The sequence below is a fragment of the Williamsia sp. Y844 genome (assembly GCF_056786475.1).
In genome coordinates, this window is record NZ_JBXCJB010000001.1 from 1 (window position 1) to 57,671 (window position 57,671).

Annotated in this window: 55 protein-coding genes, 1 tRNA gene and 1 other RNA gene; 27 read left to right on the top strand and 30 right to left on the bottom strand. The window is 64.2% G+C overall.

The window, feature by feature from the left end; genetic code table 11:
• A partial coding sequence (locus AC1TQG_RS00005) for an HNH endonuclease signature motif containing protein (RefSeq protein WP_482134914.1) occupies window positions 1-978 on the top strand: 978 nt, incomplete at its 5' end.
• A 19-nt stretch (window positions 979-997) separates the two neighbouring features.
• Here AC1TQG_RS00005 and AC1TQG_RS00010 read toward each other — a convergent pair.
• The gene (locus AC1TQG_RS00010; protein WP_482137206.1) at window positions 998-2,869 is read right to left on the bottom strand and encodes a multicopper oxidase family protein; all 1,872 of its coding nucleotides are present in this window, start codon (window positions 2,867-2,869) and stop codon (window positions 998-1,000) included.
• 156 nt (window positions 2,870-3,025) lie between these two features.
• On the opposite strand from AC1TQG_RS00010, the gene AC1TQG_RS00015 reads away from it, so the two are divergent.
• A complete protein-coding gene (locus AC1TQG_RS00015; RefSeq protein WP_482134915.1) occupies window positions 3,026-3,592 on the top strand; it encodes a TetR/AcrR family transcriptional regulator in 567 nt (188 codons plus the stop codon).
• A gap of 26 nt (window positions 3,593-3,618) precedes the next feature.
• On the opposite strand, the gene AC1TQG_RS00020 is transcribed toward AC1TQG_RS00015, so the two are convergent.
• From AC1TQG_RS00020 to AC1TQG_RS00045, 6 genes are all read right to left on the bottom strand, one after another.
• A complete protein-coding gene (locus AC1TQG_RS00020) occupies window positions 3,619-4,182 on the bottom strand; it encodes a dihydrofolate reductase family protein (RefSeq protein ID WP_482134916.1) in 564 nt (187 codons plus the stop codon).
• 90 nt (window positions 4,183-4,272) lie between these two features.
• Window positions 4,273-4,914, bottom strand: coding sequence for a biliverdin-producing heme oxygenase (locus tag AC1TQG_RS00025; protein WP_482134917.1), 642 nt, complete (start codon window positions 4,912-4,914; stop codon window positions 4,273-4,275).
• A 50-nt stretch (window positions 4,915-4,964) separates the two neighbouring features.
• The gene (locus tag AC1TQG_RS00030; RefSeq protein WP_482134918.1) at window positions 4,965-5,948 is read right to left on the bottom strand and encodes an endonuclease/exonuclease/phosphatase family protein; all 984 of its coding nucleotides are present in this window, start codon (window positions 5,946-5,948) and stop codon (window positions 4,965-4,967) included.
• Entirely contained in the window at window positions 5,945-8,974 is a 3,030-nt protein-coding gene (locus tag AC1TQG_RS00035) for a bifunctional [glutamine synthetase] adenylyltransferase/[glutamine synthetase]-adenylyl-L-tyrosine phosphorylase (RefSeq protein WP_482134919.1), read from the bottom strand. Before AC1TQG_RS00035 ends, AC1TQG_RS00030 begins: the two co-directional genes overlap by 4 nt.
• Before the next feature lie 66 nt (window positions 8,975-9,040).
• Window positions 9,041-10,384 (bottom strand): glutamine synthetase family protein, encoded by a 1,344-nt coding sequence (locus AC1TQG_RS00040; RefSeq protein WP_482134920.1) that lies wholly within the window; start codon window positions 10,382-10,384, stop codon window positions 9,041-9,043.
• A gap of 85 nt (window positions 10,385-10,469) precedes the next feature.
• Window positions 10,470-11,999 carry an alpha/beta hydrolase gene (locus AC1TQG_RS00045; protein ID WP_482137207.1) on the bottom strand — a complete coding sequence of 510 codons (1,530 nt, stop codon included), beginning with the start codon at window positions 11,997-11,999 and terminating at the stop codon, window positions 10,470-10,472.
• Window positions 12,000-12,223: 224 nt separating this feature from the next.
• Here AC1TQG_RS00045 and panB point away from each other — a divergent pair, with 224 nt between their 5' ends.
• From panB to AC1TQG_RS00060, 3 genes are read left to right on the top strand one after another with little or no spacing between them, the layout of a single operon-like run.
• Complete coding sequence (panB, locus tag AC1TQG_RS00050; RefSeq protein WP_482134921.1) at window positions 12,224-13,075, top strand: 3-methyl-2-oxobutanoate hydroxymethyltransferase; 852 nt, start codon at window positions 12,224-12,226, stop codon at window positions 13,073-13,075.
• Between the two features lie 22 nt (window positions 13,076-13,097).
• Window positions 13,098-14,087: a prolyl aminopeptidase gene (gene pip, locus AC1TQG_RS00055; protein WP_482134922.1), complete on the top strand. Its 990-nt coding sequence runs from the start codon at window positions 13,098-13,100 to the stop codon at window positions 14,085-14,087.
• Window positions 14,084-15,604, top strand: a complete 1,521-nt coding sequence (locus tag AC1TQG_RS00060; protein ID WP_482134923.1) for a CYTH and CHAD domain-containing protein — start codon at window positions 14,084-14,086, stop codon at window positions 15,602-15,604. The genes pip and AC1TQG_RS00060 overlap by 4 nt, the downstream gene beginning before the upstream one ends.
• 26 nt (window positions 15,605-15,630) lie before the next feature.
• Here AC1TQG_RS00060 and AC1TQG_RS00065 read toward each other — a convergent pair whose 3' ends face one another.
• Window positions 15,631-17,040, bottom strand: a complete 1,410-nt coding sequence (locus AC1TQG_RS00065; RefSeq protein WP_482134924.1) for an RNB domain-containing ribonuclease — start codon at window positions 17,038-17,040, stop codon at window positions 15,631-15,633.
• 65 nt (window positions 17,041-17,105) lie between these two features.
• Window positions 17,106-17,512, bottom strand: an RNA gene (rnpB, locus tag AC1TQG_RS00070) — RNase P RNA component class A.
• A 96-nt stretch (window positions 17,513-17,608) separates the two neighbouring features.
• On the opposite strand from rnpB, the gene AC1TQG_RS00075 reads away from it, so the two are divergent.
• Window positions 17,609-18,859 carry an SLC13 family permease gene (locus AC1TQG_RS00075; protein ID WP_482134925.1) on the top strand — a complete coding sequence of 417 codons (1,251 nt, stop codon included), beginning with the start codon at window positions 17,609-17,611 and terminating at the stop codon, window positions 18,857-18,859.
• 18 nt (window positions 18,860-18,877) lie between these two features.
• Here AC1TQG_RS00075 and AC1TQG_RS00080 read toward each other — a convergent pair whose 3' ends face one another.
• The gene (locus AC1TQG_RS00080; RefSeq protein WP_482134926.1) at window positions 18,878-19,780 is read right to left on the bottom strand and encodes a LysR family transcriptional regulator; all 903 of its coding nucleotides are present in this window, start codon (window positions 19,778-19,780) and stop codon (window positions 18,878-18,880) included.
• A 151-nt stretch (window positions 19,781-19,931) separates the two neighbouring features.
• Here AC1TQG_RS00080 and AC1TQG_RS00085 point away from each other — a divergent pair, with 151 nt between their 5' ends.
• The gene (locus AC1TQG_RS00085; RefSeq protein WP_482134927.1) at window positions 19,932-21,239 is read left to right on the top strand and encodes an NAD(P)/FAD-dependent oxidoreductase; all 1,308 of its coding nucleotides are present in this window, start codon (window positions 19,932-19,934) and stop codon (window positions 21,237-21,239) included.
• 39 nt (window positions 21,240-21,278) lie between these two features.
• Here the strand turns inward: AC1TQG_RS00085 and AC1TQG_RS00090 are convergent, their stop codons facing one another.
• The 4 genes from AC1TQG_RS00090 to cobC all read right to left on the bottom strand — a co-directional run bounded on the left by AC1TQG_RS00090 (window position 21,279) and on the right by cobC (window position 25,440).
• A complete protein-coding gene (locus tag AC1TQG_RS00090; protein WP_482134928.1) occupies window positions 21,279-22,412 on the bottom strand; it encodes a bifunctional RNase H/acid phosphatase in 1,134 nt (377 codons plus the stop codon).
• Entirely contained in the window at window positions 22,409-23,155 is a 747-nt protein-coding gene (locus tag AC1TQG_RS00095) for a zinc ribbon domain-containing protein (protein WP_482134929.1), read from the bottom strand. Before AC1TQG_RS00095 ends, AC1TQG_RS00090 begins: the two co-directional genes overlap by 4 nt.
• A 111-nt stretch (window positions 23,156-23,266) precedes the next feature.
• Window positions 23,267-24,391, bottom strand: coding sequence for a Nif3-like dinuclear metal center hexameric protein (locus AC1TQG_RS00100; RefSeq protein WP_482137208.1), 1,125 nt, complete (start codon window positions 24,389-24,391; stop codon window positions 23,267-23,269).
• Between the two features lie 20 nt (window positions 24,392-24,411).
• Complete coding sequence (gene cobC / locus AC1TQG_RS00105; protein WP_482134930.1) at window positions 24,412-25,440, bottom strand: Rv2231c family histidinol phosphate aminotransferase CobC; 1,029 nt, start codon at window positions 25,438-25,440, stop codon at window positions 24,412-24,414.
• 30 nt (window positions 25,441-25,470) lie between these two features.
• Here cobC and AC1TQG_RS00110 point away from each other — a divergent pair, with 30 nt between their 5' ends.
• Together AC1TQG_RS00110 and AC1TQG_RS00115 are read left to right on the top strand one after the other, a co-directional pair.
• Entirely contained in the window at window positions 25,471-26,157 is a 687-nt protein-coding gene (locus tag AC1TQG_RS00110; RefSeq protein ID WP_482134931.1) for an HAD hydrolase-like protein, read from the top strand.
• Window positions 26,150-26,614, top strand: coding sequence for a low molecular weight protein-tyrosine-phosphatase (locus AC1TQG_RS00115; RefSeq protein ID WP_482134932.1), 465 nt, complete (start codon window positions 26,150-26,152; stop codon window positions 26,612-26,614). The genes AC1TQG_RS00110 and AC1TQG_RS00115 overlap by 8 nt, the downstream gene beginning before the upstream one ends.
• Window positions 26,615-26,617: 3 nt before the next feature.
• On the opposite strand, the gene AC1TQG_RS00120 is transcribed toward AC1TQG_RS00115, so the two are convergent.
• Window positions 26,618-27,661, bottom strand: coding sequence for a zinc-binding metallopeptidase family protein (locus AC1TQG_RS00120; protein ID WP_482134933.1), 1,044 nt, complete (start codon window positions 27,659-27,661; stop codon window positions 26,618-26,620).
• Window positions 27,662-27,799: 138 nt separating this feature from the next.
• Between AC1TQG_RS00120 and AC1TQG_RS00125 the strand changes: the two genes are divergently transcribed.
• Window positions 27,800-28,708, top strand: coding sequence for an SURF1 family cytochrome oxidase biogenesis protein (locus AC1TQG_RS00125; protein WP_482134934.1), 909 nt, complete (start codon window positions 27,800-27,802; stop codon window positions 28,706-28,708).
• Here AC1TQG_RS00125 and AC1TQG_RS00130 read toward each other — a convergent pair.
• On the bottom strand, window positions 28,622-29,587 hold the full coding sequence (locus AC1TQG_RS00130; RefSeq protein ID WP_482134935.1) for a cobalamin biosynthesis protein: 966 nt from the start codon (window positions 29,585-29,587) through the stop codon (window positions 28,622-28,624). The two genes, AC1TQG_RS00125 and AC1TQG_RS00130, sit on opposite strands and share 87 nt — an antisense overlap.
• A gap of 78 nt (window positions 29,588-29,665) precedes the next feature.
• Between AC1TQG_RS00130 and AC1TQG_RS00135 the strand changes: the two genes are divergently transcribed.
• The 3 genes from AC1TQG_RS00135 (at window position 29,666) to AC1TQG_RS00145 (ending at window position 33,104) form a co-directional block, all read left to right on the top strand.
• Complete coding sequence (locus AC1TQG_RS00135; RefSeq protein WP_482134936.1) at window positions 29,666-31,096, top strand: sulfite reductase subunit alpha; 1,431 nt, start codon at window positions 29,666-29,668, stop codon at window positions 31,094-31,096.
• 5 nt (window positions 31,097-31,101) lie between these two features.
• Window positions 31,102-31,974 carry a spermidine synthase gene (locus tag AC1TQG_RS00140; protein ID WP_482134937.1) on the top strand — a complete coding sequence of 291 codons (873 nt, stop codon included), beginning with the start codon at window positions 31,102-31,104 and terminating at the stop codon, window positions 31,972-31,974.
• Window positions 31,975-32,093: 119 nt separating this feature from the next.
• Window positions 32,094-33,104: an isopenicillin N synthase family dioxygenase gene (locus AC1TQG_RS00145; protein ID WP_482134938.1), complete on the top strand. Its 1,011-nt coding sequence runs from the start codon at window positions 32,094-32,096 to the stop codon at window positions 33,102-33,104.
• A 24-nt stretch (window positions 33,105-33,128) separates the two neighbouring features.
• Here the strand turns inward: AC1TQG_RS00145 and AC1TQG_RS00150 are convergent, their stop codons facing one another.
• On the bottom strand, window positions 33,129-33,455 hold the full coding sequence (locus AC1TQG_RS00150) for a DUF1330 domain-containing protein (RefSeq protein ID WP_482134939.1): 327 nt from the start codon (window positions 33,453-33,455) through the stop codon (window positions 33,129-33,131).
• A gap of 367 nt (window positions 33,456-33,822) precedes the next feature.
• On the opposite strand from AC1TQG_RS00150, the gene AC1TQG_RS00155 reads away from it, so the two are divergent.
• Complete coding sequence (locus AC1TQG_RS00155) at window positions 33,823-34,839, top strand: AraC family transcriptional regulator (RefSeq protein WP_482134940.1); 1,017 nt, start codon at window positions 33,823-33,825, stop codon at window positions 34,837-34,839.
• A 58-nt stretch (window positions 34,840-34,897) separates the two neighbouring features.
• Here AC1TQG_RS00155 and AC1TQG_RS00160 read toward each other — a convergent pair whose 3' ends face one another.
• The 3 genes from AC1TQG_RS00160 to AC1TQG_RS00170 form a co-directional block, all read right to left on the bottom strand.
• Window positions 34,898-35,203, bottom strand: a complete 306-nt coding sequence (locus AC1TQG_RS00160; RefSeq protein WP_482134941.1) for a YdhR family protein — start codon at window positions 35,201-35,203, stop codon at window positions 34,898-34,900.
• Window positions 35,204-35,205: 2 nt separating this feature from the next.
• Window positions 35,206-35,820, bottom strand: a complete 615-nt coding sequence (locus tag AC1TQG_RS00165) for a carboxymuconolactone decarboxylase family protein (protein WP_482134942.1) — start codon at window positions 35,818-35,820, stop codon at window positions 35,206-35,208.
• A 166-nt stretch (window positions 35,821-35,986) separates the two neighbouring features.
• Window positions 35,987-36,673 carry a CPBP family intramembrane glutamic endopeptidase gene (locus tag AC1TQG_RS00170; protein ID WP_482134943.1) on the bottom strand — a complete coding sequence of 229 codons (687 nt, stop codon included), beginning with the start codon at window positions 36,671-36,673 and terminating at the stop codon, window positions 35,987-35,989.
• A gap of 134 nt (window positions 36,674-36,807) precedes the next feature.
• Between AC1TQG_RS00170 and AC1TQG_RS00175 the strand changes: the two genes are divergently transcribed.
• A complete protein-coding gene (locus AC1TQG_RS00175) occupies window positions 36,808-37,260 on the top strand; it encodes a DUF4262 domain-containing protein (protein WP_482134944.1) in 453 nt (150 codons plus the stop codon).
• Between the two features lie 48 nt (window positions 37,261-37,308).
• Window positions 37,309-38,559, top strand: coding sequence for a vWA domain-containing protein (locus AC1TQG_RS00180; RefSeq protein ID WP_482134945.1), 1,251 nt, complete (start codon window positions 37,309-37,311; stop codon window positions 38,557-38,559).
• 11 nt (window positions 38,560-38,570) lie between these two features.
• On the opposite strand, the gene AC1TQG_RS00185 is transcribed toward AC1TQG_RS00180, so the two are convergent.
• On the bottom strand, window positions 38,571-39,338 hold the full coding sequence (locus AC1TQG_RS00185) for an ABC transporter permease (protein ID WP_482134946.1): 768 nt from the start codon (window positions 39,336-39,338) through the stop codon (window positions 38,571-38,573).
• A gap of 25 nt (window positions 39,339-39,363) precedes the next feature.
• Window positions 39,364-40,356, bottom strand: a complete 993-nt coding sequence (locus tag AC1TQG_RS00190; RefSeq protein WP_482134947.1) for an ABC transporter ATP-binding protein — start codon at window positions 40,354-40,356, stop codon at window positions 39,364-39,366.
• Between the two features lie 93 nt (window positions 40,357-40,449).
• Between AC1TQG_RS00190 and AC1TQG_RS00195 the strand changes: the two genes are divergently transcribed.
• Entirely contained in the window at window positions 40,450-41,418 is a 969-nt protein-coding gene (locus tag AC1TQG_RS00195) for a helix-turn-helix transcriptional regulator (RefSeq protein ID WP_482134948.1), read from the top strand.
• Here the strand turns inward: AC1TQG_RS00195 and AC1TQG_RS00200 are convergent.
• The gene (locus AC1TQG_RS00200) at window positions 41,403-42,197 is read right to left on the bottom strand and encodes a potassium channel family protein (protein ID WP_482134949.1); all 795 of its coding nucleotides are present in this window, start codon (window positions 42,195-42,197) and stop codon (window positions 41,403-41,405) included. The two genes, AC1TQG_RS00195 and AC1TQG_RS00200, sit on opposite strands and share 16 nt — an antisense overlap.
• Window positions 42,198-42,246: 49 nt before the next feature.
• On the opposite strand from AC1TQG_RS00200, the gene AC1TQG_RS00205 reads away from it, so the two are divergent.
• From AC1TQG_RS00205 to AC1TQG_RS00220, 4 genes are read left to right on the top strand one after another with little or no spacing between them, the layout of a single operon-like run.
• On the top strand, window positions 42,247-42,705 hold the full coding sequence (locus tag AC1TQG_RS00205; protein ID WP_482134950.1) for an OsmC family protein: 459 nt from the start codon (window positions 42,247-42,249) through the stop codon (window positions 42,703-42,705).
• Window positions 42,706-42,732: 27 nt separating this feature from the next.
• A complete protein-coding gene (locus AC1TQG_RS00210; RefSeq protein WP_482134951.1) occupies window positions 42,733-42,942 on the top strand; it encodes a hypothetical protein in 210 nt (69 codons plus the stop codon).
• 20 nt (window positions 42,943-42,962) lie between these two features.
• Entirely contained in the window at window positions 42,963-43,196 is a 234-nt protein-coding gene (locus AC1TQG_RS00215) for a hypothetical protein (protein WP_482134952.1), read from the top strand.
• A gap of 24 nt (window positions 43,197-43,220) precedes the next feature.
• Window positions 43,221-44,318, top strand: a complete 1,098-nt coding sequence (locus AC1TQG_RS00220; protein ID WP_482134953.1) for an SPFH domain-containing protein — start codon at window positions 43,221-43,223, stop codon at window positions 44,316-44,318.
• A gap of 87 nt (window positions 44,319-44,405) precedes the next feature.
• Here the strand turns inward: AC1TQG_RS00220 and AC1TQG_RS00225 are convergent.
• The 4 genes from AC1TQG_RS00225 to AC1TQG_RS00240 form a co-directional block, all read right to left on the bottom strand.
• Window positions 44,406-44,477 (bottom strand) — tRNA-Val (locus AC1TQG_RS00225).
• A gap of 96 nt (window positions 44,478-44,573) precedes the next feature.
• On the bottom strand, window positions 44,574-45,056 hold the full coding sequence (locus AC1TQG_RS00230) for a peroxiredoxin (RefSeq protein ID WP_482134954.1): 483 nt from the start codon (window positions 45,054-45,056) through the stop codon (window positions 44,574-44,576).
• Window positions 45,053-45,475: a DUF3052 domain-containing protein gene (locus AC1TQG_RS00235; RefSeq protein WP_482134955.1), complete on the bottom strand. Its 423-nt coding sequence runs from the start codon at window positions 45,473-45,475 to the stop codon at window positions 45,053-45,055. The genes AC1TQG_RS00230 and AC1TQG_RS00235 overlap by 4 nt, the downstream gene beginning before the upstream one ends.
• A gap of 105 nt (window positions 45,476-45,580) precedes the next feature.
• Complete coding sequence (locus tag AC1TQG_RS00240) at window positions 45,581-46,015, bottom strand: hypothetical protein (protein ID WP_482134956.1); 435 nt, start codon at window positions 46,013-46,015, stop codon at window positions 45,581-45,583.
• A 295-nt stretch (window positions 46,016-46,310) separates the two neighbouring features.
• Between AC1TQG_RS00240 and aceE the strand changes: the two genes are divergently transcribed.
• The 6 genes from aceE (at window position 46,311) to AC1TQG_RS00270 (ending at window position 54,775) form a co-directional block, all read left to right on the top strand.
• Window positions 46,311-49,076: a pyruvate dehydrogenase (acetyl-transferring), homodimeric type gene (gene aceE, locus AC1TQG_RS00245; protein WP_482134957.1), complete on the top strand. Its 2,766-nt coding sequence runs from the start codon at window positions 46,311-46,313 to the stop codon at window positions 49,074-49,076.
• A gap of 106 nt (window positions 49,077-49,182) precedes the next feature.
• Window positions 49,183-50,481: a PucR family transcriptional regulator gene (locus AC1TQG_RS00250; protein WP_482134958.1), complete on the top strand. Its 1,299-nt coding sequence runs from the start codon at window positions 49,183-49,185 to the stop codon at window positions 50,479-50,481.
• 163 nt (window positions 50,482-50,644) lie between these two features.
• Window positions 50,645-51,553, top strand: coding sequence for an ACP S-malonyltransferase (locus tag AC1TQG_RS00255; protein WP_482137209.1), 909 nt, complete (start codon window positions 50,645-50,647; stop codon window positions 51,551-51,553).
• Window positions 51,554-51,686: 133 nt separating this feature from the next.
• A complete protein-coding gene (acpM, locus tag AC1TQG_RS00260; RefSeq protein WP_482134959.1) occupies window positions 51,687-51,998 on the top strand; it encodes a meromycolate extension acyl carrier protein AcpM in 312 nt (103 codons plus the stop codon).
• A gap of 6 nt (window positions 51,999-52,004) precedes the next feature.
• Entirely contained in the window at window positions 52,005-53,270 is a 1,266-nt protein-coding gene (locus tag AC1TQG_RS00265; protein ID WP_482134960.1) for a KasA/KasB family beta-ketoacyl-ACP synthase, read from the top strand.
• A 53-nt stretch (window positions 53,271-53,323) separates the two neighbouring features.
• Window positions 53,324-54,775 (top strand): acyl-CoA carboxylase subunit beta, encoded by a 1,452-nt coding sequence (locus AC1TQG_RS00270; protein WP_482134961.1) that lies wholly within the window; start codon window positions 53,324-53,326, stop codon window positions 54,773-54,775.
• 91 nt (window positions 54,776-54,866) lie between these two features.
• On the opposite strand, the gene AC1TQG_RS00275 is transcribed toward AC1TQG_RS00270, so the two are convergent.
• From AC1TQG_RS00275 to AC1TQG_RS00285, 3 genes are all read right to left on the bottom strand, one after another.
• On the bottom strand, window positions 54,867-55,385 hold the full coding sequence (locus AC1TQG_RS00275; protein WP_482134962.1) for a DUF3145 domain-containing protein: 519 nt from the start codon (window positions 55,383-55,385) through the stop codon (window positions 54,867-54,869).
• A 140-nt stretch (window positions 55,386-55,525) separates the two neighbouring features.
• Window positions 55,526-56,341 (bottom strand): serine hydrolase domain-containing protein, encoded by an 816-nt coding sequence (locus AC1TQG_RS00280; protein ID WP_482134963.1) that lies wholly within the window; start codon window positions 56,339-56,341, stop codon window positions 55,526-55,528.
• 128 nt (window positions 56,342-56,469) lie between these two features.
• Window positions 56,470-57,606 carry an NDMA-dependent alcohol dehydrogenase gene (locus AC1TQG_RS00285; RefSeq protein ID WP_482134964.1) on the bottom strand — a complete coding sequence of 379 codons (1,137 nt, stop codon included), beginning with the start codon at window positions 57,604-57,606 and terminating at the stop codon, window positions 56,470-56,472.
• Window positions 57,607-57,671 lie beyond the last annotated feature (65 nt).

Sequence of the window (57,671 nt, forward strand, 5' to 3'; positions counted from 1 at the left end):
GTCATATCGGGTGTTGATGTGAAGATCGTGCTGCACGTGATCACCGACCAGCCGACCCTCGAAGGAACCGCAACCAACCCCGGATTCATGGACGGACACGGTGTCATCTCCGGCGATCACGTTCGCGACATCGCAGCCCGCCCAGAGACCATCACCCGGCCGATGGGCAACGCGTTCCAACCCGCCGAACCGACTTCTGCCGAACCGCAACCAGAACCTGCGCAATCGTCGCCAGAACCAGCACCACTCGAACCTGAACCGGTCGAGCCCGAACCGGTTCAGCCCGAACCAATACAGCCCGCGCCCGCACAGGCACCACCGGCCGAACCCCGGCGCACGGTGTACATGCGGGCGCCGCAAAACCCCGCACTCGGGGACTTCCCCGATATGCCCCAAAGCCCCGAAGCCCCGTTCTTGCAGGCAGTTCCACTCCCAGCTACCCAGCCCGGCGACGAGTATCGGCCCTCAGCGGTGCTCGACAGCTATATCCGCATCCGAGACATCTACTGCATGTGGCCAGGTTGCAACAAAAAATCCTGGGGCGCTGATCTCGACCACACCTGCGAGTACAACCACAACGAACCCAACGCCGGTGGCTGCACGCACCCCTCAGAGATGAAGACACTGTGCCGTTTTCACCACCTGCTCAAGACCTACTCCGACTGGCTTGACGACCAATACCCCGACCCGCGCACCGGGCGGCCGCGCCTGATCTTCACCACCCCCGAAGGCCGCAACTACCACGGCCCAGGCTGGACCGGCGACGACCTGTTCCCCACACTCAGACTCATCGTCTTCGACAACCAACGCGGCTCACCCAGCCGGCCACCAACATCACCGTCGCCACCGCGCCCGCAACAAGACAACCGGCAGCAACCACGTACCGCTGCCAAACACGCACGCCGCCAACAAGAACGCCAACGGAACCGCCGACTCCGAGAAGAACAGGAAAGGAACACTCCCCCGGCGCCATTCTGACGCCCCGCGATTGCGGCGGTTACTCGACCGTCCGGAACCTGAGCATCATGTCGTGATCTTCGTGATCGAGGAGGTGACAGTGCCACACATAGCCTTGCAGCATCTCCGGGGTGTCACCGTGTTCATCCGCATGCTGATGATGTGGAGGCGCTTCGGGGGCAACCGGATCCACGATCGCGGGCTCAGATGGTGCCGCGGCCGGGAGGTTCACCGGCAACGTGGTCGGGTCGGAGGAGAACATCGCATCGGGGTCGAATTGCAGTTCTTCTGCGGTCGGGAAGCGGACAACGATCCTGGTCACGGTTCCCGGATCAACGCGAACGGTGTCCTTCCAACCGGCCTCCCAACGCGCAGGCACCACCATCGGGCCTGCGAGGAAGTTCGTCGGATCGGGCGTCCACTTCACGCCGATGGCCGGTTGTGGATGTGCCGCCTGGTAATCGACGGTCCGCAGCGGGGTCCGTCCCAGAATCCGAACGGTCACCAGATGGATGTGAATCGGATGCGGATCATCGGTGATGTTGACGATGTTCCAGATCTCGGTGGTCCCCTGCTTCGGCGTCTCGATCTGAGGATCCGAGAACCGAAGGTTGTTGAGCGACATGATGGCAGGTGGATTTCGGAGTGCGTAGGGCTGGCTCACCGTGACAGTGCGTTCCAACGTCGGTTTTGCCAACGGCGGCAATGGCACTGGCAGGCCATACCCACCACGCAGTTCGGTCGGAACCGGCTTGGTGAAACCCGCCCCGCCAGTGGACTTGAAACGGCAGAACACGGGCATCGCCACTGCGCCCAGGATCTTGGCCTGGAACGGCGGCGCCTCGTCGTTGCAGAGCTCCACTGTTTCGCCGGCGGACATTCCGGAGAAGTCGACCAACAGGTCATAGCGTTCGGCCGGGGCGACTTTGATCGAGCGGACAGGTTCCGGAGCTCCCAACAAACCGTGTTCGTTGCCGATGACCCAGAACTGCATCCGGTTGGAGAAGAACAGATTCCACACACTGAAGGATGCGGCATTGATGAGCCGGAAACGATAGAGCCCACGATCGACCTTCAGCTGCGGCCAGGCCTTGCCATTGACCAGACCGACGTCGCCGACCGCACCGCCCTCCCAACCACCTTCCGGCACAAACAAAGTCGAACGAAGACTCTGATGCCCGTCGGCAGAGAACAACTTCTCCTGCAGAATCAACGGCATCTCGTAGTCAACGGCAGGCAATGTCAGCGGATTGCCCTCCCGACCGGTGTCGTGGTCGTCGCGCAGGAAGTACATGCCCGCCAGGCCGGCGGTGATGTTGGCGCGCGTGATGCCCATGGCGTGGTCGTGGTACCAGAGATGACCGGCCTCCTGCCGATGCGGAAAGAAGTGGGTCGCCGTGCCACCGCCCGGCAACAGGAGTCGCTGCGGGTGGCCGTCGCTGTCGGGCGCACTGACACCACCGTGAAGATGCAGATTGGTGGGCGGATGCGTCCGCCACGACTCCGCGACCCCGTGTATCGAGGTATCCAGGTCGGCGCCGAACGGATGTCCGTCAATGGCGTTGGTGAGCGTGACGAGTCCCGGTTGATCAACATGCGCTTCGATCGTCGGCCCCAGGTACGACATGTCGTTGAACCCGAACGCCGGAGAAGCAGGCAGATCGCCATGGAAGTTCGTGCTCGTGGTTTTCGCTGTCAGATGCAGTTCACTGCCACTGATCACCGGCGGACGCGGCATGTCGTCGACAAACTTGCGCATCGGCGGCGAATGAAAAAGGAGCGGGCTGTCGAATGGAGGATCCGGGATTGGCGGCGCCGCACCGGCAACGCCTGTGCGGGTCGCAACGAAGCCCGCTGCGGCCGCGACGGCCGCACCCCGCAATGCGGTGCGGCGATCGATCTGCTTACCCAAATTCACCCGGCCTCCGATCCGCCCCGATTGAGGCGGCCGTCACACTACCCTACTGCAGGGTATGGGCGAAGATGCCCGCCGATCGTCCGACGTATGATCGGATTCATGCGCCCGAATCGAGACATCCCTGCTGGATCCGATTGCGTGGCGCGATAATTGGCCACTCGATCGAAGCGGGACACGAGCTCACGGCTGTCGATGCAGGACTGGCTGGACGCGGCACTCGACCTCCTCATCCGTGAAGGTGTGGGTGAGGTCAAGATCAGCCGCCTGTGCGAAGAACTCCACGTGACGAAGGGCAGTTTCTACTGGCACTTCGAGGACATCAACGCACTGATGAACGCGCTCGCCGACCACTGGAAGACTACTCAGGTCGAGTCCCTGCGCGGCCTGGCCGACATCGAGAACATCCCCGCCGACCAGCGACTCGAGCAGATGGCCGGGATGCTGGTCGAACGCAACTGGTCGGTCGAGGCCGCGATCAGGGAATGGGCGCTGCGGAACGAAGAAGTCGCCAAGTCGGTCCGTGAGCTCGATCGCCGGATCTTCGACCTCGTCCGCGAAGCGCTCATCGAGCTGAACCTCAGCGAACAGGACGCCCGACTACGCGCCGGACTCCTGGTCTACGCCGGCATCGGGTTCATCCACGGCCACGCCAGCCTCCCGACACCGACCAGCGACGACATCCGCGCATTGTTTGCAATACTCGTCGGCAATCGCTGATCGGATTCTCTCCGCGTCGGGTTCCCTCAGTGCAGGACGTCGAAGACCTGTTTGGTGATGCCGTTGCCGTACGCCTCGTGCTCGGTGAGCTTCAGCTTGGTGGCGTCCTTGTCGGCCTCACTGAACAGGCGTTTGCCTGCGCCGAGCAAGAGCGGGAACACCAGCAGGTGATAGCGGTCGACCAAGCCGGCGTCGGCCAGACTGCGACCGAGAGTCGCGCTGCCGTGCACGGCGATCGGGCCGCCCTCGGTTTCTTTGAGCGCGGCCACGTCATCAACCGACCTCAGGATCGTGGCAGGCCAGCGCGCATCGTCCGTTTCCAGAGTTGTCGACACCACGTATCGGGGCATCGCATTGTATTCGGCGAAGTCGTCCATAGTCGGCCACACCGGGGCGAACGCCTCGTATGAAGTCCTGCCCAACAGCAGCGCGGTGGTCTCCTGCTGTTCGGTGCCCTTGATCTCATAGGCCGCCGGATCGAACTCGACGTCCTTGAAGGTCCATCCGGAGTTCCGGTAGCCCGGCTCGCCGCCCGGGGCCTCCATGACCCCGTCGAGTGAGACAAAAGCAGTGACGATCAGCGTTCGCATAATGATTCTCCTTGTTGAGTGGTTCCTACACTCACGTCGAATGAACTCCGCTGATATCGACAACAGCGCGCAGGAAAAATCATCGGCGCTCTAGCCGGTGTGCACGCCCAGTTCGGCGAACAGCGCCTCGTTGAAGCCGAAGGCCCGCACTGCCTCGTCGAGAAGACGCGTCACCGCTTCTTCATCGAGACCCAATCCATCGATCGACTCGGCGTAGGCGTCCTTGAATCGCTTCAGCTTGTCGATGTCGAAGTTGTAGAAAGTCAAGACGTCATCGGTCAGTCCGTAATGCAGCTTCAGCCGACTCCGGACGATCTGGCCGCCTGAGAGGTCACCCAGGTACCGCGTGTAGTGGTGTGCCACAAAGGCAACCGGATCAGCGGCGCTGTCCCGGATACACGCGGCGTACTGGGCGGTCGCTGGGAGCAACTCGATGTCAGACACCGAGATCCCGAGCGCGTCGAGGTCGGCGGTCAGCCGTGGCAGGCGCCGCAGACGCTCGTCCATCACCGCACCGGCGATCGGATCGTCGACGAGCTGATCACACACCGATTCCAGAGCCTCATAGATGAAGTACTGCTGCGCCGCCATCGCCCGGTAGGCGTCGACGGTCAGCTCACCCTCCATGAGATTTCCGATGAACGCGGCGCCTTCTGCCCGAGTGTGCGCACTCGCTGTTGCCGCACGCAACCGATCCATTGTCGTGCCCGATGCAACAGGTGTTTCCGTCATCGCGTCCTCTTTCGAACCAATGGGTCGAACCTCACCAGGTTAGGTGAACCTCAGTTAGGTATAAGTGATACCACCAGTCCGCGATGGTCGGCATCCTCGATCCCAAAACTGTCCAGTTCCACCGCGGTGAATCCGCGCGAGATCACGTGGTCGATCCCGATCGCAGGCGGATAGCTGCGGCCCGCCGGAAAGGTCATCTTCCAGCCGGCCCCGGACTGATCGGTGGCGTCGGCGAATCCGTCGGTCAGCAGATCGCGGAACTGCTTGTGGTCCCAGGTCGAATTGAAGTCGCCGCTGACGATCACCCGCTCGGTGGCCGTCGAGTGGACGATCCCGCGTAGACGTTTCATCTCCTCGACCCAGCGCCACGGATCGTACGGATAAGGCGGAATCGGGTGCACGGCAAAAACCGTGGTGTTCGCGGCACCAGGGAGGTCGACTTCGACCCGGAGATTGTTGAGCCCGAAGCCGTCCAGCTCCGCGGTGTTTCGCAGTGGATAGCGGCTGAAGATCCCGGTCCCCACACCACCTTCGCCGGGTACGACGAACTCGTACGGCAGCAGGCTCCGCACATCGGTCTTCTCGATCCGTTCGAGCGCTTCGGGCGTCAGTTCCTCGACCGTGAGCAGATGCGCCCTGCTGGCCCGCACCTGTGCCACCAACTCCTCGACGTTGGCCTCACCGAGCGTGATGTTGGACTGGACCACCACGATTCGCTCGCCGGACGGTGCATCCGAAGCGATGAACAGTGGCGCCTGCGTCCAGATGCCGACGCCGAGCAGGGTCACCGTCAGAGCCGTGGTGAGCCACCGCTGTGTGACGGCCAGGATGATGGCCGCCGGAATGCCGGCGAGCAGGAGCCACGGCACCGCACTGGCGAATGCAGTGGAAACCCGCCCCTTGCCGGGATAGAAGTGCAGCCAGATCGCCGCGACGACGGCCCCGAGCAGCGCCCAGCCCAGAAGCACGGCAACCAGATACAGAACCTTGAATACCGGACCACGCCCGGCGAGGCGTTCCGAAGTCCGCCTCACCCGCCGAAGACCTTCAGCACCACAGCCTTGGCCCGGCGCGTGACCCGCAAGTAGTTGTCCAAGAACACCCCCGAGTCGTCGTCATGCCAGCCGGCGGCAAAAGCGACCGCACGCAACGCTTTACCTGGTCCGGGAAGTTGGTCGATGGCCTTTCCGCGCACCAGCACCAATGCGTTGCGCGCCTTTGTCGCGGTCAGCCACGCCTCTTTCAGGAGCATCACATCTTCTTCGGCGAGCAGTTCGGCCGCGCCGATCGCGTCGAGACATTCCAGGGTCGATGTGTTGTGCAGCGCCGGGATCCGGTGGGCGTGCCGCAACTGCAGCAGCTGAACCGTCCACTCGACGTCAGCCAGACCACCGCGTCCCAGCTTCGTGTGGGTCGCGGGATCGGCACCTCGCGGCAACCGCTCGGCGTCGACGCGGGCCTTGATCCGGCGGATCTCCCGAACCGCGTCGGACGAGACACCGCCGGACGGATAACGGATCTTGTCGGCCATGTGCAGAAAAGCGAGGCCGACCTCGTCGTCACCGGCCACCTGATGAGCCCGCAACAGCGCCTGGACCTCCCAGGCCTGTGCCCACTGCTCGTAGTAGGCCGCATAGGCCGCAAGCGTGCGGACGACGGGACCGTTGCGGCCCTCCGGACGCAAACCGGTGTCGACCTCGAGGGGCGGATCGGCGCTGGGTGTCCCGAGCAACGATCGCACCTTGTCCGCGACACTGTTGGCCCATCGCACCGCTTCGGCGTCGTCGACGCCTTTTTCCGGTTCACAGACGAAGAGCACATCGGCATCGGATCCGTAGCCGAGTTCACCGCCGCCGAGCCGGCCCATGCCGATCACTGCGATGCGCGCCGGTGCGGGTGAACCACGTTCGGCGACAGAGGCATTCACCACGACCTGCAGAGCCGCATTGAGCACCCCGGCCCACACGAGCGACAGCGCCCGGCAGACCTCGGGGACGTCGTACATGCCGAGGAGGTCCGCCGAGGCGATCCGGGCGAGCTCTCCGCGGCGATGCGAACGGGCCACGGAGATCGCCATCTTGACGTCGCGGTGCCGGAGGGCCGAGGCGACCATGCCTGCCACCACGTCCTCCGAGTCGACCTCGGTCAGTTTCGGGCCACTGGCCCCGTCGGCGTAGAGGCGGATCACGTCGGGCGTCCGCATCAGCAACTCTGCGGCGTACACCGAGGTACCGAGCACGGTCATCAGGCGCTCGGCGACGACACCTTCGTCCCGGAGCAACCGCAAGAACCAGTCCCGGTCCGCCGCTGCGTCACACAACCGCCGGTAGTTCAACAGTCCCGCATCGGGATCCGGTGTGCGGCTGAGCCATTCGAGCAAGGTCGGAAGCAGGAGTTCCTGAATCTGCCCCTTACGACCAGCCGTGGAGACCAAGGCTTTGAGATGCCCGAGGGCGTTCTCCGGTTTGGTGTAGCCCAGGGCGGCAAGCCGCCGGACCGCTGAACTGGTCGACAGGCGCAACTCGTCCTTCTCGAAACGGGTGACCGCTTCGAGCAATGGACGATAGAAGAGCTTTTCGTGCAACTTGCGCACCCGATAAGACTGTCTACGGACTTCCTCGCGCAGCGTGCTACCGGCATCGAGGTCGCCCTCCGGCCGGATGTGGGCCGCGCGGGCCAGCCAGCGCACCGCCTCATAGTCGTCGAACTCCGGCAAGGTGTGGGTTCGCTTGAGCCGCTGCAACTGCAGGCAATGTTCCAGCAATCGCAAGAACTCGTAGGACGCAATAAGATTGGCGCCGTCATCGCGACCGACATAACCACCGTCCCGCAAGACGGTCAGCGCCTCCACGGTGCTCTTGACCCGGAGCGACTCATCCACACGCCCGTGCACCATCTGCAACAGCTGGACGGCGAACTCCACGTCCCGCAGCCCGCCCCGACCGAGCTTGATCTCGCGCACCCGCAGATCTTCGGGTAGCTGGGACTCCACCCGCCGGCGCATCGCCTGAACATCGACAACGAAGTCCTCGCGCTCGGAGGCCTCCCAGACCATCGGACTGACGGCGTCGACATAGGCGCGCCCGAGCTCCATGTCCCCGGTCATCGGGCGAGCCTTGAGCAGGGCCTGGAACTCCCAGGTCTTCGCCCAGCGCCGGTAGTAGGTCAGATGCGATTCGAGGGTCCGGGTCAGTGCACCGGCCTTGCCCTCGGGGCGTAGTGCGGCATCGACCTCGAAGAAGGCCAGAGAGCCGACCCGCATCATCTCCCCTGCGATCCGGCTCGTCTCGGCGTCGGCGGGTTCGCTGACGAAGATGACGTCGACGTCGCTGACGTAGTTCAACTCTCGCGCACCACATTTGCCCATCGCGACAACCGCGAGCCTGGATTTCAGCGGTTTGTCACCGCAGACTTCTGCGATGCCCACCGCGAGCGCCGCGGTCAGTGCCGCGTCGGCGAGGTCGGCAAGGTAGGCGCCGACTTCACTGAACCGCATGACCGGTTCATCCTCGACGGTCGGCGCCAGGTCCCGGGCAGCCAACTGCAGCAGCAGGTTGCGGTAGGCCAACCGGAGCGCGAGAACCGACTTCGGACCGGTGAGATGCGCACGGAAGACCAGGTTTCCGTCATCGGCGCCGGTTCCGTGATCGTTGTATGCGGGCTCCGGCTGCGCGTCCACCGAATCGAGCATCAATTGCCTGACCTCGTCGAGACCGGGCAGATCGGGGCGGGTCAGCAGTCGCCAGGCCTCCGGCTCTGCGACGAGGTGATCGCCGAGCGCGGTGGACGAACCGAGGACCGCGAACAACCGGCCGCGGAAACTGCGGTCCGTGCGCAGGAGGCGATCGATCTCGGCCCACTCCGCTTCGACCGCACTACGCAGGCGTACCAGAGCGCGCAGGGCGATATCGGCGCTGGGCGCGCGCGACAACGCCCACAACAGGTCGATGCTTGCTTCGTCACCCCAGCCGAGTTCGGCCAGGTCCGCGGCGGCGGTCGGTTCGAGCAGACCGAGTCGGCCGACGCTGGGAACTCGGGATCGGGACGCAGGTGGTGTCACAGAGGTAAACCGTACTGCGCGAGGTCCCGGTCACACCATGACCCCACCCGGAGCCCGCGAGCAGCTCTAGAGCGCCAAATAGTTCTGCAGCTCAAAAGGTGTCACCTGACTGCGGTAGTTGGTCCACTCCGCCCACTTGTTGCGCAAGAAGTACTCGAAGACGTGCTCTCCGAGGGCCTCTGCGACCAGTTCGGACTTCTCCATCTTCGTGAGTGCCTCGGCCAACGACCCCGGCAACTCCTTGTAGCCCATGGCGCGACGCTCTGCGGGAGTCAACGAGAACACGTCGTCCTCGGCGTGCTCGGGAAGTTCGTAGCCTTCCTTGATGCCCTTGAGCCCCGCGGCCAGCAGGACGGCAAATGTCAGGTACGGGTTGCAGGCCGAGTCGGGGCTGCGGACCTCGATACGCCGCGACGACGCCTTGTTCGGTGTGTAGAGCGGCAATCGAATGAGGGCGGAACGGTTCGCCGCACCCCAGCTCGCGGCGGTCGGAGCCTCACCACCGTGGATGAGTCGCTTGTAGCTGTTGACCCACTGGTTGGTGATCGCACTGATCTCATCGGCATGATGCAGGATGCCTGCGATGAACTGCTTACCGGTTGTCGACAGCTGCATCGGATCGTCGGGGTTGTGGAAGGCGTTCGTGTCGCCCTCGAACAAGCTCATGTGGGTGTGCATCGCCGAACCGGCGTGCTGACTGAACGGCTTCGGCATAAACGTGGCCCACACGTTTTCCGAGATCGCGACCTCTTTGACGACGTAGCGGAACGTCATCACGTTGTCGGCCATCGACAGCGCGTCGGCGTACCGCAGGTCGATCTCCTGCTGGCCCGGTGCCGCCTCGTGGTGCGAGAACTCGACCGAGATGCCCATCGACTCGAGTGCGTCGATGGCATGGCGGCGGAAGTTGGGTGCCGAATCGTGCACGGCCTGATCGAAGTAGCCACCACCGTCGGCGGGGATCGGCACCGAGCCGTCGAGCAACGGCGGGTTCTTCAGCAGGAAGAACTCGATCTCGGGATGGACGTAGCAACTGAAACCCTGATCGGCGGCCTTGTTCAGCTGGCGACGCAACACATGCCGCGAATCGGCCCACGACGGTTCGCCGTCGGGCATCACGATGTCGCAGAACATGCGGGCGGAGTGCGGCCTGCCTGCGCTGGTGGTCCACGGCAGGACCTGGAATGTGGAGGGATCAGGCTTGGCGATGGTGTCGGCTTCCGACACCCGCGAGAAGCCCTCGATCGCCGATCCGTCGAAGCCGATCCCCTCGGCAAAAGCACCCTCTAGCTCGGCGGGCGCAATGGCAACCGACTTCAGGTAACCCAGTACGTCGGTGAACCAAAGGCGGACAAAGCGAATGTCGCGCTCTTCGAGGGTTCGGAGCACGAATTCTTTTTGGCGATCCATGACAAACGAGCCTAGGAGTGCCCTGTTAAATGCATGTTACGGACGCGCATCATCCAGAATATCCTGGGCATTTCAGCCAAAATTCTCAGCATGTGAGGCCTTCATCCGGCAATGTGAGATCAACGAAGTACGCCGTGACCGCATCGTCGACGCAGTCCTTACCCTCGAGCGACGCGGTGTGCTGGTCACCCTCGAACGTGATGAGCCGGGCACCAAGCTCTTTCGCGAGTGCAACACCCGCCTCATAAGGGGTCGCCGGGTCGTTGGTCGTGGAGATGACAACCGTCGTCGGCAGGCCCTCCACGTTCAACTCGTGCGGCGTGCTGGTTGGCGGAACCGGCCAGAACGCGCAGGCATCTCGGGCACCGACCCCGGTCCCCCGGCCGTCATCGGCGAACGGTGCCGCCCGGCGCGCCTCGGTGTCGAGCCGATCGAGTGTCGCCTGGTCGGTGATCGGCGGGTCGTCGACGCACCGGATCGCGGTGAAGGCATCGGAATTGTTGCTGTAGCGACCCTGCTCGTCTCGCCCCTCGTAGATGTCGGCGAGTCGAAGCAGGGTGTCACCGTTGTTTCGCGCCAACTGCTCCAGACCCTCACGCAGCGGATCCCACAGCGCATCGCTGTACAGCGCCTGGATGACCCCTGTCATCGCGTCACCGTAGGTCAGGGTCCGGCCCAGACCCGTCGGTGCCGGCCGGTCGATCAACGGTCGGGTGAGCTCCTGGAAACGGGTGGTCGCCAGCGCCGGGTCATCCCCCAGCGGACACCCACCGCGCTCTATGCAATCAGCGGCGAAGGCATCGAACGCGGACTGGAAACCAGCCATCTGTTTGATGGTGTCCTCCACCGGATCCGCTGCCGGATCGACCGCACCGTCGTTGACCATCGCCCGCACCTCGGACGGGAACTGTTCGGCATAGGCCGCCCCGATCCGGGTGCCGTAGGAATAGCCGAGATAGTTGAGCTTGTCGTCGCCGAGCGCCGCGCGCAGAACATCGAGATCTTTGACCACATCAACTGTCCCGATGTGCGAGAGGTACTCGGCCCCCATGCGCTGCTCGCACTTCTCGGCGGTTTCCCTGGCCAGCTGTTCCTGCTTCGCGATACCGGCCGGGGTCATGTCGGCCAGGGTCAGCGCCCGCTGCTCATCCCGTTCGGCATCTGTGAGGCAACGGATTTCCGGTGTCGATTTACCGATCCCCCGCGGATCGAATCCGATCAGATCGAATCGCTCGGCGAGGTCGAGATCGGCGAAGTCCGAGGCCTGCCCCGCCAGGAAATCCACGCCGGAGCCGCCGGGGCCGCCAGGATTCATCAACAACGAACCGATCTTGTCGCCGCCGGCGCGCACCCGCAGGATCGCGATCTCGGCGGTATCTCCGTCGGGGTTGTCGTAGTCGACGGGGACCGTCACGGTGGTGCAGTCGGTCCGGTCCTCGGGGTATCCGAACGACTCCTGATCGGCGTAGTCGTCGCACGATTCCCAATGGAGTCGCTGTCCGTAGAAGCGGTCCAGCGACGGCGACGGAGCGACACCCGAACTGAAGGTCGCGGGCTCTGCGGAACCGTCGAGATCGGTACTGCAACCGCCGACCACCAGTGCCGCTGCCGCCATTGCGGTGATCCCGCACAGGATGCCCCGTCTATCCCGTGCTCGTATCCTCACCAGTCACATCGTGCCACGCCGGCAACAGCGCACCGGCGTCCTGAGCAGCGCAGTTGTGACAAATTGCACACCACCAGGCGTTTCCCTGCTCGACCCGCGGTGCCACACTGGTGGGGTCATCCACCAACCCGGGTACCTGCGGATGCAGGACTCGAGGCACGAAAGAGACAATGATGTCCGAAACTTCGGTATATGGCGCTGCGCCCTCAGCAGACACTTCTTCTCCCCGCCGCCGCGCAACGCGCGTGCACCATCTGGCCCAGATGAAATCTGAGGGCGACAAATGGTCGATGCTCACCGCATACGACTACTCCAGTGCGCGCATCTTCGACGACGCACAGATCCCGGTCCTGCTGGTCGGCGACTCGGCAGCGAATGTGGTGTACGGATACGACACCACCATCCCGGTCACCATCGACGAACTGCTTCCGCTGGTCCGCGGTGTCGTCAAGGGTGCCCCGCACGCACTGATCGTCGCCGATCTGCCCTTCGGTAGCTACGAGGCCGGTTCGCAGCAGGCCCTCGAATCGTCGATCCGCTTCTTCAAGGAGGGTGGCGCGCACGCGGTCAAGCTCGAAGGCGGTGAACGTGTCGCCGATCAGATCGCGACGCTGACCGCAGCGGGTATCCCGGTCATGGCGCACATCGGCTTCACACCGCAGAGCGTCAACGGACTCGGTGGTTTCCGGGTCCAGGGCCGTGGTGACGGCGCCGATCAGCTCATCGCCGACGCGATCGCCGTCCAGGAGGCCGGCGCATTCGCTGTCGTGATGGAGATGGTGCCCGCAGACCTCGCCGGGCAGATCACCCGCAAGCTCACCATCCCGACCGTGGGTATCGGCGCAGGCAACGAAACCGACGCCCAGGTCCTCGTCTGGCAGGACATGGCCGGGTTCACACACGGCAAGACCGCCAAGTTCGTCAAGCGTTACGCCGATGTCGGTGGCGAATTGCGCCGCGCGGCAGAGCAGTACGCCGACGAGGTCCGTCGCGGCCAGTTCCCCGGCCCCGAGCACGCGTACTGACCCCACCCGGCATAGTGGGGGGATGCGCGACTTCTACCCCCCGATCGAGCCCTACGCCACCGGACATCTCGATGTCGGTGACGGACAACAGATCTACTGGGAACAGAGCGGTAACCCCACGGGCAAACCGGCAATCTTTGTACACGGTGGACCAGGCGGCGGCACCAGCCCGTCACAACGGCAGTTCTTCAATCCGGACGCCTACCGCATCATCTTGTTCGACCAGCGCGGCTGCGGCCGGTCGACCCCGCACATCGCGGACGGCGGCGACCTGTCGGTGAACACCACCGATCACCTGATCGCCGATATGGAGCTGCTCCGCGAAGAGTTCGGGATCGAGCAGTGGCAGGTGTTCGGCGGCTCCTGGGGTTCGACGCTCGGTCTGGCCTACGCCCAGCGCCACCCCGATCGGGTGACCGAATTGGTGCTGCGTGGCATCTTCCTGCTTCGTCGCAGCGAGATCGATTGGTACTACAACGGCGGTGCGGCGAACATCTTCCCCGACCGCTGGGAGGGCTACCTCGAGCCGATCCCGGCCGACGAGCGTGACGGTGATCTCGTTGCCGCCTATCACCGGCTGCTGACCGGCGACGACCGTGAGAAGGCGGCCGCGGCCGCCCTCGCGTGGACCACCTGGGAACAGACGACAAGCCATCTACTCCCCCAATCCGATGACGACAAGGACAGCGATCCGGCCCGGTATGCCCTCGCGTTCGCCGGCATCGAGAACCACTACTTCGTCAACGGCGGTTTCCTCGAAGACGGTCAGCTGCTGGCCAACGCGCATCTGATCGCCGACATCCCCGGTGTCATCGTGCAGGGCCGCTACGACGTGGTGTGCCCGGCCCGCAGCGCGTGGGACCTGCACCACGCCTGGCCGACCGCACAGCTGAATATCGTCGCCGATGCCGGACACGCATCGTTCGAACCCGGAATCCGGCATCATCTGATCGAGGCAACGGATCGTTTTGCCGGAGTCGGCAACCAGAGCAGCGGGAAGGACGCACGGTGAGCGCCCAGGAGACAACAGAAGTCGAACTCAAATACGACCTCGACACCAACGCCTCTGTCCCCGACCTGACGGTATTGCCTGCGGTCCAGTCCATATCGGGACCTGTGATCGAACATCTCGACGCGACCTACTACGACACCGACGCGCTCGACCTCGCGGGCCACAAGATCACCCTCCGACGGCGAGAAGGTGGTCACGACGAGGGCTGGCACCTCAAGCGGCCCGGCATCGGCACTCCCCTGGGCCGGCGCGAGATGCACGTCCCACTGCAGACCGCGGCCGATCCGTTCGCCGAGGTCGTTGTGCCGTCGGAGCTGACCGACCCGGTCGAGGTCCACATCCGCGGTCGACACCTGGCACCCATCGCAACCATTTCGACGATTCGCCGCATCACCGAGCTCAAGGACGCGCAGGGCGCGGTGCTCGCCGTGTTGTGCGAGGACTCGGTCGCCGCACAATCCCTGCTGCCCGGCGGTATCGCCCAGAGCTGGCGCGAATGGGAACTCGAATTGGTGACCGGTGACACCAAATTCTTATATGCCGCCGACGAGGTACTGCGCGCCAATGGTGCTCACACCGCCTCGAGTGTGTCGAAACTCGCGCGCGCCATCGGCACCACCCCGACCACACATGACAGTTCTGACGGTGGTCGGCGTGCGAAGAGGTCCGGACTCGGCAAGAAGTCGACGGCGCTGGAACTGGTGGTCGCCGAGCTCGCCGAGCATCGCGACCACCTCATCGCCCATGATCCGCAGGTTCGGTGCAGTGCTCCCGACTCCGTCCACCAGATGCGGGTCGCGACCCGGCGAGCACGCAGCGTCCTGCGATCGTTCCCGGACGTCTTGCGAGGCACAGATGTCGAACAGCTCGAAGGCGAATTGAAGTATCTGGCAAGCGTTTTGGGCGATGCCCGAGACGCGGAAGTGCAGCTCGAGCGACATCGCCACCTACTCAAAGGCGAAGCCGCATCAGCGCATGTCACGCACGCACTGATCGACGGTCAACTCGAAACACAGCGCGTCGCACTGGCGATTACCATCGACTTCCTGCATTCCAAGCGATATTTCGATCTGCTGGACGAACTCGACCGGACCATCGCGGAACCGCAACCGGGTGTCGACGCCGAGGAGAAGGCCCGTTTGGTCTTCGACAAGGCCGTCGCGCACAGCACCAAACGTGTTCGCAAGGCGCACAAGAAGCTCATCGGCATGACCGAAGGTTCGGCAGAGTGGGTCGAGCAACTACACACCCTGCGCAAACGCGCGAAACAGCTGCGGTACACCACCGATTCCGGGATCCGGCTGAACACCGACAAGTACCGGAAGCTCGGCAAGAAGGCCAAACGGGCCCAGAGCGCTCTCGGGGATTTCCACGACGCCGTCATCAGCCGCAGCCATATCGCACTTCTGGCCATGGGATCCGATGTCAGCGTGGCTGACGCGTATGTGTACGGGCGTCTCGACGCCCGCGAAGAAGCCGCTGCGGCGCGGAACCTCGCGACGTACCGGCCCGTGTAGTCGCACCGTCGCTCGCACCCGGCCGCCTACACCGGCATGAACGTCACATTCGGTGTGCGGGGATCGGCGTCCATCAGTTTCACCTGCACGTGCCGGCCCTCGGCCGGATCGCCACCGCACGTGGCGAACACGGCCGGATCTGCGATGAAGATCTGTGCGGGCCGCTTGCCACGCGCGGCATGTAACACGGTGGCGGTGAACGTCTCGCCGACCCGGTCGGCAAGCAGGATGGCTTCGGCCATGTCCAGGCTCGACCGGTCCGCGCGGCCTGCGACCGCACTCGAACTCTTCATCACCTCGGGCAGTGTCGGCAAAGCGCTGCACACCCAGTCGGGTACCGGTTTTCCGGCCGCCAGCGCCAAGCAGGTCTCGGTGGCAAAGCGGTCGGCCAACCGGCGCAGCGGCGCGGTCACGTGGGCATAGACCCCGGCGATTCCGCCGTGTGTTGTCACCGCGTCGTCCGGGATCACACCCAGCATCGGCAGGTAGTCACTGCCGCGCAGCAACGTGGTGGCATCCGACATCACCGCCAGGGTGAGCGGGGACTGCGGATCCAGACCGGCGAGGAACGCACCCGGCGAAACATCTTCCGGCCAAGGCACATCCAGCGCCCCCGCGGAGGCCCGGAAGACCTTCACCGCGTCGTCGGTCGCCGACGGCAACGTGCGCAGCAGCCCGACCTTGTTGTCCAGCATCATCTGTCCGGCACACATGCCCGTCAGCAACGAGACCTGCGAGTTCCACATATCGGCCCGCGTCCGCGGTTGCACCACCAATCGCCACCCGCCGTCCCCGTCTCTCAACACATCTTGTTCGGGCAGACCCAACTCGACCGCGCCCCGCTCGATCGCCAACCGCTGCCGGAGCTCACCGAAATCCGGGAGCGCCTCGATGGACGGATGCAACCGCCCGGCGTCGGCGTCGGCCTGCACGGTTTCGTAGTCCAGCCGGGCCACCGACCGCACCAGCGCCCGCTGTACGTCAACCGAGGTCGGATGTCCGTCCCCGTCGACGGCGATTCGCCACAGGGCCGCCGGACGGACCTGACCGGGAAGCAACGATCCGCGATCCTCCGACAACGCCCGCGGATGCAGCGGCACGTTGCCGTCCGGGAAATAGATCGTCTGCCCACGCCTGCGGGTCTCGAGGTCGAGTGGACCTGCGGGCCGAACCAGCGCCGCGACATCGGCGATTGCGTACTGCACCACAAATCCGGCGCCGTCACGGGCGATGTGGACGGCCTGGTCGAGGTCCACCGATCCGGGTGGATCGATGGTCACCAGCGGCAGGTCGGTCCGGTCGACACGACGCGCGGCGAAGCTGTCCGATGCCGTCTGGGCTTCGGTTTGGGCGGCGGCTCCGAATTCCTCGGACAGACCGAGGTCGGTGCGGATGGCACCAAAATCTATGTCGTCGGCGCGAAGTATCCGTTGCACCGCACCAACACTAGCGGGCAGTGACCTCCACACCGGAGTAATCGGTGCGAGGCCACGCTGCGGGGCGAACGAGCCGGCCTGTAAGCCGGATCCTGTACCGACCACGAGGGTCGGCAGCGGCCATCCATCTGGGCACACCGTCACCGGGTACCTCGAGCGGTCCACCCGCAGGCTCGGGCGAGCAGCCCTCGAACACCTGCGCAGCCACACCAGTTACCTGGTGCAACCTTCGACCTTGCTCCGGGTGGGGTTTACCGAGCCATCACGGTCACCCGTGATGCTGGTGCGCTCTTACCGCACCTTTTCACCCTCACCGGCTTGCGCCGGCGGTCTGTTTTCTGTGGCACTGTCCCGCGAGTCACCTCGGGTTGCTGTTGGCAACCACCCTGCTCTGTGGAGTCCGGACTTTCCTCGATCACGGGCTCGCCGCCCATGCGACTGTCCCCGCGACCGCGGCCGCCCAGCCGGCTCGTTCGCATCATCACTGTACGTTCTCCCGCCCCGGATCCACGCATCCTTCGCCGTGCCGGATTGGTGCCCGGTCCGGGTATCGGGGGAACATTGCGCCGTGGATGTTGTCGCGGTGGTCCTGATGGTGACCGCACTGGGATTGGCCGTGTGGCGTCCGCGTGGCCTGTCCGAGGCGGCGGTTGCGGTCCCGGCGGCAGCGCTGGCCATAGTCGTTGGCGTCGTGGAACCCGACCGCGCCTGGGACGAGCTGCGCGAGTTGTCATCCACCGTGCTGTTCCTGGCGGCGTTGTTGGTGATCTCCTACGCCTGTTCGGTACTGGGCGTCTTCGAATGGGTGGCCCGGGTGATCGCGCACCGCGCATCCCCGCAAGGCGACGCAGGCCACCGGTCCGGGCGCAGACTCTTCGGACTCGTGTTCGCCGCCGCCGCGATCACCACTGCCGCACTCAGTCTCGACGCCACCGTACTGCTGTTGACACCCGTCCTGTTGTCGATGACATCGGCGCTCCGGGTACCGGCCCGTCCACACAGCTACGCCACCGTCACGCTTGCCAATTCGGCCTCGACCTTGATGCCGGTCTCGAACCTGACCAACCTGCTCGCGTTCGCCGCCACCGGTCTGGGCTTTGTCGAGTTCACACTCCTGATGGCTCTGCCCTGGCTGGTCACCCTTGCGGTCGAATTCGCGTTGTTCTGCTGGTACTTTCGCGACGACCTCGAGGTAGCACCCGGCCCAGACGTACTCGACCTACCCGGCCCGGCACCGCGCGCGCCGCTGATCGTTCTCACCGCAACCCTGACCGCATTCGGTGTCAGTTCACTGGTCGGCATCGAACCGGTGTGGTGCGCGGTGGCAGGTGCCGTCGCGATGGCCTACCTGGCGCTGCGCGGACGCGCCTGCGGGGCCGGGGCATTGGCCATGTCGGCGCAACCCGGATTCCTGCTGTTCGTCTGCGCACTCGGGGTGTTGGTGACCGGGATCTCCGACGGAGGGATAGGGAGTTGGCTCGCGGACCTGCTGCCCGACGGGACCGGGCTGCTCGACCTGCTCATCGTCGCCGTGGTCGCGGCCATCGCGTCGAACGTGATCAACAACATCCCGGCCACCCTGCTGATGCTCGCGGCACTGGGCAGCGGCGCACCGGCGGCACTGATCCTGGCAATGCTGCTCGGGGTCAACATCGGTCCCAGCCTGACCTATCTGGGGTCGCTGGCGAACCTGCTGTGGCGCAACCTGGTCAACGCGCAGGGCAACCGCGTGAAGGTCACCGAGTTCACCATGGTGGGCCTGGTGACCGTGCCTTTGACCCTGCTGTCCTCGGTGTTCGCACTCTGGCTGGTCACCTAGCCGGAGTCGGTTCGCTGGTCAGATACCCGGCGGAACGTCGTCTCCCCCGGCCAGATCCGCGCGCACCGATCGCAGTGCAGCGATCAGGTCGTTGACGATCTCGGATTGTCCGGTCGGTGCGCGCACCACCGCCGACACCGGAACCCGTAGTGCGCGTTCGATATCCCGCGTGAAGGCGATACCCGCGAGCGGCGTGCGCTCGTAGAGCACCGTCCACTCTTCGGGGTGGTTGAGGAGTTCCATGGTCGCGGTGTGGTCGACCGGCAGCGGCGGGGCCTGACGGGGCCGATCCAGTCCGTGACGGTCGAATGCCTCGCGAATCACGTTGTGCAACAACACCTGATCGCGTGCCGATGGCAACAGCAGCGGATACTTACCGAGGTCCGCCAGCCCGACCTCGGCAGACCCCGCCAGTGGATGCCGCTGCGACATCGCAACCACCAGGTCGTCGACCCACAGGTGCTCGATGGCGAGCCCTGGTCGCTCGAGGCCCCCACGGATCAGGGCCAGGTCGACGTCGCCGCCCAGGACCGCATCGATCCGCTGATCGAAGCTCTTGATGATGAATTCGATCTCGACGTCGAGGTGTTCGGTGCGCAGCTTGGCGATCGCGGCCAGCGACTGCTGCGCAAACGACATGTTGGCCGCCATCCGCACCCGACCACCCGGCGTACGTGCGGTCGCGGTGATCATCGATTCCAGCCGGATCATCTGCTGAGCCAGCGGAAGCACCTGGGCTCCGAGGTCGGTCAGGCGCACTGTACGCGTCGACCGGGCGATCAATTTGGAGCCCAGTTCATGCTCGAGCCGAGCGACCTGGTGACTGATCGCCGATTGCGAAATGAAGCAGCGGGCCGCGGCCCGGCTGAAACTCAGCTCCTCGGCCACGGCTACGAAGTACGTCAACTGACGAAGTTCCATGCGACCAGCTTATATGAGTGATCCAGATAAGTTCTATCTTTAGAACAGGTTGGAAAATGGCCGAAAATGGCCTGATTAGGGATTTTCAACCCAGTTAATTGCGCTATACATGGAAGTAGTTGCCATCAAGAGATAAAAGGATCATTAACTCATGCCCACACCGCACAGCGTTCCCACCCACCTCGAGGCCGACGTGGCCATCGTGGGTTCGGGATTCGGTGGACTGACAGCTGCACAACGGCTGGCCAAAACCGGACTGCGCGTCGTGTTGATTTCCAGCACCCCCGAACACCTTTTCCAGCCACTGCTCTATCAGGTCGCGACCGGCGTGCTCTCCAGCGACGAGATCGCTCCCGACATCGCAGGCATCCTGCGCAAGCACCGCAACATCGAGGTCCGCCTTGGCACGGTCACCGATGTCGACCCCGACGCCGGCGTACTGCACTTCCGGCATGAGGGCCCGACCGAGACGGTTCGATTCCGCTATCTGATCGCAGCCACCGGCGCGACCCAGTCGTACTTCGGACGCAACGAGTTCGCGCAGTACTCCTACGCACTCAAGACGATCGAAGATGCGACAAAATTGCGCACGCAGATCCGCCAGAACTTCGAAAGGGCCGCGCAGACCACCGACGAAGATCTGCGCCGCCGACTGCTGAGCTTCGTGATCGTCGGTGCCGGGCCGACCGGTGTCGAGGTCGCCGGGCAGATCCGTGAGCTGGCGACCCGCTACTACAAGCGTGACGACGTGTCCGTCTACCTCGTCGAGGGCGCGGGCGACGCACTTCCCGTCTACGGTGGTTCACTCTCGGCCTACGCCAAGAAGGCCCTCGAGGCCACCGGCGTGGAACTCCTGCTCAATTCGCTTGTCACAGACATGGATTCCGAGGGCGTCACCGTCAAGATCGGATCCGGTGCGGCGACCCGCAAGATCGCGGCCGACACCATCATCTGGTCGGCAGGCGTACAGGCCAGCGCGTTCACCGCAGTCCTGGCGGAGGCAACCGGAGCGCAGACCGATCGCGCCGGACGGATTCTCATCAACGCGGACCTGACCGTGGGCGGCTACGCCAACGTCTACGCGATCGGCGACATGACCTCACTCAACGGCTACCCGGGCCAGAGCCCGGTGGCCATGCAGGAGGCCCGTCACGCAGCCGACGTCATCAGCCGGAAGAAGCTGCCGGGCACACCGTTCAAATACCGCGACAAGGGCAGCATGTCCGTGATCAGCCGGTTCAGCGCGGTCGTCGCCATCAACGAGAAGATCCGGTTCCGCGGCATGTTCGCCTGGATCACCTGGCTGGCGGTGCACCTGTTCTACCTGATCGGTTTCCGCAACCGCTTTGCCGCGATCGCATCGTGGCTCTACGCGTTCATCGGCAGCAAGCGGCCGGGTTTCGAGCAGGTCGACCGCCGCGCGGCGGCCGTCCCCGAGGCGCAATCACGCGCGAGCTGATCGCGTACCTCACGTTCGCCCCGAACCACCTGGGAGAGATCAGATCTCACCCAGGTGGTTCGTGTCGTTGACCAACCGGACCGAGGCACCACCGTCGGGATAGAACTCGGCGATGCTCAGCGATGCCAGGTCGAGGTGCATCCGGTAGAGGATCGACGATCCGACACCGAGCGCTTCCCGTAGGAGAACCTTGATGGGTGTCACGTGGGACACCACGAGCACCTCGCCCGGACCGTACTGATCGACGATCTCCGCCTGCGCCTTCAGGATTCGCACGGTGGCGGTGTCGAAGCTCTCGCCTCCGGGAGGCGCGATGCTCGTATCGCCGATCCATGCCTTGTGGAGGTCGGGATCCTGATCCGCGGCTTCGGCGAAGGTCAGCCCTTCCCAGTCACCGAAGTCGGTTTCGATCAGACCGTCGTGCACGGTGACCGACAGACCCAGTGCCTGCGCAGCGGCCTCGGCGGTGTCGCGGGCCCGCCCAAGCGGGGAACAGATCACGGCCGAGATACCGTCCGGCTCGGCCGCGGTCTGCGCCCGGGTCGACAGTCGCTTGGCCGCCCTGGCCGCCTGATCGCGGCCCAGTTCGGTCAGTTGCGGGTTACCGCGCCCGGAGTAACGCCGCTCCACCGACAACGGGGTTTGCCCGTGTCGTAGCAACAACATTCGCGTCGGAGCACCCATCGCACCGTTCCATCCGGGCGCCCTGGGTGCCGGCTTCAAAGGCTTCTCAACCGGCTTCTCGGTCACCACGGCTACCTGCTCGCCCGCGGCCGCGGCGTCCATGGCCTCGTTGGCCAGGCGGTCGGCGTGAGAGTTCTGGTTCCGTGGGATCCAGGTGTAGTCGACGCGCGAGAATCCCGACGCCAGCGCCTTCGCCTGCGCGGCCAGCGGAATCATGTCCGGATGCTTGATCTTCCAGCGACCGGACATCTGCTCGACGACCAGCTTCGAATCCATCCGGACCGACACCTCGTCGGCGCCCACGTCCTCGGCCGCGGCCAGACCGGCGATCAGCCCGCGGTACTCGGCGACGTTGTTGGTCGCGATACCGAGGGCCTCCTTGCGTTCGGCCAGGACCGAGGCGCGGTCGGCGTCGAACACCACCGCGCCGTAGCCCGCCGGTCCCGGGTTGCCCCGCGAACCGCCGTCGGCCTCGACAACAACTCTCACGAAGAAGCCAAACCCGACTCGTGGGTACGCACCAGGATGGCGCCGCACTCGTCGCAGCGGACGACCTCGTCGGTCGGGGTTGCGTTGATCCGGCTGAGCAGACCCCGATCGAGTTCCATCCGGCAGGCGCCACAGCGGGCGGCCCGGAGCAGTCCGGCACCGATCCGTCCCTGCGAGACCTGCTTGGAGTAGACGGCCATCAGATCCGGGTTCACGTTGGCGGTCAGCGCCGCCCGCTTCTCCCGCGCGGCGGCGATGTCCTGGTCGATCTTCGCCAACGCCGCATCACGTCGGGCGGTGGCTTCTGCGATCTGCCGCTCGGTGTGGTTGGTCATGGCAGAGGCCCGCTGTTCGTCCGCACCGACGGCTTCCTGCTGTTCCATCACCTCGAGCAGCTCGTCCTCGAGCAATGCGCGACGACGAATCAGCCCGGTGACCTCATGCGACAGCTCACTGAGTTGTTTGGCGGGCAAGGAACCCGCAGCCAACTGCTGATTGTCCTTCTCTTCACGCATCGACATCGACATGATCTCGTTGTCGAGCCGCCGGGACTCACGGTGCAGGTCCTCTGCAGCTATCTGAGCCCGCACGGCCTCGTCACGCTGGGTATTCAGCTGCTGCGCGAGCTGATCGAGCTCGGCGATCTCGGGCAACGTGGACCGCCGGTGTTCGATTCGATGCAATTCCGCATCGACATCGGCAATGTCCAACATCAATCGTTGGTCGGCCGGATCTGCTTTCACCAGTGTTCCTTCATTCCTCTACTGTCCGGTCCCACGGGCCGGATCAACAAGTCGTTCGGCGCCGTCAAGCGCCGGTGATGACATTTTTGCAACCGTACGCGGTACCGCGCCTCAGTGGCCGCTCCGATGAATTGTCCATGGATCTGTCGGAGTGGCGAACACGCCGGTGGCAAGTCCGGGGACGGCGTCGGCGAGCAGACCGGCGACCTGCTCACACCACGGGAACTCGGTACTCCAATGACCGGCGTCGATCAGGGCAGGACCACCGCCGCGCAGGTGTTCGTCGACCGGGTGATGCCTCAGGTCGCCGGTGACGTAGACGTCCGCGCCCACCGCGCGGGCCGTGGCCAGCATCGAATCACCGGCGCCTCCGCAGACCGCCACCGTTGTGATGGTCATCTCCGGGTCACCGGCGGCGCGGATTCCCACAGTCGTGGACGGCAAAGCCCGCGCAACCTGTTCCGTGAACGCGGCCAGGCTCATCGGTTCACCGAGCTCACCCACCCGTCCCAGGCCCTCGTCGCCGCGAGCGGGTGCCAACTCGATGAGGTCGAAGGCCGGTTCCTCATACGGGTGTGCGGCGCGCAGCGCGGTCAGCACACGCTCGCGAACCCGGCGGCTCGACACCATCTCGACACGGTCCTCGGCCACCTGCGTCACCTCGCCACGTTCCCCGACCGCCGGATCGGCGCCCGCACCCGGCAGGAACTGACCGGTACCGGAGGTGCTCCAACAGCAGTGGCTGTACTCACCGATCTCACCGGCTCCGGCGTCGAACATCGCCTCGCGGACGGCCACTACATCGCCGGCCGGAACGAACACCGACCACTTGTCCATCGCCTCCGCGGGTTTGGGGTCCAGCGGTCGCACGTTGATGAGCCCGAGCAACGCGGCCAAGGCGTCGGAGACACCGGGGTTTGCCGAATCCGCGTTGGTGTGCGCGGTGTAGAGGGCACAACCGCCCTTGATCAGGCGGTGCACAAGCCTGCCCTTGGGGGTGTGGGTACCGACGGTGTCGACCCCGCGCAGGAGCAACGGGTGGTGGGCCACAACAAGATCCACACCGGACTCCAAGGCCGCCTCGACCACCGCGTCGGTGACGTCGACACAACACAGCACCGAGGTGACGGCATCATCCGGGTCGCCGCAGACCAGGCCCACCGAATCCCAGCTCTCCGCCAGCCGGATCGGGTATGCGCGCTCGAGAATCCCGATCACGTCGGCCAATGTCGTCATATCCGTCGTTCCTGTAGCCGTCACCCGAGCACCTTTCTGATCGTGTCGACCAATCCGTCGACAGTCGTGCGGTCCCGGACCGCGAGCCGTAGATGGTTCGCATCCATCCCGACGAAGTTGGCGCAGCTGCGGACCGCATAACCATGATCCCGCAGAGCCTCTTTGAGCGCGGTACCGTCGGCCACCGCGATCGTCACAAACGATGCCGACGGCTCGCCGACCACCTCGACCCCAGCGGCAGTCAGCGCGATGATCATCCAATCACGTTGATCGACAACCGAAACCGCTTCGGCGTCGGCGTAACCGGTTGCCACGTCACCGGCGCAGAGCTCGAGCGCCGCCAGTTGCAGGGTGCCCAGCGGCCAATGTGGTCGTCGGCGCCCCAACCGCTCGAGGAGATCGGGCGATCCGAGGAAGTACCCGGCCCGCAGCCCGGCCAGTGCAAACGTCTTGGTGATGCTGCGCAAGACCAGGATGTCGTCGCCGCGGTGGCCGGCCAGGCTCTGCGGCTCACCGGGCACCACGTCGGCAAACGCCTCGTCGACAACGATGACCCGGCCGGGGCGCCGCAACGCCTCGATGGTTTGGCGGGGATGCAGCACCGACGTCGGATTCGTGGGGTTGCCCAGGACAACGAGGTCCGCATCCTCGGGCACCAGCTCCGGGTCCAGAGTCCAGGGCGACGGCAACACCACCTGGTCGATGGCGATTCCGGCAGCACGCAGCGCGCGCTCGGGTTCGGTGAACGACGGCTGGATCAGTGCCGCGCGGCGCGGGGCCAGCTCGGGCAGGAGCGCAAAACCCTCGGCGGCACCGGCGAGCAACAACACCTCGGACGGATCGCGGTGGTGACGCCCGGCAATCGCCGTGACGGCCCGCTGCTGGTCATCGGCGCTGGGATAGCCGGCCAGGTCACCGAGCCGCCTCGCCAGCGCGTCGAGAACGAACTGCGGGGTGTCGCCGCGGACGTTGACCGCGAAGTCGATCAGGCCTGGTTGGGCATCTGCGTCGCCATGGCGACCCAGGTCGGTCAGCTCGTCCGATTTCACAGTTGTCGAGCCTACGGGCAGGATGGAGTGGTGAGTTTGAGCAACAGGCCTGACCTTCCGGACCCGGCCGATCCGGCGACCATTCTGCTGTTCGACCTCGATGGCACGATCACCGATTCGTTCGACGGCATCGAGAAGAGTTTCCGGCATGCGCTCGCCGTGGTCGGAGCACCCGAGCCCGATCCGGCGTTGGTCGCCGGACTCGCCGGACCACCCATGATCGACAGTCTGCGGGGTATGGACCTCGATGACGCCGATATCGAGACCGCGATGGCCGCCTATCGGGAGCGTTACGTCGAGACCGGCTGGCTGGAGAACTCGGTATTCGACGGCATGGCCGACCTGCTGGCCGACCTGACGCAGTCCGGTCGACTGATGGCCGTCGCGACCTCGAAGAACCAGGGCACCGCCCGGGCGATCCTCGAGCATTTCGGCCTCGCCTCACATTTCAAATACATCGCCGGGGCATCCGACGACGGCAGCCGGCGCAGCAAGTCCGACGTGATCGCCCACGCCCTGAGCTCACTCGGGATCACCGATGTCGCCGCCCACCCGGTGGTCATCATCGGTGACCGTTCCCACGACGTCCACGGCTCGGCGCAGTTCGGGATTCCGGCAATCTTCGTGGACTGGGGTTACGCGGTCGGCGATGAAGGCGCCGATGCCGCCTGGACGGTGGACTCGGTTGACCAATTGAGGAAGCTGATCCATGGCTGAACCACTGCACGTCACGTTTATCTGCACGGGCAACATCTGCCGTTCACCGATGGCGCAGAACATCTTCCGGCGGGCGCTCGAGGACGCCGGCCTGGACGACAAGGTGCGTGTGACCAGTGCGGGCACCGGCGGCTGGCACGTCGGCGAGCCGGCCGATGCCCGCGCTCGCACCGAACTCACGTCGGCCGGCTACGACGACGAACACACCGCAGCAAAAGTGGGCCCCGAACATCTCGACGCCGACCTGCTGATCGCGATGGACAGCGGCCACTCCGCAGCCCTGCACAAGATGGGCGCCGGCGACCGGACCCGGCTGCTGCGCAGTTTCGATCCCGACGCCGATGACGTCGACATCGCCGATCCGTACTACGGCAGCGACGACGACTTCCGGACGGTGCGGACCCAGATCGAGGCCGCGATGCCCGGACTCCTCGATTGGGTACGCAGCCGCGTATAGGGATCAGAGAGCGGCAGGCGCGATCAGTCCGTGGATGAACCGCATTTTGTCGAGCACCTTCGCGGGCAGCACGAACGGATAGAGATCGTGGTGTCCCATCGACCGGTTGATCTGATTCAGCGCCCAGGTCAGCGGTAGCCACAGATCGATGATCTGATCGAACCCCACATCCCCCACCAGCACGCTGTCGAGTGTCGCGCCCGCAGGTGCCATCGCAAACGCGGCCGCGGTGTCGAGGGTGTCGCGGATGTGGAGATAGTGCGCAAAGGTCTCGGCCCAGTCCTCCGCCGGGTGCATCGTCGCGTAGGACGAGACGTAGTCGCTCTTCCAGTCGTCGGGCGGGCCCTGGCTGTAATGCCGGTCGAGGGCTGCCTGATAGTCGTCGTCCGGGTTGCCGAAGAGCTCTTCGAAGCGTGGTCGGTGCTCACCGGTTCCGACCAGCACCATTTGGTAGTAGTGCCCGATCTCGTGGCGGAAGTGCCCGATCAGGGTCCGGTAGGGCTCGTCCATCGACACCCGCAACTGTTCGCGGTGTACGTCGTCGCCCTCGGCGAGATCCAGGGTGATCACCCCGTCGGCATGACCGGTGATCACCGGCGTCTTGGCGCTCGAGAGCAGATCGAAGGCCAGCCCGGTCTGCGGATCGACATCGCGGCCTTCGATGGGCAGACCGAGCTCACTGAGCTCCAGGATCACGCGTCGTTTGTCGGTCTCGGCGGTGCCGAAGGCCACGATCGCAGCAGTGTCCTCGTCGGCCGGACGGGTTCGCGTCAGGCGGCACGATTCGCACAGCGTCGACGGATTCGGTTCTCCGTCAGGTGTGCTCGCACCCGGCTCGACCGGCGGTACCAACCAGTTGCACGAGATCAGCTTGAAGTTGGCACACCGGACGAGGACGTCGCCATCGGTCTCGGTGGTCGCGTCCTCGTCGAGTGTGAACATGGTGCGCGACGGCAGATGAAACCCCAGCGGGCTGTTGCAGCTCAAGCACAACGTGTTCTCGAAGGACAACTTCTGTCCACATTTACGACAGACCAGATCGCGCATTTGAGCCTCCCCAAGACGTGGCGCGCCGACCGCACGCCAACCCCGCCAAGACTAGCCAGGACGAGGTGGGTCGGCAGGGTTCGAAAGCCGGGTATGGGGAGTCGAGGGCCACATCGATGCGCTCGGTACCGTATAGGGGTGCGCATCCTCCGTAGTTTCCTTCGGCCCGGCTGGCTTCTGCTCGCCGTAGTTGTGGTCGCTTTTGCGGTGGCGTGCTTCTGGCTTCTCGCGCCCTGGCAGTTGGGCAAGAACTCGAACACCGAACATCAGAACGACCTGCTCCGCAAAGCCGAGACCACGGACCCCGTGCAGATCGCCGATCTGTACAACGATGGCCAGCCGGTCAAGGATTCGGAGTGGCGCAAGGTACAGGTGACCGGCACCTACCTACCCGAGCAGCAGGCCGTCGTCCGGTTGCGCCACATCGACGGGGCCCCCGCATACGAGGTGCTCACACCGCTGCGGAGCACCGACGGTGCCACCTATCTCGTCAATCGTGGATATGTGACGCCCGTACAGGGCACGGCCCTGCCACCGATCGCGGCGCCGCCGACCGACGAGGTCTCGGTGGAAGCGCGGATCCGTTCCGCCGAAGGCACCAGTCCCGGGCGCGAGCCACGTGTCGAAGCCGGTGCCCTGCAGGTGTATTCCATCGATCCGGTGGTCCTGAGTGCCGCCGTCGATCTCCCGCTGACAAACGGATACCTCCAACTCGACGAGGGACAACCCGGCGGCCTCGGGGCCATGGATCTGCCCCAACTCGATTCGGGTCCCTACCTGTCATACGGATTGCAGTGGATCGCGTTCGGTGTGATGGCCCCGTTGGGGTTGGGCTACTTCGCCTGGTCGGAGTACAAGCAACGCCGCGCCGCCAAAGAAGGAACGATCCCCAAGAAGCCCCGCGAACGTGGACGCGAGACCCGCGATGCGCTGGCTGCGTCGTCGACCGGTGGCGCCGATTCAGAGGTTCGCGGCGGGGTGATCGGTTCGGGTCCGACGGCCGATCAGGATGGCAGCGACAAGCTGTCCGATCGCTACGGTCGCTAACGCTCCCACCTGTACGCGTCGCGACAGCTGCGCTGCCCGACGTACGTCCACCGCGGCCGGCGCCGGCCCCTGGCCGAGTACGGGCCGATCCTCGACCCGATGGCGGTAGACGGTCCGCCCACCGATCGACACACCGAGCGCCCCGGCAAACGAGGCCTCGACCACACCGGCATTCGGGCTGGGATGCGCCCGGGCATCACGCCGGACCGCGGCCACCGCACGTCGCCGATTCGGTCCGATGGCTATCACCAGCGCAGCGGTCACACGCGCGGGCAGATAGTTCGCAACATCGTCGAGCCGGGCGCCGGCCCACCCGAAGTTCTCGTATCGCTCGTTGCGGTATCCGACCATCGCGTCGAGGGTGTTGATCATCCGATAGGCCAGTAGGCCGGGAACGCCCGCCACCGCACCCCACAGCAGCGACGCAACCGCCGCATCAGATGTGTTCTCTGCCACTGATTCCACGGCCGCGCGTGCCATCCCGGATTCGTCGAGGCTGTTCGGATCGCGGCCGCACAGGCTCGGGATGAGCTCACGGGCACCATCGATGTGACCGGCTTCCAACTCGTCGGCCAACCGGTCGCCGACGGCCGCCAACGACGATCCGCCCAGCGCAACCCACGTGGCCAACGCAACTCCGACGACACCGCAGCGTCCGCCGACGATTCCGGCACCCAGCGCGGTGCCCACGCAGACCGCGGTGAAGGCCGCTCCGGCCGGCCGCGAATCGCGATACAGGAGTTGTTCGAGCTTGCCCGCCGATATCCCCATCCCGGCCACCGGATGCAATCGCCGCGGATCACCGAACCTACGATCGAGGAGATAGCCGATCGCCAACCCTGTGCTGCGGTGCACTCCCGATGACTTCACCGGCCACATCTTAGATCCACGCGATCGGCCGCCAGCACCAGCTGAGGGTACCCTTAGCCAGTCTGGTGCCGCTTCAACGGAGCAGCGGTGCCCGACGCAGTGAACACGTACGCGCAGACTTCGAAAGAGCACAGCCAGGCCATGAAAACGTCCAACCTGCCCGATGACGCCGAGTTCACCGGAGACGAGCGGCTGTGGTTGTCCGGCTTCCTTGCCGGCTACGACACCGGGTCGACGTCCGGAACCACCGTCGCGACCCGCGAGGATGTACTCGCCCGCGCTCTGATCGCGCTACGTGAACTCGATACGACAACTGATGCACCGGAGATTCTGCACGCTGTGACCGCCACCACCGAAACCCCTTCTCTGCCACGGGCCGACAAACCGAAACGCTCCCCCTGGACCCGCAAGAATCCCTACGGCGCAACACTCGTCGCGAACCGTCCCCTGCGCGGATCAGACTCTCGCAAAGATGTCCGCCACGTGGTCTTCGATCTCGGTGACAGCGACATCGACTACGAAGCCGGCGACGGCCTCGGCATCAAGCCGGTCAACGATCCGGCGTTGGTGGCCGCGCTGATCGAGCGCATCGGCGCCGACCCCGAAGAGATGATCACCACCCGAACCGGCGAGTCGACACTCATCGACCTGCTCTCCCACGACTACGAGATCTCGTTGCCGACGCGGGAGCTGATCAACCACATGGCCGATCACTCCGGCGACGCCGAACTCGTCCATATCCTGTCGACGGAAGACCGTGACTCGCTCGAGGGCTGGCTGTGGGGCAAGGACGTCCTCGATCTCCTCGACCTCGAACCGACCCTGCAGATCTCCGCCACCGAACTCATCGACCTGTTGCGCCCGCTCGCCCACCGCGTGTACTCGATCTCGTCGAGTCCTCTGACCCATCGCGGCATGGTCCATCTGACCGTTGCGGCGGTGCGGCACCGTAGCGCCGAGCGCGATCGACGCGGACAGTGCTCGACGTATCTGGCCGACCGGATCAGCGCAGGCGGAACCGCAGGTGTCTTCCTCTCGAAGAACCGCTCGTTCCGATTGCCGACCGACGACTCGGCACCGGTGATCATGATCGGTCCCGGCACCGGGGTGGCGCCGTTCCGGTCGTTCCTCTACGAGCGCAAGGCCCGCGGCGCCCGCGGCCGCAACTGGCTGTTCTTCGGTGACCATCACCGGGCCACCGATTTCATGTACGAGGACGAGATCGTCCAGTTCCAGCGTGACGGCGTCCTCACGCGCCTCGACCTCGCGTTCTCCCGCGATCAGGAACACAAGATCTACGTCCAGGACCGGATGCGCGAGAACGGCGATGAACTGTTCCGTTGGCTCGCACAAGGTGCATACCTCTACGTCTGCGGCGACGCGTCGCAGATGGCCAAGGATGTCGACGCCGCGCTGCACGATGTGGTCGCCGAGCACGGTGGCCTCGACACCGACGCCGCCGAGGACTTCGTGAACACCCTCAAACGCGAAAAGCGTTATCTGCGTGACGTGTACTGACGTCGATGGCCAAATCGCGCAAGAACACGCAGTCCCGTAAGACCGCACCGGCACGCGAAACCGACGGGCCGCAGCCGGGCATCTACCCCATCGACACGGGCACGTGTGAACTCGTCCGCGATCACCTGACCGACGGCTGGATGATCACCGTCAACGGCGCCCAGAGCTCGCATATCAACCTGGCCGATCCGACGATGCTCGACTTCGAGTACATGCAGTGGATGGCCGAACTGATCGGCGACCATTGGCCGACCACCGAGCGACTGCGCGCACTGCACCTGGGTGCCGGTGCGTGTTCGATGGCCCGCTATCTTGCCGCGACCTACCCCGACGCGAGGCAGGTTGCGGTCGACATCGACAAGCGGCTCACCGAACTGGTCCGCGAGTGGTTCAACCTGCCGCGCGCGCCCCTGCTGCGGCTGCGTGCGGGTGACGCGCGCGAGGTCACCGAGTCGCTGACCGACACGACCCGCGATCTGATCATCCGGGACGTGTTCTCCGGAGTCGTGACGCCGTCGGAGCTGACCACCCTGGAGTTCGTGACTCAGGTACGACGGGTATTGGCGCCCGGCGGCATCTACGTCGTGAACTGCGGAGACACCCGCGACCTGACCCTGGCGAGGGCCGAGGCCGCGACCATGGGCACGGTCTTCGAGCACATGGTGATCATCGCCGATCCCGCCATGCTCAAGGGGCGGCGCTACGGCAACATCGTGATCGCAGGCAGCGATACCGAGATCGGCCGGTCCCCCGCGCTGACTCGCGCACTCCTCGGCGGAGGCGTGCCTGCGCAGGTCTGGGACAACGCCCGGGTCCGTGAATTCGCCGCCGCAGGCAAAGTTTTGCGTGACCCGGTGCCGGGTGACCTCTCGATCTAGTACGTCGGCGGTGGGCTACCCCTCCCTTGCTCTTCGCGGCGTGCGCGGTTGAGTTGTTGTTCGAGTTCACGCTGAATCCATGGGTGGCGAGAATTGCGCGACGGACTACCGTTGTCGGTGTGCTACCCGTGATCGATCTGGCCGAACTCGATACACCCGAAGGCCGCCAACAACTTCGTACCGTCACCCACGAGGTCGGTTTCTTCTACCTCGTCGGCCACGGGGTCGACCCGCAACTCATCAGCCGGGTCCAGGCCGCCGCCCACGCCTTCTTCGCGCTCCCGGATGAGGACAAACTGTCGATCGCCATGATCAACAGTCGCCACTTCCGTGGCTACAACCGCCTCGGTGGCGAGTTCACCAATGGCGAAGTCGACTGGCGCGAGCAGATCGACATCGGCCCCGACCGGGACCCGCTTGATCACGCGATGGGCTACATGCGTCTACAGGGGCCTAATCAGTGGCCCGAGTCATTGCCCGAATTGCGTTCGGCGATCGCCGATTACGACGCCGCCATGTCACTGGTGTCGCTTCGGCTGTTGCGTCATTGGGCCGCCGGGCTGTCCGCCGATCCGAAACTGTTCGACGACACCTTTGCGCACGCCCCGGCGACGCTGATCAAACTGGTGCGCTATCCGGCCCGGCCTGCTGCGGCGGTGGCCGGCGACCAAGGTGTTGGGGCACACAAGGATTCGGGAGTGCTGACCTTACTCCTGCTCGAAGAGGGTTCCTCGGGGCTGCAGGTCGAGACCTCCGACGGGAGCTGGATCGACGCACCGCCGCTGCCCGGCGCTTTTGTCGTCAACATCGGCGAGATGCTGGAGGTGGCCACCCACGGCTACCTGCGGGCCACCAGACATCGGGTCCTGACACCACCCGGTGCGGGCGAGCGCCTGTCGATTCCGTACTTCTTCAGTCCCGCTCTCGATGCGGTGATACCCACGGTCGACCTGCCCGACGAACTCGCCGCCAATGCCCGCGGCGTCGAACAGGATCCGGCCAATCCGCTCTATTCGACATACGGTGCGAACACCTGGAAAAGCCGAACCCGCGCCCATCCGGACGTGTATGCACGCTGGTATCCGGACGAGGCCCGGATCGCCGGGGGACGAGACCGCCTCGGGCACTGATCCGTCGTCGCCGATCCCCCGGGCTCAGTTCTCGAGAATGTCGGTTGCCCGGTGGTCCGGATCGACACCTTCGAAAGTCGCGAGGGTCCCGCGGGAATTGTTAACGCGAAGCGGGGCAATGGCCTGATAGGCATCCGAGTCGTACCAGCGCGCAGCGCCATCCGACGTCGGGAACCGCAGAATGATGAGGTCGCCCGTCCATGTTCCTTCGCGGACGGTCGGCGGCCCTCCGTGGATGATGAATCGACCGTCAAATGGCGCCAGGGTGCTGTCGATACGCTGGAGGTATTCGGCGATGTCGTCTCCCATGGAGACGTCGGTGAGGACGGCGACCGCGTAACTCTCGCTCATGGTTTGGGCTTCCTGTCTTCGTCGGGTATGTGTTCGAGTGTGGCGACCGGCAGGTAGTCACGTCGATTACCTCTCGGGTAATTCTCCGACTGCAATGGGCGCCGATCCAGCTCCTACCCGAGGGACTACGAGATATGCCAGAGTCCGTACAACCCCGCACCGGCGACGTAAACAACACGGATACCTGCGGGCCACGAAACATCGGGTTCTGACACCGCCGGGAGCGGGCGAACGAGTGTTGATCCACAGCCACCCGCATTCCACGAACCAGGTGCGGGTTCAAATCTGGTCGATCTCAACTCTCGACCGTTGACGCAGGGCTCAGTAGATTTCGCATGGATCGTCGTTCTACTTCTGAAGGTGAGGCATGACTGCTGTACTCGGCTTCTCGCAGGCTCAGGCAGATCCCGTTCATGCACATACGTCGTCGTGGACATTCGAATCCTGTGACCCGGACAAAGTTCACCAACACCTGACCGAGTCGTTGGGACCTCACCGGATGGAACTTCCCGATGGGGTGGTCGACTTCCTCGCCAGAGCGCAAGCAACCTCAATGCCCGGCGTCCAGGTGCACAGGATGACCTACGGCGGGGCAGCCGTTGATCTACGTCCCGAACCGAACGACAACCACATCGTGGTCATCCATCCACTCGCCGGCCGAATCGGTGTGAGTGCCGATTCGGTTGGTGTTGTCTCCAACCCCCTCCTGCCGGTTGTACTCGACGCGGGTAAGCGTTACCGGACGCACTGGAGCAAGAACAGCGTTGTGTACAAGGTCGTGATACACCGAGATCTGGCTCGCGAAGTGGCCGCCGAGTCCTGTGGGCTCTCGGCCGAAAAGGTCTGTCTCGACTTCTCATTGCAACTGCAACCGTCCGGACCTGCAATCGAGACGTGGGGTCGCATGGTTGCAGTGATGGCTGCGCAGACCGGAGTCTTCGTGGACAGCAGGCTGCCCACGCTCACCGAGTTTCACCTTGCGCGGGCCACAGCATCGGCCTTGCTCGACGCCTTTCCGGCCGCGATTCGAGTTTCGGGCGATGAACGCGTTCCGTTCATCTCATGCCCACCGGTCGATCGCGCCGTCTCGTACATCGAGGAGCATGCCGGAGATCCACTCACGCTGCGAGACATCGCACTGTCGGTCGGCTTGAGTTCACGAGCGCTACAGGTGGCATTCAGACGACACCGGGACATGACACCGATGGAATATGTGCGGAAGGTCCGACTCCAGCGCGCGTACGACGATCTGGCGGCGGCCGACCTCGAGAGCATCACAGTGGCCACCGTCGCGGCACGGTGGGGTCACCACAATCCCGGACGCTTTGCCTCCGAGTTCCGCAGCGCCTTTGGGAGATACCCGAAAGAGGTTCTGGCGCAGTAACAAACACCGGAACTGCCGACGACGGTGTCTCGCCGCCGGCAGCTCGGATGTAACATTGTCAGGACTTCGGCAACCCATTGGTGCGAGCACTGAGTTTTTCGTCAAGACCGAACCGCTGAACGTCGAAGTCCGAGAACTTCGGATGAGTCCGGAGCTGAGCCACCAGAGGGCCGGTCAAATAGGCGTCCACTGCGGCGTCGTCCCGGAAGATGTAGAAACCTCCACTACCGCCCTCGATTTCGAGCCATGTCTTACTCAGCAGTCCATCGACGCCGCCAAGGGCCCCGGCAAAGTCATCGGCGATCGCGCCGAGTTCTTCTGGTTCGGCGACGCTGGAAAAGGTCACCAGAATTGCGATGGTCATGGTCACCAGATCTCTACGTCAAGTGCCGAGAAGAACTTCGACAGCGCGGACATGTGGGCGGCAAGCTCGGTCAGCTCGGCGATCTCTGGATCGGAGTACCAGCGACGCAGGTTGTCGACTTCCTCATCGGTCACTTTGAACGCATGCAGAGCAATCTTGCGCGAGTAGTCGAAGACCGCAAGGACGCGCTCGTCGAATGCATCCCGATTCTCGTCGTAAGTGTGAATCTTGGCGACCAAGCTCTCTTCGGCGCCTTCGAACCGTGACGCCGCTGAATGCCATGCGATGCAGTACGGGCACTCCAAGGCAAACGCGACGACCAGGCCGACCAACTCGGCCAGTTGCGGGTCCTTCTTCGAAATCAGGCTCTCGCGAACGATGTACCAGTCCTTGTCGAGCCATGCCTTCAGCAGGCCGGGGCTCAGCCCGAGGACGCGGATGAACTGACTCACCCACTCGTGATGCGCATCGCTTCCCTTCTCTCGAAAGGGGTGATCGACTGTCTGCGCGATTTGGAAATACTCACCGCCGGTCTTCTTGGCGTAGTCGTCCAGGACCTGCTTGGCCTCGGGAGACAGGCTGTCAAGATCGGGGACGAGTTTGACGCGGGGCGCCATGGTTTCTCCTTCATTTCTCGAATGTTCCGCCTATAAGTCAACCGCCCGAACGACTTTGCCAACAGCCACGAAACGCACAGCGCTGTACAGATTGCGCACCCGTGGGCAGCCCGCCCCTAGTCGAGCACGATGTTGGTTCCGGCTTTTGTCGTTATCGGTGAGAGCTTCACCCCGCCAGATGCCACGCCAACGCCGCACCGAGTGCACCGGTGCCGTTGACCGCCCAGTGAAAAGCCATCGGCGCCAACAGGCTATCGCTTCGTCGTCGTAGCCAGATGAAGATCAACCCGGAGGTGCCGGTGACGATCACCGCTCCCAACACTCCGGCAATCCGAGCGAATACCCCTGCCCCCAGCAGGTCGGTGAGGCCCCCGTTGCCTTCGGTCAACCCCAACGACGACGAGATGTGCCAGAGCCCGAAGAGGCCCGCACCCGCCAGATAGACGACCCGTACCGACGCGACCCGCGTCAAGGCCGCGTTGAGCACACCCCGGAAGAGAAGTTCTTCGGGGATCACCGTCTGCAGCGGGATGATCACAAACGCACCCCACAGCGCCACCGACACCGTGTCGTAGTGATCTGACAAGTACAGGGACCGGGTCCACGGCAGCAGCGCGCCCCCGATCGCGATGACCGCAACGGGGATCAGGATCGCCGCAGCCCATTTGAGTCCCTTGCGGTGTTGACTGCGGGCCAGCCCCAACTCGTCCCAGCCGTATCCCCGCCACCGGGCATAGATGAGCAAGCCGAATGCCCCGAGTGGGACGAACAACGAAATCGCGTGGTCAAACGTGAAATGCGCAAGCCCGTTGATCAGCGCGAGGACACCGACAACCACCGCCACATCACGCATCCGCCGAACTCTATCCGGTCAGTGGCGTAGCGGTCTGACCGCTTTCTCGATTCGATTGTCGGAGCCGGGTATTAGGGTCCTCCGCATACGCGATCGGCTCCGAAGATCGCCCCCACCCGACACAGGAGGACACGATGCACCTGCAGTCCGATCCCGTCGACTTCGCCCATCGCGCCATCGCCAAGCGGTACTGGACCGTCACCGCGGTACGCGCCAACCCCGGGGCAGGTTTTCCGTCGCACGCGTACACCACAGGACTGACGTCCCTCGGTCATCCCGAGTTGATCGTGTACGGGCTCGAGCCGGGTATCGCCGGATCGATCCTCAACACCGTCGGCCATCGGATCGCGCTGGCCGGGGGCAAACTCACTGCGGGTGAACGCCTCTCCGGATTCATCACGGACGATCTCGATCTGATGGTGATCGAAGCACTCACCACGAGCGATCTCAGAGTCGCGCGAGCGGTCTACGGGGAGGTGTCGGCGTGGCAGTTGGTGTGGCCTGACGCCACCGGCGAATACCCCTGGAGCACCCGGTACGGCATGGCCCGCACAACGCAACCGCTCGCGGGCCTACCCGCCGCCTGAGGACGGCGTCCCGCGCGGGAACCTTCCGGAGCTGTAGATAATGGGCCGATGGTCTCCCTGACGCGTGGCGCCAACACTCCGATCAGTACCGGCCCTTTGACGGTTGAGGTCTCGGGAGCCCAACCCGGCATGGTCGATGTGATGGCCTTCCAATTGGCAGGCAATCACAAGACGCGCACCGACAACGACTTCATCTTCTTCAACCAACCGTCCTCCCCAGAAGGCGCGGTTGTCCTGACCGGGACCGCCACACTCTCGATCGACCTCGCGCGGATCCCCGCCGACATCGACACCATCGCCATCGCCGTCGCGTGCGATGAGGGTTTCACCGCGGGCCTGGCCTCGCTGCCCGACCTCGCCGTCGCCGCCAGTGGCTCCGGCGTCGCGGTGGAATTGCCGGCCAGTGGACTCACGACCGAGCGTGCGGCCGTACTCGGTGAGGTCTACCGCCGCGGCGGTCAATGGAAGATCCGGAACGTCAGCGCCGGATGGGACCGCGGGTTCGCCGATCTCGTCCGCGAACACGGGGTGAGCGTCGACGACGCCCCGGCCACACCACCACCAACCGACCCAGAAGTGAGAAACGTTGCGGGTGAGGAGAAACTTTCCCTCGAAAAGCGTCAGCGCCTCGATATGCGCAAGCGTGAAGTCCACAAGGTATTGCTCTCCAAGAACGCCACCGGCGTGCGCGCCCGAGTCGTCATCGTCATCGACAAGACCGGGAGCATGGCCAAGCAGTACTCCAAAAAGGTGATCCACCGCGTTGTCGAGCGAATGTTGGCCGTGGCCACCCAGATCGACGACGACGGGCAGCTCGAGCCGTACATGTACGCCAAGTCTTTCGTACGGGTGCCGGACATCAACGTCGGCAACGTCGAGGCCTGGACCGGCGAGTACCTCCACATCTACGGTAAGCACGGCGGGTTCGACTACGACGAGATCGGTGCCACCAACGACGAACTGCCGATCATGAACGAAATCCTCAGTTCGGTGACACCGGGGCATCCGGTGTTGGTCTTGTTCTTCACCGACGGTGGATTCCGTAAGAAAGGTCCGATCAGCGAACTGATGCGGGCGGCATCTAACGCCCCCGTCTTCTGGCAGTTCGTCGGTATCGGCAAGGCGAACTACGGCGTACTCGAACAGCTCGATGAGATGGACGGCCGTGTTGTCGACAACGCAGGCTTCTTCGCCCTCGACGACATCGACAAGGTCTCCGACGACGAGCTCTACCAGCGGCTGCTCTTCGAGTTCCCCGACTGGCTCCGCGCCGCCAAGGCCGCAAACATCCTCACCTGACCCACCCCGGGTCAGGCTCGGGAGGCCGCGCCCATCGCCCGAATGCCCACGACCAGACCGCCGCATGCCATCAGGACAGCGGCGAGCGCGCCGGCACCGATCACCGAGAAGTCGAAGTCGCCGACAAACAGCGCCCGTTCGGCTTCGACGACGTAATGCAGCGGATTGATGTTGACCAGAAACCGCATCCATCCCGGCGCGTCGTCGAGCGGCAGCATCGTTCCCGACAGGATCAGCAACGGGAACATCAGGGTCTGCTGCACGGTCCAGAACACCCAATCCTGCTCGCGGACAGCAAGAGCCAAGCTGTACGACAACGACCCCAGTCCGACACCGAAGACGGCCAGGATCAGAATCCCGATCACCGCTCCCCCGATGTTGATGTCAAAGCCCAGCGGCAATCCGATCAAGAGGATGACCACTGCCTGCGCCGCCAGCGGTACCATCTCTTTCAGAGCGCGGCCGAGCAACAGCGAACTGCGACTCAGCGGTGTCACGAGCATCCGTTCATGACTGCCACTGTGCATTTCATCCAGCAGGTTGGCTCCGGTCATCGAGGTCCCGAAGATCGCGATCATCGCAAGAACACCCGGGATGAACCAATTCCAGACGTTTCCCGAATCTGCTGCGCCCGGAACGCCTTTGAGGAGCGGTCCGAACAATGCCAGCAGGATCAACGGTTGCACCAGACTGAAGATCACCGTGAACGGGTCACGGATGGTGGGGCGTAGCTCGCGAACCAGGACGATCGAACTGTCTCGAACAATGTTTGTTGTCATCTGAATTCTCCTTGGATGCAGTGGATCAGGCGGCTGCGGATTCGCGCAGGCTGCGCCCGGTGAGTGACAGGAAGACGTCGTCGAGGGTTGGACGGGTCGCTTGTGCCGTTCGAATGGTGATCGCCCGCTCGGTGGCCGCGGCGATCAGCTTCGGCAGCATCACATCGGCGCCTTCCACCTGCAGTCCCACGGTCAGCGCGTCAACCGTCACGCCGCGTGTCTGATCAAAACTTGTTGCCAGGCGGGCCAATTCGTCAGCGTCGGCTGTCGTGTCGACGGTGAACTCGATGCGGTCGCCCGACAGCTTGTCTTTCAGCGCTGCCGCGGAGTCGTCGGCGATCACGGTGCCCTTGTCGATGACTACCACCCGTTCGGCCATTGTGTCGGCCTCTTCGAGGTAGTGCGTCGTCAGCACGATGGTGGCTCCGGTCTCGGCGCGCAGTCGCTCGATGTGCGTCCACAGGTTGGCTCGGCTCTGCGGATCCATCCCGGTGGTCGGTTCGTCGAGGAAGATCACCGGCGGCCGATGAACAATTCCCAGGGCGATGTCGAGGCGGCGACGTTGCCCACCCGAGAGCGTGCTGACTTTCCTGTTCTCCATGCCGCTCAGATCGAGCGCGCCGATCAATTCATCTGCACGGGCGGCACTTTCGGACTTCTTCATGCCGTAGCACAGCCCCTGGGTCACGAGTTCTTCACGGACGCGCTGATTGTTGCCACCACCGTTGCCCTGTCCGACGTAACCGATCTGGCGCCGGACGGCGTCGGGGTCGTCGGCGATGTTGTGACCGGCGAGCCAGGCCGAACCCGAGGTCGGCCGCAGCAGCGTGGTGATCATGCGTAGGGTCGTCGATTTTCCCGCCCCGTTCGGGCCCAGCAGGGCCAGGAGCTCCCCTTCGGCCACGGTCAGGTCGATTCCCTTGACCGCCTCAACCGTGTTCTTCCCCTGTTTGAATGTCTTGGTCAGTGCCGCGACCTCGATCGCCGGCGTTGCCTTACCTGTGCTGATTGTCATCATGTCCCTCCAGAAATTGCCCGCGAACTGCGTCGACATGAAGTTACGACGCAATGAGGACAGAGACGGTCCGCAATATCTGGCATGGTGAAACGCATGTTGGACACGTCAGCGCGACTGCTCCGCCTACTGAGCCTGTTGCAGACCCGCAAAGAATGGTCGGGTGCCGATCTGGCCGAACGCCTGAACATCACCACCCGCACGGTCCGTCGAGACATCGACCGACTCCGCGAACTCGGCTATCCGGTGGACGGCACGGTGGGTGTCGGCGGCGGCTATCAACTCGGTGCAGGCGCCGAGATGCCTCCGTTACTCCTCGACGACCAAGAGGTCCTGGCGGTGGCGCTCGGGCTCGGAGCCGGAGCCACGGCATCGGTCACCGGGCTCGATGAAGCCGGAGCGCGGGCGATGTCGAAGTTGCGGCAGGTGATGCCATCTCGGCTTCGGCACCGGCTCGATTCCCTCCAGATCGATGCCACCCCGATGCGGACACACGTGTCCCAGGTCGAGGCGGCCGTCCTGTCCGACGTGGCGGCTGTCTGCCATCGTCATGAACGCCTGCGTTTCGATTACCGTGCCCGCGACGGCGCCGAGACCCGCCGCGAGGTGGAACCTTATCGGCTGGTGCGCAGCGGATTACGCTGGTACCTGCTGGCCTGGGACCTCGGGCGCAACGACTGGCGCTCATTCCGCGTCGATCGAATGACCCCGAAGATCCCGACCGGTCCCCGCTTCACACCACGCGAACTCCCCGAAGGCGGCGCTGCGGCGTTCATCGCCAGCAGCATCGGGTCGGTGTACCGCCAGTCCACTGCCCGCGTTCGGATCCACAGTCCACTCGAACAGGTCGCGGAGATGGTCGATGCCGCCTGGGGCGAGGTCGAGTCAGGTGATGTCAACAGCTGCGAGGTGTCGCTCTTCGGTAAGTCACTGACGTCAATTGCCCGCTGGCTGTACGCCTTCGACGCCGACTTCACGATCATCTCCCCAGCCGAATTACGCACCGAATGCCGCATCGTCGCAGACTTCCACCTCAAGACCGCCGAGCGTTATCGCAATGCCTGATCAGAGTTCGGGTCGGCTGCCGCGGCGCCATCCGGCAGTGGCACGGGAATCGCGGCCGCCAGCAACACCTTGAGCTCCGCGACGTCACTCCGGAGCAGATCGATATGCGCCGCGGTTGCCGCCTGGTTGGCCGTATCCTCTTCCGCGACCCGTTGCACGATCCAGGATGCCAACGTAGCGGTGACCACACCGATCAGGCTGATCCCTCCGATCATCAAGAGTCCCGCGATGACTCGGCCCGTTGACGAAACCGGCGCGTAGTCGCCATATCCGACTGTCGTCACAGTGGTGATCGACGACCACAGCGCCTCGCCGAATGACCGTATTCCTGCGTCGGCATGAGATCGCTCGGCTTCCAGAATCGCGAGCGACGCAACATAGATGAGCAGGATCGCACTGGCCACCGTGTAGATGATCACCCGTCCTCGGATGACACCCCCGACCACCTTCTGGAATACGCCGATCAAGATGACCAGCCGCAGGAGTCGCAGCGGCCGCAGGATGGGCAAGGCGACAATAGCAAGGTCGATGAGGTGCCGGTAGAACCACCGAAAACGCTGCGTAGACAACAGCAGTCGGCAAACGTAGTCCGCGGCGAACGCCAGCCACGTCACCGCAACCACCGCCGACAGCGCGCGTTCGGCCATCCCCTCCGGGCGGGCCAGAACCTGCATCGAATAGGCGACAAGGAAGATCACAGCAACGATTGCCAAGGGCCACTCGGTGCGCTTCTCCCAGAGCCCGAGCTTGTCGACCCGGCCTCCCACAATGTTCTCCACGACCACAACACAATCACCTTCGTGTTCTGCTCAGAAGTTACGGTGACTCATGGCGACTCACACGTATTCATCGCATCTCGTCTGGCAGGGTTCGACCGGCAGCGGATATCGCGCATATTCGCGAGATCACCGGGGAGTGACGCCACCAGCTGTCGACAGGATCGGACTGAGCGCCGATCCGCATTTCCGGGGCAGCGAACAGTTGATGAATCCTGAACAACTTGTTGTGCTGGCAGCGAGTTCATGTCAGTTGCTGTCATTCCTTGCCGTTGCCGCTCGCGCCGGAATCGATGTCCTCGGCTACGAGGACGATGCCTCCGCGGCAATGGACGATGCCGACACACCGATCCGCATCGGCACGATTGAACTCTCTCCGACCGTCCGGGTGGTGCCTGGCACGGACCCCGATCACGTTCTGGCCCTTGTCGAGCAGGCCCACCACGAGTGTTACATCGCCAATTCGTTGAACTCGGACGTCACGGTCACCGCGACAATTCACATCGAATGAAGTCATCACCCCGGCTATATTCGACCCGTGACCACCACTGATTCGGCGAAGAGCGCCTCGCTCACCAAGAACCTCCTCGTGATCGTCTTGATCGTCTCGATTCTCTTGACCGCCCTTGCGATCTACGACATCGCCAACGGCGAGCACAGCCTCAGCGTCTGGGTGGCCATCATCTGCTGGCCCGTCGTCGCGATTGCCAACGGCATCAAGCTCTTCAAATTGCGCAAGAACCGCTGAGTCCCAGAGTCACGGCGCCCGTGGATCCGATGGTCGGCAAGCTCGGCACCGTGTACCTCTCCATCGAGGCCGGTGGATATGGTGAGGTCGTCCTCAACGTGAGTGGCGCAAGCCAACTATTTGTCGCGACGTCGTCGATCGACATCGCTCGCGGCGACAGCATCTTGGTGATCGACAGGACCGACGACGGGAGCCTGATCGTCGAAAAATGGTTCCCAACGCCGGATGCGGCTGCACGCCAAGACAACTGGTGAATACAACTGAAAGCAGGACGACAGATGCTCGGTTATCACGTGCCCGAACCCGACGAGGCGATGATCATCTCCGGAAAGAAGTCGCACGACGAGAACGCGCCATTCCTGGTGATCATCGGTCATGGCAAGTGGGTGATGCCGTTCTTCCGCCGCGTCAGTTACCTGTCGCTGGCGATGCATGAGGCCGCCATCGAAGAGACCTGCGTGACCACCCAGGGCATCCAGCTCAAGGTCCGCGCGGTCATCGCACACAAGGTGGGGTCGGACACGGAATCGATTGTCAACGCCGGACAGCGATTCATCTCCGAACAATCCAACGAGATGAATCAGTTGACCGGGCAGATCTTTTCGGGACATCTGCGCTCCATCGTCGGTTCGATGACCGTTGAGCAGATCATTCGTGAACGCGACACGCTGGCCCGGCAAGTTCTCGATGCTTCGAAGCGCGAGTTGACCCTGATCGGGTTGAAGGTCGACTCCTTCCAGATCCAGTCGATCGACGACCTCGGTTCGGGTTACATCAAGTCGCTCGCCGCCCCCGAGGTCGCGCGGGTGCAGCGCGATGCCGCGGTCGCCCAGGCAGCTGCCGAGCAGCAAGCCGTCGAAGCTCAGCAGAAATCTGCACGGGCGCAGGCCGACTACGAGCGCGAAACCGCCCTCAAGCGGGCCGAGATCAAGTCCCAGACCGACAAGGCCAACGCCGAAGCCGCTCAGGCCGGTCCACTCGCCCAGGCCCGCGTGACCCAGGAGATCACCACGGAACAGACCAAATTGGCTCAGACCACGGCGGAGCTGCGCGAGCGTCAGCTTCTGTCCGAGGTGATCAAACCTGCCGAGGCCGACGCACAGCGCACGCGGATCCTGGCCGAAGCCGAGGCCGCCGCCATCAGGATCCAGTCCGCTGCCGCGGCCGAGAACGACCGCATCTCCCTCGACCAGCTGCTGATCGAGCAGCTGCCCGAACTCGTCGAAGCGGTGTCCAAGGGTTTGGCCGGCGCCAACCTCACCGTGTTCAACGGGGCGCAGGGTGTCAACGAACTGGCGACCTCGGTCGTCGCACAGGGGATCTCGATCCTCGATACCGTGCAGGGCCGATTCGGCCAGAAAACAGAAGAAAGCTGACGCCGCTCGCGTTTCTCACATTCGCTCGCGCTACAGAGCGAGCGGGTGTGAGGACTGTGAGCGAGCTTGCCCGTTGTTCGATGTCGGTGCGCGCAGAGGGATTTGAACCCCCGACCGCTGGTGTGTAAGACCAGAGCTCTACCGCTGAGCTATACGCGCATGGCGGCTGAACGAAGGCGAGTTCGCCAGCCGCGACGGCGAGAGAAAACATTCGGACTCGCCGCCCATCCGATCACCCGAAGGTGCCGGACACACTCAAGAATTTAGCGTGGCCAGAGCTTTCTCCCAAAGCGACTGGTCACGGACCTGACCGGGATCCATCATTTCCGAAAAAGTGATGATTCCGGTCTTGTCGACGACGAATGTTCCGCGGTTCGGGTAGCCCTTGTCCTTGTTCAGGACCCCATAGGCCTGGGCCACCTCGCCGTGCGGCCAGAAGTCGGCCAGGATCGGGAACAGGTATCCCTGAGCCGACGACCACACCTTGTGTGTGGGCGAACTGCCAACCGACACCGCAACGAACTCGGAAGTCTCGTTCGAGAACAACGGCAACCGATCCCGGACCATGCTCAGTTCGCCTTCGCAGGTTCCGGTGAACGCCAGTGGAAAGAACACCAGCAGAACGTTCTTCTTGCCGCGGTAGTCGGAGAGACTGACCACCTGATTGTTTTGATCACGCAGGCTGAAGTCGGGAGCCTCGGTTCCCACCTCGAGCTCCCGACCGAGAGAGGAAGTCATGCTCTCTTGCCGACCCGCGTCTTCGGTTGGACCAAACGTGACCCGAGCCATTCACCGAAACTGACGGCACTGGTCTGGGTGAGCCCTGCGGTAGGAGCCGCCTCTGCGACTTCTGTGGGGTCGACGTAGCCGTCAGCCCCGGTCTTCGGGGACAAGACCCAAACGAAGCCGTCGTCGGCGAGGGGCGTGATGGCATCCATCAGCGCATCGACCAGATCTCCGTCACCGTCGCGCCACCACAGCACAACCATGTCGATGACCTCGTCCGAGTCCTCGTCGACCATCTCAGCGTCGATGGTGTCTTCGATGAGGCCGCGCAAGTCGTCGTCGGTGTCCTCATCCCACCCCAGTTCTTGCACAATCATGCCCGCTGTCACTCCCAGCTTTTGGGCACGATCACCATCTGAAGCGGCAACCAACGCGACGACCTCCTGTCAAAAAAATGGGTGAACACGCTCCGTGCCCACTTTGATCACTCAAGCGAACAGGGTAAACCCCCAAGTTGCAAGCCGAATGCCGCTTTTTCAACTGGACAGTTGCCCGCAAGCGTCCACCGCCTTGTTCCGAGACTCGATCCAGCGAGCCGCCGGATCGTTCAGTCCGGACTGATTTTGGCCCTCGATGGCGCGCACCAACTCCTGATTTCTGACGAAGAATGCGCGTACGAGTCGGCCCACCGAGGGCTCCACGTCAGGCACCAATTTGGTGTTGATCGCCTGCTCACCGGCTTTGAGCTGATCGATGGCCACTTGTGCGGCGCCACCGACTGCCGAATAGGACTGCACTTCATTGAGTTTGGTCACGAAGTCGTTGTAACTGTTCAGCATGGTCACCACGGTGGTGGTGAACTGCGAACACAATTCCAGCGTGAGATTTCTGGCCGCTTGCGCGCGTCGCGACGATTCGGCGGCCTGCGACTGCACCGCGGCCACTGAAATGTCACTCCGATACGCGGACACCTGGCCACCATCGACAGAACTCGAGCCGTCAATCGTGGTCGCGCACCCGCAAACGCCCAATCCGATTACCGCAACGACGGCCACACCCCAAACCTTCACAGTCCAGATACTGCACGACGAGCGCGCAAACCGGCGACGAAACGCCCGTGGGTAGGGTTACTTTGCCGCACACCGATGCCAACGCACATCACTTGCGGCACGATTGAGACAACGCCGAACCACACCCCGGTTCCGGCGGGTCGATCCCGTTACGGCAGCCACCGCTGCCGAGTGACTCGAGGAGAAAGAGCACGCAGTGACTGACAGCACTCACGCACCAAAGAACCAGGCCCGAGTACGGGTCATCCGGGAAGGTGTTGCGTCCTACCTCCCCGACATCGACCCGAGTGAGACAGACGAATGGCTCGATTCATTCGACGGACTCCTCGAACATGCCGGGCCCGGCCGGGCCCGCTACCTCCTGCTGCGGCTGCTCGAACGAGCCGGTGAGAAACGGGTGTCGATCCCGTCCCTGACGTCCACCGACTACGTCAACACGATCCCGACCGAGAACGAGCCCTGGTTCCCGGGCGACGAAGAGGTCGAGCGCCGCTTCCGCTCATTCATCCGCTGGAACGCCGCCGTCATGGTGCACCGCGCCCAGCGTCCCGGCGTCGGCGTCGGTGGCCACATCTCCACCTACGCGTCGTCCGCTGCGCTCTACGAGGTCGGCTTCAACCACTTCTTCCGCGGCCAGGAACACGCAGGCGGCGGCGACCAGATCTTCATCCAGGGCCACGCCTCCCCCGGCATCTACGCCCGCGCCTTCCTCGAAGGCCGCATCAACGAAACCCGCATGGACGGCTTCCGCCAGGAGCACTCCCACGCAGGCGGCGGCCTGCCGTCGTACCCGCATCCGCGGTTGATGCCCGACTTCTGGCAGTTCCCAACGGTTTCCATGGGCCTGGGTCCCATGAACGCCATCTATCAGGCGCGCTTCAACCACTACCTGAACGATCGCGGCATCAAGAACACCGAGGATCAGCACGTCTGGGCATTCCTCGGCGACGGTGAGATGGACGAGCCCGAGTCGCGTGGCCTGGCGCATGTCGCCGCCACCGAAGGTCTCGACAACCTGACCTTCGTGGTCAACTGCAACCTGCAGCGTCTCGACGGGCCGGTACGTGGCAACGGCAAGATCATCCAGGAACTCGAGTCGTTCTTCCGCGGCGCGGGCTGGAACGTCATCAAGGTGATCTGGGGCCGCGAGTGGGACTCGCTCCTGCACAAGGACCGCGACGGTGCGCTGGTCAATCTCATGAACAGCACCCCCGACGGCGACTACCAGACCTACAAGGCCAACGACGGCGCGTTCGTCCGCGAACACTTCTTCGGTCGCGATCCGCGCACCAAAGAACTGGTCAAAGACCTCAGTGACGCCGAGATCTGGGGCCTCAAGCGTGGTGGCCACGACTACCGCAAGGTCCACGCGGCGTACGCATCGGCGATGGCCCACAAGGGACAGCCGACGGTGATCCTGGCCCACACCATCAAGGGCTACACACTTGGCAAGCACTTCGAGGGCCGCAACGCCACGCACCAGATGAAGAAGCTGACCCTCGACGATCTCAAGGACTTCCGGGACAGCACCCGCATCCCGATCAGCGATGCCGAGCTCGAAAAAGATCCGTACCTGCCGCCGTACTACCACCCCGGGGCCGACTCACCGGAGATCGAGTACATGCTCGATCGCCGTAAGCAACTGGGTGGGTTCCTGCCGGCGCGGCGCACCAAGAGCAAGGTGCTCAAGCCCGACACCAGCGGTGCCATCAAGCTCGCGAGCAAGGGTTCGGGCAAGCAGCAGGTCGCCACGACGATGGCCATCGTGCGCATCTTCAAGGAACTGATGCGCGACAAGGAGATCGGCAAGCGCCTGGTGCCGATCATCCCGGACGAGGCCCGCACGTTCGGTATGGACTCCTGGTTCCCGACGCTCAAGATCTACAACCGCAACGGCCAGCTGTACACCTCGGTCGACGCCGAACTCATGCTGGCCTACAAGGAGAGCCCGCAGGGCCAGATCCTGCACGAGGGCATCAACGAAGCCGGATCCACGGCCTCGTTCACCGCGGTCGGCACCTCGTATGCCACCCACGATGAGCCGATGATCCCGCTGTACATCTTCTATTCGATGTTCGGGTTCCAGCGCACGGGCGACGGCTTGTGGGCCGCGGCCGACCAGATGGCCCGCGGATTCGTGCTCGGCGCCACTGCCGGACGCACCACCCTGACCGGTGAGGGTCTGCAGCACGCCGATGGTCATTCACTCGTGCTGGCATCGACCAACCCGGCGGCAGTGGCGTATGACCCCGCGTTCGGTTACGAGCTGGCGCACATCATCTCCGATGGTCTGCGGCGGATGTACGGCGAAGATCCCGAGAACATCTTCTACTACATCACCATCTACAACGAGCCGATCACACAGCCGGCGCAGCCCGAAAACCTTGATGTCGCAGGCGTTCTCAAGGGCATCTACCAGTTCGCCGATGCTCCCGAGGGCAAGCAGTACCCGGCCAACATCCTGGTCTCGGGTGTCGCAATGCCGAGCGCCCTCAAGGCACAGCAGCTGCTGGCCGATGACTGGAATGTCGGAGCGAGCATCTACTCGGTGACGTCCTGGGGCGAGCTCGCCCGTGACGGGGTCGAGTACGAGAAGGCAGCGTTGCGTGAACCGGCAGGCAGCCATCCGCAGCCCTACCTGACGGAGGTCCTTGCCGATGCCTCCGGACCGTTCGTTGCGGCGACCGACTACATGAGGGGTGTCCCGGAGCTGATCCGCGCCTGGGTCCCGGGCACCTATCTCACCCTGGGCACCGACGGTTTCGGATTCTCCGACACCCGACCGGCCGCACGCCGCTACTTCAACGTCGATGGTGAATCCATCGCGGTCGGTGTCCTCTCGGCACTCGCCCGCGAGGGTCACATCGACATCAAGGTTGCCGCCGAGGCCGCTGAGAAGTATCAGATCGAAGATGTACTGGCTGCCCCGAAGCAGACCAGCGATCCCGGTCCCGGCGCCTGATCCTTCGCACCACACCGACCGCCCATCCGTTGTACAACGGGTGGGCGGTCGGTGCGTTGCGGTCGACATGTCCCAATCGTGCACCGGACTGACATAGATTGAAGCCATGACTGAGTCCCGTACGGGTGATCAGCCCGTAGGCGATCTCTTCGGCCCGCGCGGCGCCCATGTCCCTGCACCGGCGAATGTTCACGACGCCCTGCCGGACACCCTGCTCCGCCGCGTAAAGCAGTACAGCGGACGGCTGGCCACCGAGGCCGTCCATTCGATGCAAGACCAGCTGCCTTACTTCGAGGATCTCGAAGCGGGTCAGCGGGCCGGCGTCCAACTCGTGGTCCAGACCGCGGTCGTGAACTTTGTCGAATGGCTGCAGGATCCCGAAGGCAACGTCAAGTTCACCGTGCAGGCCTTCCAGGTGGTGCCCCAGGACCTCGCCCGCCGGATCAGCCTGCTGCAGACCGTCGAGATGGTCCGGGTCGCGATGGAATTCTTCGAGAAGTGGCTGCCGCTCCTCGCCCGCAACGACGCGCAGCTCCGCGCGCTGACCGAAGCCGTCCTGCGCTACGGCCGCGAGATCGGGTTTGCCGCGGCCTCGATCTATGCGTCCGCCGCAGAGTCCCGCGGCGCCTGGGACTCACGGCTCGAGGCGCTCGTGGTCGACGCCGTGGTCCGCGGTGACACCGGCCCCACCCTGCTGTCCCGCGCGGCCGCGCTCAACTGGGACACCGAAGCCACCGCCACCGTCGTCGTGGGCATGCCGCCGCCCGAGCGCAACGTCTCGGTTCCTCTTGCAGTTCACAACACCGCACGTCAGCATGACCGTGCTGCGCTGTCGGTGGTCCAGGGCAGTCTCCTCGTCGCGATCGTCAGCGGTCCGGTGACGATCGGTGACCCGTTCATCACCGACCTGCTGGTCCTCTTTGCCGACGGGCCTGTGGTCATCGGGCCGACCAGGCCCAACCTGGGTGCCGCCCACGCCAGCGCCATCGACGCCCTGGCCGGCATCGAGGCGGTCGCCGGCTGGCCCAGTGCACCCCGTCCGGTCCACTCCCTCGAGCTCCTGCCCGAACGCGCTCTGCTCGGCGACCAGGCCGCCATGACCACTTTGAGCGATGCGCTGGTCATGCCACTCGCCAAAAGTGGCGACACCCTGACGTCCACTCTCGACGCCTATCTGGACTCCGGCGGGTCGGTCGAATCGTGTGCACGGCAACTCTTCGTCCATCCAAATACTGTCAGATATCGACTAAAGAGAATTTCGGACATTACTGGTCGCGATCCAATGAACCCCCGTGATGCTTATGTACTGAGAGTGGCAACCACCGTCGGCAGACTGGCACGGGTCAGACACGACATGCGCACAATTTTCCCTACAGTCACTCCTGTCACAGGCTCCAAAGAGTAAAAGCTACGGTTGTGCATCAATTCACAACGGTGTAACGGATGTCGGTGAGATGACGATGTAGGCACGCTGTTGTGCAATTTTGTGGGGATCCCACAAAGGGGTCGCCCAAGGTTCATTGCGTCCAACACCTTCGTCGAGGGCAAATAGGGTGTTCTCTGATCAGGTGCTCACCTTGCTTGCGCCCGGACAGGGCTCTCAGACCGTCGGAATGCTCACGCCATGGCTTGAGCTACCCGGCGCACGCGACCAGGTCGCGACCTGGTCGAAGCTGACAGGCCTCGACATCGCACGCCTGGGGACCACCGCAACGGCGGACGAGATCACCGACACCGCGGTCACCCAACCCCTGGTGGTCGCCTCGGCACTGCTCGCCTATGACGAGATCGACAAGCGTTCCCCATTGCCCTTGGACACCCTGGTCGCAGGCCATTCCGTCGGCGAATTGGCCGCCGCCGCGATCGCAGGCGTACTGACCGCCGATGAGGCCGTGTCGCTGGCCGCAATCCGCGGCGCCGAGATGGCCAAGGCCTGCGCTCTCGAGCCCACCACCATGGCCGCTGTGCTCGGTGGCGACGAAGCAACAGTGCTGGCGCGCCTCGAAGAACTCGACCTGGTTCCGGCCAACCGCAATGCGGCCGGACAGATCGTGGCAGCCGGCACGATCGCCGCCATCGACGAATTGATCGCCAACCCGCCGGAGAAGGCACGTGTCCGCAAGCTCGCCGTCGCCGGCGCGTTCCACACGCGATACATGGCCCCGGCCCAGGACGCTGTTGCACGCGCGGCAGCCGACATCAACCCATCTCAGCCGACGCGGCCCCTGCTCTCCAACTCAGACGGGGCACCGGTCACCACCGGTCGCGACGCACTCGATAAACTCGTCGCGCAGGTCACCCGGCCCGTGCGGTGGGACCTGTGCTCGCAGACGATGCGAGAGCTCTCCACCACCGGACTGATCGAGCTGCCCCCCGCCGGCACTCTCGTCGGAATCGCAAAGCGCGAGCTGAAAGGAACACCGACCCTCGCGCTCAAGACCCCCGACAACCTCGCGGGCATCACCGAACTTGGATAGCGACGGCGGCACGCCTGTGCCGCTGTCCCCGGGAGATGTACAGAGCACAGTTGCTCGCCACATCCGTCCATAGCAGCGCACCTGCGCTGCTCCTCCGGAAACACTCGAACACGAACATGAAGGGAGCCACACAGTGGCCGCCGCCCAGGAAGAAATCATTGCCGGACTCGCTGAGATCATCGAGGAGGTCACCGGCATTGAACCCTCTGAGGTGACTGTAGAGAAGTCGTTCGTCGACGACCTCGACATCGATTCGCTGTCGATGGTCGAAATCGCAGTGCAGACCGAAGACAAGTACGGCGTCAAGATCCCCGATGAGGACCTCGCCGGACTGCGCACCGTTGGTGACGCCGTGAACTACATCCAGAAGCTCGAAGCCGAGAACGCCGGTGCCGCCGACGCCATCCGCGCAAAGCTCGACTCCGACAAGAACACCGGTGAGTGACAGACCGTGACCAACTCTCTTCGCGAATACTCCACCCTCGGCGGGAATTTCCCGAACGTGGTGGTGACCTCCATGGTCGCGACCACCTCCATCGGCGAAGACCTCGATTCGACGTGGAAGGGTCTTCTCGCCGGAGAGAGCGGCATCAAGACTCTCACCGATGACTGGGTCGAGGAGTTCGATCTCCCGGTCCGGTTCGGTGGGCGTCTGGTGAAAGATCCCTCGACCGAGGTCAGTCGGGTCCAGGCCCGACGCATGGCCTACACCGAGCGGATCGCCTATGTCATGGGCAAGCGTCTGTGGGCGCAGGCAGGCGAACCGGATATCGAGAAGGAGCGCCTCGGCGTTGTGATCGGTACCGGTCTGGGTGGCGGTGACGCACTCATCGAGGCCTACAACGCGATGCACAACACCGGCAACTACCGCAAGGTCTCCCCGCTCGCCGTGCCGATGGCCATGCCCAATGGGCCGGCCGCGGTTGTCGGACTCGAGATCGGTGCCAAGGCCGGTGTGATCACACCGGTTTCGGCCTGCTCCTCGGGTTCTGAAGCGATCGCACACGCTTGGCGTCAGATCGTCATGGGTGACGCCGACATGGTCGTCACCGGTGGCGTGGAGGGTCATATCGACTCGGTCCCCATCGCCAGTTTCGCAATGATGCGGGCGATGAGTACCCGCAACGAGGACCCCGCCGCCGCGTCTCGTCCGTTCGACAAAGACCGTGACGGCTTTGTCTTCGGTGAGGCCGCTGCACTGATGGTCATCGAACGCGAAGATCACGCCATCGCCCGTGGCGCGCACATCCATGCGCGTCTGCTCGGTGGCGGGATCACATCCGATGGGTACCACCTGGTCGCACCTGACCCGGAGGGCACCGGCGCAGCACGCGCGATGTCACGAGCTCTGCAGACCGCTGGTCTGGGGAAATCCGACATCACGCATGTCAACGCACACGCCACGTCCACCTCGGTCGGCGATACCGCCGAGGCCCTGGCGATCAACATCGCGGTGGGTAACCACGCAGCGGTATATGCACCGAAGTCTGCCCTCGGGCATTCCATCGGCGCTGTGGGTGCGCTGGAGTCGATCCTGACGATCAAGGCCATCGAAGAGGGCGTCATTCCCCCGACGCTGAATCTCGACAATCAGGATCCGGAGTGCGATCTCGACGTGGTTCACGGAGAGCCGCGTTACGGACAGATCGACTACGCCATCAACAACTCGTTCGGATTCGGTGGGCACAACGTTGCGCTCGCCTTTGGGCGCTACTGAACCCGCCGCCCCTGAGCCAGTTCTCACCGGGCGCTGAAGATCTAAGGAGATTCATGACCACCATGGCCCCGATCACACAGCAAGAGGAATCCATCGATCCTCGGGATCCCTTGCTGCGGTTGACCAATTTCTTCGACGAAGCATCCATGTCGTTGCTGCACCCCCGCGACAAGTCGGGCGTGCAGGCTGCTGTCGGGCGGGTGAACGGTGTCCGCACCGTCGCCTACTGCACCGACGGCACCGTGATGGGCGGGGCCATGGGGGTGGTGGGCTGTAAGCACATCGTCAACTCCATCGATACCGCCATCGCCGAGCAGGCCCCGGTTGTCGGGATCTGGCATTCCGGCGGCGCCCGGCTGGCTGAGGGCGTCGAAGCCCTCCACGCCGTCGGCCAGGTGTTCGAGGCGATGGTCCGGGCTTCCGGATACATCCCTCAGATCTCGATCGTCGTCGGCTTCGCCGCAGGCGGAGCGGCATACGGACCGGCCTTGACCGATGTGGTCATCATGGCGCCTGCCGGCCGCGTGTTCGTCACCGGACCGGACGTCGTCAAGAGCGTCACCGGCGAGATCGTCGACATGGAGTCGCTCGGCGGGCCACTGACCCACGGCAAGAAGTCGGGTGTCTCGCACATCACCGCCGACTCCGAGCCCGACGCCTACTGGCGTGCCCGTCGCCTGATCGGAACCTTTGGTCAGCAGGGACATTTCAGTCGGCAGAAGGCCGAGGCCGGCGATACCGACCTGCGGGCCCTGATGCCCGAGTCCAACCGTCGTGCATACGACGTGCATCCGATCGTGCGGGCCCTGCTCGACACCGATGTGGCTGCGGACGGCGAAACCGAGATCTCGAGTTTCGAAGAGCTGCAGGCAAAATGGGCACCGAACATCACGATCGGTTTCGGTAGGCTCTCCGGACGCAGCGTTGGCGTCATCGCCAACAACCCGCTGCGGATGGGTGGTTGCCTCAACTCCGAGAGCGCTGAGAAGGCGGCTCGGTTCGTCCGTCTCTGCGACGCGTTCGGCGTCCCGCTGATCGTGATGACCGACGTCCCGGGTTACCTGCCCGGTGTCGGCCAGGAATGGGACGGCGTCGTGCGCCGCGGCGCAAAGCTGCTGCACGCGTTTGCCGAATGCTCGGTCCCCCGCGTCACGCTGGTGACCCGCAAGATCTACGGCGGTGCCTACATCGCGATGAACTCGCGGGCACTGGGCGCCACGGCAGTCTTCGCGTGGCCCGGTTCCGAGGTCGCGGTGATGGGCGCCAAGGCCGCGGTCGGCATCCTGCACAAGAAGGCACTCGCTGCCGCACCCGATGACGAGCGCGACGCACTGCACGAGCGTCTGGCCGTCGAGCACGAAGCCATCGCCGGTGGCGTGGGCCGCGCCCAGTCCATCGGTGTGGTCGACGAGATCATCGACCCGGCCAAGACCCGCAGCATCATCGCCGAGGCACTCGCTTCGGCACCGGCTCGCCGCGGACGCCACAAGAACATCCCCTTGTGATCTGACGCGGTGATCTGAAGACACAACAAAGGCGGGCCCGGACTTTTCAGTCCGGGCCCGCCTTTGTTGTGTCTTTGGGTGTTGCGCGCGGTCAGCCCACGCGCTGGTGCAGCCAGGTGACCTCGGCGCCGGCGCCGCCCATGCGGAACGACTCCAATGCCTCATCCCAGGCCGTACCGAGTGCGGCATCGAGTGCTCCGGCGAGTTCCATCCCATCGGCGTGCGATTCCATGAGCGATCGCAGTTGCATCTCGCCGACGATCACATCACCGTTGGCACTCATCGACCCACGCCACAGACCGAGCCCGGGCACAAAGCAGAAGCGTTCACCGTCCACGCCGTCGCTGGCGTTCTCGGTGACCTCGAACCGCAGGGCGGACCATTCGCGCAGAGCGTTGGCAATGCGCGCTCCCGTTCCGACCGGTCCGACCCAATCGACGGTGGCACGCTGCAGGCCAGGACCCGCCTCTTGTGCAGACCACTTCAGATTCGCGCGGGCATCAAGGGTCGACGAGAGAGCCCACTCGACGTGCGGGCACAACGCGACCGGTGCGGAATGCACAAAAACCACACCTGCCGTTACGTCCGCAAACTGATTAAGGTTGCGCACTTTCCACCTCCGGTTTCGACGAGGACCGTCTTCCCCAACGCCTGGCGAAACCACAGTGGATACCACACACTTGTTATTTATTGTGCCTCAAGTGACCCGTGTTGCGCTAGTGTCGCATGCGTATTGAGTGAAAATAGTTTTCAATCCGAAAGAGCTGACACCAGTGAATCGTTGAAGTCACTCCACAACGGCTTCGCCCAGGCGCCGAAGGCCCGATCGGTGAGAACCACACAGGCCGCGGGCAACGCCGGGTCCACCCACAGGAACGTCCCCGACTGGCCGAAGTGACCGAAGGTCTCCGGGCTGTTCTGGCTCCCCGTCCAGTGCGGACTCTTGTGCGAGCGCACCTCATACCCCAGGCCCCAGTCGCAGGGCCGGTGTTTGCCATACCCCGGGACGAAGCCGTCCAGCCCCGGGAACTGCACCGATGTCGCCTCGCGAAACAAGTCCGCGGAGACCAACTTCGGCGCGAGTAGTTCCCCGGCGAACGCGGCCAGATCCGCAACCGACGAATCCGCCCCGTGCCCGGCCGAGCCGCGCAGGGTGGTCGACGTCATCCCGAGCGGTTCGCAGATGGCCTGCGCGAGGTATTCGTCGAAGGCGATGTCGGCCTCGGTCTCGATCAACTCGGCCAGCACCTCGAACCCGGCGCTCGAATAGATGCGCTGCTCCCCCACGCCTGCCACGGCCTCGCGGCTGCCGAAGTCGAGGCCCGAGGCGTGCGCGAGTAGGTGCCGCACGGTGGAGCCGGGCGGGCCTGCCGATTGATCGAGTTCGATTGCGCCCTCCTCGATCGCCACAAGCGCCGCGTGCGCGGCAAGCAGTTTGGTCACCGACGCGAGTGCGAACACGTGCTCGGTGTCACCGTATTGTTCGATCACCTGTCCACCGGACACCACCGCCGCCGAGACCAGATCCACGGGCCAGCTGTCGAGTTGCTTGAGCATGGTGCCCATGCCATCACGCCCGGTGCGTGCGCGGCAACTGCCCCGGCCCGGACACCACGACGAACACATCACAACGGCCGCGGGCCGGTGAGTGCGTGGCACTCACCGGCCCGCGGCCGTTGGGTTGGATCCAGCGATCAGACGGTGCGGTCCTCGTCGGTGTAACGAATCACGCCGCGAATGTTCTTGCCGTCCAGCATGTCCTGGTAGCCCTCGTTGATCTGGTCGAGGCGGTACTGCCGCGTGACCATGTCATCGAGGTTGAGCTTGCCGAGCTTGTACATCGAGAGCAGTTGCGGGATATCGATCTTGGGGCTGGAGCCGCCGAAGATCGTGCCCTGCAGATTCTTCTGGAGCAGTGTCAGCATCGCGAGGTTGAGCGTCACATCGGTTTCCATCATGTTGCCCATGGCGGTCAGCACGCAGGTACCGGCCTTGGCGGTGATGCCCATCCACAGGTCGACGTCCTTGCCCTGCACCTCACCGACGGTGACGATGACCTTCTTGGCCATGGCTCCGGCGGTCACCTCGGCGATGGTCATGGCCGCCTCTTCGACGCTGGCAAACGCGTGGGTCGCGCCGAACTTCAGAGCTTGCTCGCGCTTCCACTCCACCGGATCGATGGCGAAGACGTTGCGGGCACCCGAGATCACGGCGCCCTGGAGCGCAGCGATACCCACACCTCCACAGCCGACGATCGCTACGTCTTCTCCCGGCTTCACATTGGCGCTGTGGGTGGCCGATCCGTACCCGGTCGGCACACCACAACCTACGAGGCAGGCGACCTCGAACGGGATCGACGGGTCGATCTTCACGACGGACGTCTCGTGCACCACCATGTACGGCGAGAAGGTGCCGAGCAGGGTCATCGGGTAGACGTTCTCCCCTGCGGCGGTCTGGATTCGGAACGTATGATCCGACACCGCTTCACCTTGCAGGAGCATGGCGCCGAAGTCGCACAGGTTGCTCAGGCCCGATCGACACGACGGACACTTGCCACACGACGGGATGAACGAGAGCACCACGTGGTCGCCGACCTCGAAATCGGTGACACCCTCACCGACCTGCTCGATAACGCCGGCACCCTCGTGCCCACCGAGCACGGGGAACCCACCCATCGGGATCCCACCGGTCACCAGATGGTGGTCGGAGTGGCACATGCCCGCAGCTTCCATCCGGATTTTGACCTCGCTGCACCGCGGGTCACCGATTTCGATCTCCTCGATCGCCCACTTCTCGTTGAAGTTCCTGAGCAATGCGCCTTTTGTCTTCATCGAACCTCCCAATCGCGGCACGCAAGGTGCCTACAAAAGCCCGCCCGGCCTTGGCCGGAGCGGCA

Excerpts from the sequence above, each read along its gene's own strand:
- AC1TQG_RS00020 (WP_482134916.1), bottom strand. The coding sequence starts at position 4,182 with ATGCGAACGCTGATCGTCACTGCTTTTGTCTCACTCGACGGGGTCATG.
- AC1TQG_RS00025 (WP_482134917.1), bottom strand. The coding sequence starts at position 4,914 with ATGACGGAAACACCTGTTGCATCGGGCACGACAATGGATCGGTTGCGT.
- AC1TQG_RS00040 (WP_482134920.1), bottom strand. The coding sequence starts at position 10,384 with ATGGATCGCCAAAAAGAATTCGTGCTCCGAACCCTCGAAGAGCGCGAC.
- AC1TQG_RS00045 (WP_482137207.1), bottom strand. The coding sequence starts at position 11,999 with ATGGCGGCAGCGGCACTGGTGGTCGGCGGTTGCAGTACCGATCTCGAC.
- panB (WP_482134921.1), top strand. The coding sequence starts at position 12,224 with ATGTCCGAAACTTCGGTATATGGCGCTGCGCCCTCAGCAGACACTTCT.
- pip (WP_482134922.1), top strand. The coding sequence starts at position 13,098 with ATGCGCGACTTCTACCCCCCGATCGAGCCCTACGCCACCGGACATCTC.
- AC1TQG_RS00080 (WP_482134926.1), bottom strand. The coding sequence starts at position 19,780 with ATGGAACTTCGTCAGTTGACGTACTTCGTAGCCGTGGCCGAGGAGCTG.
- AC1TQG_RS00085 (WP_482134927.1), top strand. The coding sequence starts at position 19,932 with ATGCCCACACCGCACAGCGTTCCCACCCACCTCGAGGCCGACGTGGCC.
- AC1TQG_RS00100 (WP_482137208.1), bottom strand. The coding sequence starts at position 24,391 with ATGACGACATTGGCCGACGTGATCGGGATTCTCGAGCGCGCATACCCG.
- AC1TQG_RS00115 (WP_482134932.1), top strand. The coding sequence starts at position 26,150 with ATGGCTGAACCACTGCACGTCACGTTTATCTGCACGGGCAACATCTGC.
- AC1TQG_RS00120 (WP_482134933.1), bottom strand. The coding sequence starts at position 27,661 with ATGCGCGATCTGGTCTGTCGTAAATGTGGACAGAAGTTGTCCTTCGAG.
- AC1TQG_RS00130 (WP_482134935.1), bottom strand. The coding sequence starts at position 29,587 with ATGTGGCCGGTGAAGTCATCGGGAGTGCACCGCAGCACAGGGTTGGCG.
- AC1TQG_RS00140 (WP_482134937.1), top strand. The coding sequence starts at position 31,102 with ATGGCCAAATCGCGCAAGAACACGCAGTCCCGTAAGACCGCACCGGCA.
- AC1TQG_RS00150 (WP_482134939.1), bottom strand. The coding sequence starts at position 33,455 with ATGAGCGAGAGTTACGCGGTCGCCGTCCTCACCGACGTCTCCATGGGA.
- AC1TQG_RS00155 (WP_482134940.1), top strand. The coding sequence starts at position 33,823 with ATGACTGCTGTACTCGGCTTCTCGCAGGCTCAGGCAGATCCCGTTCAT.
- AC1TQG_RS00160 (WP_482134941.1), bottom strand. The coding sequence starts at position 35,203 with ATGACCATCGCAATTCTGGTGACCTTTTCCAGCGTCGCCGAACCAGAA.
- AC1TQG_RS00165 (WP_482134942.1), bottom strand. The coding sequence starts at position 35,820 with ATGGCGCCCCGCGTCAAACTCGTCCCCGATCTTGACAGCCTGTCTCCC.
- AC1TQG_RS00170 (WP_482134943.1), bottom strand. The coding sequence starts at position 36,673 with ATGCGTGATGTGGCGGTGGTTGTCGGTGTCCTCGCGCTGATCAACGGG.
- AC1TQG_RS00175 (WP_482134944.1), top strand. The coding sequence starts at position 36,808 with ATGCACCTGCAGTCCGATCCCGTCGACTTCGCCCATCGCGCCATCGCC.
- AC1TQG_RS00180 (WP_482134945.1), top strand. The coding sequence starts at position 37,309 with ATGGTCTCCCTGACGCGTGGCGCCAACACTCCGATCAGTACCGGCCCT.
- AC1TQG_RS00185 (WP_482134946.1), bottom strand. The coding sequence starts at position 39,338 with ATGACAACAAACATTGTTCGAGACAGTTCGATCGTCCTGGTTCGCGAG.
- AC1TQG_RS00190 (WP_482134947.1), bottom strand. The coding sequence starts at position 40,356 with ATGATGACAATCAGCACAGGTAAGGCAACGCCGGCGATCGAGGTCGCG.
- AC1TQG_RS00195 (WP_482134948.1), top strand. The coding sequence starts at position 40,450 with ATGTTGGACACGTCAGCGCGACTGCTCCGCCTACTGAGCCTGTTGCAG.
- AC1TQG_RS00205 (WP_482134950.1), top strand. The coding sequence starts at position 42,247 with ATGGCGACTCACACGTATTCATCGCATCTCGTCTGGCAGGGTTCGACC.
- AC1TQG_RS00220 (WP_482134953.1), top strand. The coding sequence starts at position 43,221 with ATGCTCGGTTATCACGTGCCCGAACCCGACGAGGCGATGATCATCTCC.
- AC1TQG_RS00230 (WP_482134954.1), bottom strand. The coding sequence starts at position 45,056 with ATGACTTCCTCTCTCGGTCGGGAGCTCGAGGTGGGAACCGAGGCTCCC.
- AC1TQG_RS00250 (WP_482134958.1), top strand. The coding sequence starts at position 49,183 with ATGACTGAGTCCCGTACGGGTGATCAGCCCGTAGGCGATCTCTTCGGC.
- AC1TQG_RS00270 (WP_482134961.1), top strand. The coding sequence starts at position 53,324 with ATGACCACCATGGCCCCGATCACACAGCAAGAGGAATCCATCGATCCT.
- AC1TQG_RS00280 (WP_482134963.1), bottom strand. The coding sequence starts at position 56,341 with ATGGGCACCATGCTCAAGCAACTCGACAGCTGGCCCGTGGATCTGGTC.
- AC1TQG_RS00285 (WP_482134964.1), bottom strand. The coding sequence starts at position 57,606 with ATGAAGACAAAAGGCGCATTGCTCAGGAACTTCAACGAGAAGTGGGCG.